Below are 57,671 nucleotides of genomic sequence, written 5' to 3'. Positions count from 1 at the left end.
TTCGCCGAGCGCACCGGCGCGCGGTTGGAACAGCTCACCGGAGCCGTCCGCGCGGCCGAGCGGCTGCCCACCGCCCGCCGCCGCGCGGCCCACCGGGCCGTGGCCGAGGAGCTCGCCCGGCTCGAGGACGAACTGCTCGGCAAGTTCGGAATCTGAGCACTCGGAAAGGCCGCAGGGGACCCCGCGGCGGACCCGACTGCGAGCTGGGCCCGGCCGAGCGTGCGCACATTTCGCGTAATGTGCGCACGCTCGGCCAGCACCCGCCCGCTACCTGGAACGACGTGTCTGGAACGACGTGTTCCGGGGGCTCGCTCAGCGGGCGCTCCCCGCGGAGGAGGAACTCGAGGAGTCGTCGTCCCCGGAGTCCTCGTCCCCGGAGTTGTCCGCGGACTCCTCGTCGTCGCCGTTCTCGACCGGTGTGGTGACCAGCTCGAAGTCGCCGTCGTGCTCCTCCGTGGCGGTGATGACCGCCCGCTCGAGCACCTCGGTGCCCTTCTCGCTGCGCAGCATGATCGGGTCGCTGCGCAGGTCCTTGACCAGCGCGGCGCACAGGAAGATCAGCACGATCACGAACGGCGAGGCCGCGATGATCGTCGTGTTGTTCAACCCGTCGAGGGCGTCTTCACCACCGATGAGCAGCATGGACACGGCCACACCACCCATCACGAGACCCCACAGCACGACCACGAACTTGTTCGGCTTCGTGCTGCCGCGCTGCGACATCGAGCCGACCACGACCGAGGCGGAGTCCGCGCTGGTGATGAAGAAGTTGATGATCAGCAGCATGGCCAGCACGCTGGCGATCAACCCGAACGGCAACTGCTCGAACAGCTGGAACAGCTGCGCTTCCTCGCTGCCCGCACCGGCCAGGTCCGTGCCGGAACGCTGCTGGTGCAGCGCCGTGCCACCCAGGATCGCGAACCAGATCAGGCTGATCACGCTGGGCACGAGGATGACGCCGCCGACGAACTGGCGGACCGTGCGGCCGCGGCTGATCCGGGCGATGAACATGCCGACGAACGGCGACCAGGACACCCACCAGGCCCAGTAGAAGATGGTCCAGCTGGACAGCCAGCCGGTCATCTCCTCACCGCCGGTCACCCCGGTCCGGGAGACCATCTCGCCGAAGTTCTGCAGGTAGGACCCCGCCGAGGTGGGCAGCAGGTCCAGCACGAACACGGTCGGGCCGACGATGAAGACGAACAGCGCCAGCAGGAAGGCCAGCACCATGTTGCTGTTGGACAGCAGCTGGATGCCCTTGGACACGCCCGACACGGCCGAGGCGATGAAGATCGCGATCAGCACCGCGATGATCATCACCAGGACCGTCTGCGTGAGGTTGCCGACCCACCCCACGTGCTCCAGGCCGGCACCGATCTGCGTGGCACCGATGCCCAGCGAGGCCGCGGTGCCGAAGATCGTGGCGAACACCGCCAGCGAGTCGATGACCTTGCCGATCGGCGTGTCGTTCGCGCGGCTGCCGAAGAACGGCACGAACGCGGAGCTCAGCAGCTGCGGCCGACCGCGCCGGTAGCTGGCGTAGGCGATCGCCAGGCCGACCACCGCGTAGATCGACCACGGGTGCAGCGTCCAGTGGAACAGCGACGTGGACATCCCCGTCATCAGGGCGGCGTCCGTGCCGGGCTGCCCCGCTCCCGGAGGCGTATCGGTGAAGTGCGTCAGCGGCTCCGAGACCCCGTAGAACATCAGGCCGATGCCCATGCCCGCGGCGAACATCATCGCGATCCACGAGCTCGTGCGGAACTCCGGACCTTCGTCGTCCGCGCCCAGCGGGATGCGTCCGTAGCGGCTGAACGCCAGCCACAGGGCGAAGACCACGAAGCCGGTCCCCGCGAGGATGAACAGCCAGCCGCCGTCGCGGACGAGCACGTCGATCGCGGAGGTCGCGAACGAGGTCAGCGACTCGGTGCCGATGAGGCCCCAGGCGACGTAAGCCACCGCGGCGACGCCGGCGATGGTGAACACCACCCAGTCCATGCGTCCCGGCCGGTCGGCGGCGCTCTGGGCCGTCTCCTGCTCTTCGGTGCTGTGCTTCTCGGTTATTTCGGTTTCTGTCGACACAGATGCTGGCGTCGGATCGACGACGCCCCTCCTTTCCGACGTCAGTGGCGAACACCCGTTCGCAGCGTCCCGGCCGTGCGGGCCACCGAAGCGGGTTCGGGTGTTGCACCGCCTAGACACTGACCCAAAAGGGTGAAGATGGCAAGACCACCTGCGCTCAGCGTGTTGGAACCGACACTTAGACTCGACACCGTGTCGGTTGAGCTCGTGCCTGCGCAAGGCCTCCTTCGCTGGCTGCGGGGCGGCGGACTGACCGCCACCTCGGCCGCACTCTCCGTGGCCGCGCACACGGCCGCGGGAGGCGCGCTACCCGATCCCTGGACCACCACCCTTATCACCGCCCTCCTCGCAAGTGCCGGTGTAGCGCTCGCCGATCGCCAACGTGGACCGCTCGGGATTCTAAGCGCTCTCGCCGCAAATCAAGTGGCGTTTCACCAATTTTTTCAACTTTCCGGTGCGCACGCGGCCCACCCCGCGCATCCGGTCACCTCGTTCTCACCGACGCACATGGCGCTGGGGCACATCGCCTCCGCAATCTTGATCGGATCGTTACTGACCAGCGCCGAACGTGCACTGTTCGGGCTTGCGCGGCTGCTGCGCCGCTTCCTCCCACGAGTTCCGCATCGTACTCCGCCGGCTGCGCGGGAAACGCACTTCGTGTGCATTCCCGCACGTGTCCGGCGCCCCATCGCGCAGTTGACCGCCCAACGAATTCACGGACTCCGCGGTCCGCCCGCACGCGCCTAGCCAACTCATTTCGCGACGCCGAGCGGAACGACCGGCGCTCAATTGTTGCGTTTTCGTCATTCGCGCGAATCACTGATTCGCGCCGAACCCCAGTACCGCGGAGATTGATCGCAAAGTTGTCAACAAGAAGACTACTCACACGGACGTGTGTCACCTCCGGGGCGTGCGGGCTCGCCGGCCTGCTCACCGCGCCATTCACCGGGCCATTCACCGGGCCACTCGCCGCGGCGCACGTCACGACCGAACCGGACACCGCCGCGCGAGGCGACAGCGCCGACACCACCGCCCGCTGGGTCGGCGGCGCCGGGCTCGCCGTCGGAGCGCTCGGCCTCGGCACCCTGCTGCGCACCCGAGGAGGCGAAGGATGACCGCGCACACCCGACCCGAACGGCGCCTGCGCCGACCGGCCCGCCTGCTGCTCGTGACGCTCGTCGCAGTGCTGGCCGGGCTCGGCGGCGCAGGAACCGCCGCCGCGCACAACACCCTCGTCGACAGCAACCCCGCGAACGGGGCGCAGCTGCGCAGCGGCCCCGACGAAGCGCGGCTCGTCTACGACCAGCCCGTGCGCGAGGGGTACAACACCGTCAACGTCACCGGCCCGAACGGCGACCACTGGGCCGGCGGCGAAGTGCGCGTGCAGGGCAACCAGGTGACCATCCCCCTGCGGGAACTCGGCCCGGCCGGGGACTACGCGGTCAGCTACCGGGTGCTGTCCAACGACGGGCACCCGGTGACCGGAAAGATCACCTTCCGGCTCACCCAGGAGCAGGGCGGCACCCCGGCGCCCCCGCCGGAGAACACCGCGGACCGCGGCGAAAACGGCGGCGGCACGCCCGTGTGGCCGTGGATCGCGGGCGTCGCCGTGCTCGTGGTGGTCGGGATGGGGCTCGCCCTGCGTCTCGGCCGCACCAAGGAGTAGGAAGGGGAAGCCTTATCAATGGTTTTGCGGGCGGGTGGTTGGGGAGGAACCTCCTGCACGTCCCAGCTGCCCCGACCGCCCGCCCCGGGCAGCGGAACACCGCGGCAGCCGCGGGCGAGCACGCGCGTCGAACTCGGGTGCGAATTCGGTCGCGCCGAAGACGCGGCCTTCGACCTGCGATTTTTCCGCTGAGCGAAAACGCGTGCCGGTCATCGCCGAGCGGTGCACGTGCGGCGGTGAATCGCAGTCGGCACCCCTGCAAGCCCCGCCGGTGAACGGATCAGCACGAGCGGTACGGCGACCACGAGGTCTCCAGGTCCCCCGCGCGCATCGAGCGCAACCGGTGCCGCAGCTGCTCGGCGATCCGCGGGTTGCCGCGCAGCACCGGCAGCGCGCTCGCCGTGATCTTCAACTCGCGCAGCGCGCGCAGCAGCGGGAACTCCGGCCGAGCCGTGACATCGGCACCGTAGGAGGCCGCGAAACGCCGGTACCGCTCCGGCGGATGCCCCATGCGCAGGCGCCCCACGGCCAGCGGGATCATGTCCCACTCCGGCGGGCCCGCGCACATCGAATCGAGGTCGCACAGCACCGGCCCGCGCGGACCGAGGATGACGTTGCCCAGGTGCGCATCCCCGTGCACCGCCGCGCGGGAGAGCCGCACCCGGTGCTCCGAGAGCCGGTTGCGCAGCGATTCGCACCGGTGCAGCAGGAACGTGCGGTCATCGGCCGAGAGCTCCTCGGCGTCGGCGACCTTGCGCCGCACGTCGGAGACCGGGTCCCACTCGGGCAGCTCCGGTGCGGCCGGGACGGCGTGCAGCTGCCGCAGCAGGGAACCGAGGTGCTCCGCGGTCGGCTCGGCCACCTCGGGAACCGCCCGCCACAGCGTCGCGACGTAACCGCCCGCCACCACGGGCTGCGGCACGTCCGGCAGCAGGCGCACCGCGGGCACGTCGTTCTCCGCGAGCCAGCGGGCCGCCAGCACGACCCTGCGCGCCCGGTGCGCGAGCGACGGCGCCAGCACGATGCGGACGACGACATCGTGCCTGCGCAACCGGAAGACCGCGTTGTTGACGAGCCTGAGCAGCCGGGCACCGCGGGGGTCCAGCCCCGCCTGCGCGCACACCTGCGCGAGAGCGATCGACAGCCGGGCGCGCGAGTAGCGGTTCCGCGTCACCGGCCGCGCTGGGGACGTCCCGGTACCACCGCCCCCGGCGGAGACGGTCCTTCCGTCGGACCCGGGACGGGTCTTGGAAATCATGTGCTCCAAACCGACATCCGGCGGTGCGTCGGACGCGACGTGCTGGTCCCGTTCAGCTCCGGAACCGCTGCACCTCTTCCGCGAAGTCGCGGGCGTCCGCGTTCATGCGGTGCTTGGTGGCCTCCACCTGCAGCGGCTTCAGCCGGTCGGCCACCCGTTGCGATTTCACCTGCTCACCAACCTGCAGCGCCCGGCGTCCGATCTTGATCCCTTCCTGCAGATCACCCGCGCGGATGTGGTTGGTGGCCTGCATGCCCAGCCCGAAGGTGTGCGAGCGCTGCATGTCCGAGCCGTACATGGAGTTGGCCTTCATGGTGTGCGCGACGGCGATCGGCGCGTGCTTCTTCGGGTCGAACACCGCCAGCGCGTCCTGCGCCGAACCGATCATGCAGTGCAGGTCGTGCTCGTCGAAGAAGCGGACCCAGTCGGGAGCTTCGGCGAGGTTGGCGCGGGCGAACTCGTCCTTGGTGCGCCCGAGCATCTCCTGCACCTGGTTCGGCCTGTTCAGCATGCCGTAGGCCCACGCCTCGTTGGCGCACAGCACCGCGACCGTGAGCGGGGAACCGGAGTCCTGCGCGGCGAGCTGTCCGAGCTGGAACAGCTTCAGCGCCTCGTTCGGTTCGTGGTAGTGCAGGTAAACCCGGCCCATCCGGTAGAGGATGCCGGCGGCCAGGCTGTCGTCGCTCGCCTGCTTGGCGAATTCCAGCGCCTTCCCGAAGTGCCCGCGTGCGGGGTCCAGCAGGCCCGTGTCGAACGAGGTCCACCCGGCGAGGCTGTGCATGTCGGCCAGCGCCCGGAACAGCTGCATCCGGACCTTGTCGGCCGCGCTCGTCTCCAACAACTGCTGCGCCCAGGACAGCTGGGCGACCACCGCATCGCGGCAGGTTCCGCCGCCATAGCGGTAGTCCAGGTCGCGCAACGCCTTCGTCGCCGCCTGGATCTGCTGCACGTCGGTCATGCCGATGCGGGACGGAGCGGGCGTCTGCGCGTAGACAGGCGTCCAGTTGGCGCTCTCCGTTCCGAACACGGCCGCACCCATGGTGACGGCCGCGGCATGGGACAGGAAGTTCCGCCGCTTCACCGACTCGTCCTCCTCAACCTGGGAGTCGCTGGTGGTAGCGACCCGCCCGACCATCGCCCCTTCGTAGGCGAGGCCCATGTAGCCCCGGGGAATCCCCAACCCGTCGGCGATCCGCGCGAGCACGTCGTAGGCGATGACCTGCCGGCCCTTGAGAATCTCCGACACCTCGGACTGCGACTGCCCCGTGGAGGCCGCGATCTGCCGCTGCGAGACCCCGTGTCGACGCAGTTGCCGGTAGATCGCGCTGACGTCCCGACTCGCCAGTGCCTCTCGCATGGGGCGGCTGTCCCAGACCTCCGGTGTAACGGGCGAGCCGCCGGTGCCGATACTGCTCATTACGGGCCCCCTCACGCTCAACGGGCGTCAGTCGCAGGGTAAGGGCACTCCAGCAAAGCGGTGAAGTGCACTTCGGTCGGGGTGATCGGCAGCGGTGAACTCCGCCGACCGCTCGTCGTCGCGGTCCGTCCGGTTATCGCCTCCGGGCTAGGCGAACCGCGACGCACTGTTCCAATCTAGTCACCACGGGAACACCCCGTGCGGCACCGATCCCGCCGAGGCGGGAAGGGCCGCGGCAGAACGAGCAGCGGACCACGCAGCGCAGAACACCGCGGTATCGCACGCAGTTGCACTGCACGCGGGGACCGCGGACGGAACTCACGAGCGAGGAGAACTGGAGGGATGCGCGGCACCCACACCCCGTGACCCCACACCCCGTTACCCCACGCCCTGTGACACGGCGCCGGACGGGTTCCCCGACCCGCGCGGACGCCGCCGAGGTGGCACGGAGCCGAGGTGGCACGGAGCCGACCTCGCAGGAGCACGACCAGACAACAGCGACCCCGGCCGGTTGGCCCGGTGGCGGGGAACGGACCGTCCACATCGCACTTGCACACCCCGAAGCTGTGGCGCGGTCGCGATTCCCCCGGAAAGCCGGGACGAGACGACGAGGACACGAGCAACCGGACGCGGAAAAGCCCGACAACCCCGAATCCCCGACGAACGAGCGCCCGACGAACGAGCGGCTGCCCCGGCCGTCGTTCCCCCCGAAGGCGACACCCCGAACAACACCCCGACCCCGAACGACCGCCCCCGAGCGGATATCGCAGCGAACGAGCGGAGCGTTCCGCCACCGGCGGTGGAGCGCTCCGCGCCCCCGATCCGAACCGAAACGCGAAAAACCGGACGCGTACCGCGTCCCCGGCCTCCGCGGGCCGGTGCTGCCGCACTCCCCTCCCCCGACCGGCACTGGTCCGCGGACTCCACCCCTCCGGTCTCGCGACCCCGGACGGCACCGGAGACGGCAGGTCCCTGGTGGGCGGGGCGCCTCGCAACCCCGAGCGAGGTGCCGCCGCACCAGGGACCTGCTGCAGGTTTCACCTGCGGTACCGGTTGACCGCAGGCTCATCCGCGGCGCAGGCGCACCCTGGCGGCGAAGTCCTCGTCCAACCGCATCCCGCCCGCCGGCTCGTCCGCACGCGGCGAAGGCACGGGCGTGCTCAACACGTCCGACTCCTCGAATCGGGTGCGCTGGGCCGGAGCCATCATCCACGGTTGCCGCGGCCCCAGCAGGGGGGAGTACACGGGCACGAAACCCCGGTCGAACAGCGAAATCGCGAAGTCGACCGCCACCCGGCCGCGGTCGTCCACCACGCCGGTCCCCTGCCACGGCAGCACACCGGACCCGCCGAGGTAGGTGAACCCCAGGCAGCCCTCACGGCCGGCCGTGACCGTCAGGCGGACCCGGTTCGGGAACATCCGCTCGTAACCGAACTCCTCGTCCACCTGCAGCGTGGCCAGGTAACCCAGCACGGTCTGCCACGCCCGGCGCAGCACCTCGGCGCGCGCCGCGCGCACGCGCGAGGACACCGACGGATCGGTCAGGTTGTACACATCGGCGTAGACGGCGGTGGACCAGCTGATCCGGTCCGCACCCGGCGGCACGACCACGGGCACGGAATACACCAGGGACATGAACATCTCGCGGAACAGGTCGGCGATGCGCGGTTCGAAGCCCCCGATCCCGCCGGCGACCGCCTGCACCCGGTCCAATGTGCGCAGCGGATTGTCCGTGATGTCGAACCCCCGCAGCGCCTCGGCCAGCCACGTGCGGTACCGGGAGATCCGCGCCGCCCGCTCCGCGGGAAGACCGGGCCCCAATCGGTCCGCCGCCACCGCGTCGATCTCCTCCACCGCGGTGCATTCGGTGATGCCGACCAGGTCGATGTACTCCTGGAGTTTGCGCCGGTAGGACTCGGTGATCGCGTAGGGGCGGGTGCGGAAGTGCCGCCCGTCGGTGAGGATGTTGAACCGCACCCCGGCCGGGTGCACGGCGGAAACGGCCTGCGACAGCTCGCGCAGCCGGGCCAGCGCGCCGAGCTCGGCCATGTCCGGCAGCGGCCCGAGCGCTTTGAGCCGGTTCAGGCACTGCTTGACCGGGAACCCGAACAGGACCACCTCGATCGGTTCCTCCGCGCGCACCAACGGTTCGACGTCGGCGCGCAGGTGCTGCACGCGGTAGTTCGACCGGGAGCCCTTGAGGAACTGCTTGCGGGTGAGGACGTGGTGCAGCGCGCGCAACCGCCGTTCGGCGCGTTCCGCCGGGTCGGCGGACTCCGCGGGGGCGAACTTTGCCAGCGCGGTGCGCGCGGTGCGCGCTGCGCAGCGGTCCACTTCGGTCACGATGCGCCGCACCAGCAGCCGGGATTCGTGCTCGTCCAGCCGCACCGCCCACTGCTGCGCCAACCGGTTGCGCCGCAGCGCGCCGACCTGCAACTCCTCCAGCGAGTGCGTGTTGGACAGCCGCGCCGGTGCCACCGCGGCCGGTGGTCGCGGGGTCGTTTCGAACGTGGCGACGACCCGGCCGGTGTCCGGCAGCGACTGCCCCGCGAGCCGTTCGCCCGCCAGTCCGGGCACTTCCACGGCCACCGGTTGCGCCGCGGGGAACTCCTTGACCACGGCCATCCGGTTCGCCTGCCGGCAGTCGAACACCGCGAGCACCTCGGAGTCGCCCTGTTCGCGCAGCTTCTGCATCCGCAGCTCGTCTCCCGGCCCGGTGCAGTCGTCCGGCAGGAACAGCAGCGTGCTGTCCGGGACCCCGGCGGCGGCGAGCACGTCCTCGACCGCGCGGCGGCAGCGTTCGCGGCGCTCGGTGGAGAACACCACGTGCCCGCCCGCATCCCGCACGTCCCACACGAAGCGGGCGAGCCCGGCGTTGACCGCGTCCGCACCGGTGCGGTCCCGGCTGCGGGCGTGGAACGCGCGGCGGAACTCCGCGTACACGGCCCACCAGTCCACTTCCGGGTAGCGGCGGGCGAGTCCGCTGCGTTCGAGGAAGGGCGGCCAGGTGGACCCGGCGTGGGTGGGCAGCAGCGGCAGGGCGTCCGGGCCGGCCAGTTCCACGATGCCCTCGGCCGCGCCGGGACGCGGTCCGGACACCGCGCGGACCGCTTCGCGGATGCGGCGCAGCGGCACCAGCCCGCACAGGTCCAGGTCGACGACCACGGCCGGGCGCGGCAGCCGCGAGTTCCACCGTCGCGCTCGGGTGCGCTCCTGGACCCGGTTGAGCACGGTCTTGAGCACCGCGTCCTGCTCGGCGGGAACGGCGTGGGCGATGTCGTGCAGCGGTTCCGCACGGCGCAGCAGCTCCGCCGTGCGCGGCTCGAGGTAGCGCAGCTCCTCGCCGCGGATGCGTTCGGCGCTGCGCCGCACCTGCTCCGCCTGACCGTGGCAGGCGGCGAAGCCGGCGCACAGCGCGTCCAGGGCGGAGTTCAGCGCGCGCACCGCGCAGGTGACCTCCGGCTGGTGCGGCGGCAGGCTCATCGGTTCGTAGTCGGCGAGCACGATCCGCCCGGTGGCCTGCAGTTCGGGGGAGAGCTCGAAGCCGATGTCGGGTGCGTGCGCGCCGAGCAGCCCGATGCGGTGGGTGTCCAGGCCGAGCCGGAAGGACCGCAGCAGCGGGCGGATGAAGTGCTCGAGGAAGTACGGCAGCACGGGTTCGCGGCGCTCGAACCGGTTCGCGAGCACGTGCCGCAGCAGCGCGGGCTCGCCGTCCGAGTCGGCGCGCAACAACGCGGACAGCGTGCAGCGCACCGTTCCCGCCGGGTACTGCGGATGTCGCGGTGCAGGTTCGGGCACGCGCGCCAGCGCGGCCCGGCCGGTGCCCGTGTCCACCACGGCGGCCGGCGCCGGTTCGGCGGCGCAGTGCATGCGCAGCATCGGGTCCTCGGCGATGGCGCGGGTGATGCGGGACCAGCCACGCAGCTGCCGGCGCACCTCGGCCCGGCCGAACGCGCCCGTCGAGCTGCGACCGAGCAGGCGGATCGCGCGATTGTTGCGCAGCAGCGTCCCCCCGCAGGCGGTCTCGCCGGCACCGGGGAAGTGCACGCCGCCGTCGGGGGCGTTCAGCGCGAGCGCGCAGCTGCGGGACAGCGCCTGGTCGTCGGCGGTGAGCACGTCGGCGCGACCGGGCGGGAGGTTCTGCGGAACCGCGTCCGGTGGCTCCGCGGCGTGCAGTGCGCACATCAGGCGGTACAGCCAGGTGGCATCGCGCAGGCGCCGGGTGCGGCGCAGCCGGATGAGCGTGCGGTACAGGTCGGCCCAGCGGGGCTCGGCGCCCAGCGGGATCCCGGTTCCGGCGCCGCGCCCGACGAGGACGAGGCTTCCACCGCGGCGGGACACGCGCAGCCGGTACCCGCCGTCGCTGAGCACGGCGTTGGCCTCGGTCGCCGTGAGCGATTCCCACGGTGCGGCGGCGGTGGTTCGCGCGGCCGGCGCAGCGCCGGCAGGCACGTCGATCCGGCTGCGGGCTGCGGACGGTGCGTCGGTGCGGACGTGGCCGGACACGGAGGTCAGGTACCGGCGGTGCCCGGTACCGCCCGCTGCTGGGGCGCCGCCGGCTGGTGCGGTGTTCGCCGGAGCCGCGAGGCACTCCGCGGCGCAGTGCCCGCACCGCCGCCGAGGTGCACTGCAGGGTGGCAACGACAGCACTCCGAAGGCCCCCTCGTCACTGCTCGCACGCCCACCGCCGGTTGACCCGTGCTGCGGAACACGTCGGCCGCGTTCGGCGACTTCGCGCGGGACCGAGCGGCTCGCCGGGCTGATCCGTTCAGCCGAGCGGGGTCTCGAGGAAGCCACCGCGGGGGTGCGCCCTCCGGTGCTGCGGCGTTCGGCGGATGCACCCCCGCCGATCGCGCGATTCGTCGCGTCCCGTCGCACCGCTCGTCGAGCGCTCGTCGACACGTGACAACCGCGCGTTCACCCACGATGACCTTTCTCACTGAGCACACCGATCTGTCTCACGCTAGTTAGTGACCATGTGCTCTGGCAACATGACGGACCGCATATGCGCGAGGCGTAACGCTGTCGGTCCGATGAACGACGGGATAGCTCTTCCCGGTGGAATGACCGACACACCGTGCGACTTCGGTGATTTGCCAACCGCAAGCACCACCACCTGGCGAACCAGCCGTGCTCATCCCTTCGGACCACATCGTTTCCGGCATGTCACATATCCCTGGCAGCTTGATCACCGAGAGACTCGACCCCGTCGCAGCGACGGACCGCCCGAGCGTCCCGTTCGTCCGCCCGGTCCGCTCGTTCCGGCGCTGACCGTTCCTGCACCGCACCGCGGAACGCACCTGCACCGCGATCCGCACAACGACCGAGGAGAGATCCGTGCCCGCCGAAGTGGCTCCACTGCGCCGCAAGCCGGTGCAACAGCGCAGCGCGCAACGCGTGGAGAAGATGCTGTCCGCCTGCGCGGAACTCATCGAGGAAGTGGGCTACGACGGGGTGACCACCACGCTGATCGCCGAACGAGCCGGCGTCGCCGTGGGGTCGCTGTACCAGTTCTTCCCTGACAAGCGCGCCGTTGCGCAAGAACTCACCCGGCGCAACGTGGACCGGTTCGTGGAAACCCTGTCGCAGCACTTCGCCGAACTCGAGATCATGCACTGGTGGGACGGGGTGGATGCCGTGTTCGACGTCTACCTCACGATGCACCGCGAAGTCCCCGCCTTCAGCCAGCTGCACTTCGGCGATGTCATCGACCCGCGCCTGCTCGACTCGAGCAAGGACAACAACGTCGTGATCGCCGAAAAGCTGACCGCCCTGCTGACCGAGACGTTCGGCTTCGACCCCTCGCACGTGCGCACCCCGATCGTCGTCGCGGTCGAAGCCGCCGACGCAGTGCTGCGCCTGGCCTTCCGCCGCACGCCCGAAGGCGACGACATGCTCGTCACAGAGGCCAAGGAACTCGTGCGCGGCTACCTCGCCGACCGCATCCCCCACCCGTCCGGAGCCGCGCAACCGTCCCGGCCCCGCACCGACGAGGACGCGCAGGCCCCGCCGAACGCCCCCACCGCGTCGGAGGCCCCCGCATCCCCGGAGAGCGCCGCATCACCGGAGAGCGCCGCATCACCGGAGAGCGCCGCATCACCGGAGAGCGCGGCATCACCGGAGAGCGCGGCATCACCGGAGGACACCGCAGGACCGGAGGGCATCACGGGGCCGAGCGGAATCGACGACGCGGGCGACACCTCCGCCCGGCCGGTGGAGATGCCCGCCGGGCGCGGCTGAGCACTGCTACCGCGACCCGCTAGGAAGTGTTTCAATGTGGTTTGCGTAGCGAGGCCGGTGGCGGAACCTCAGCGCTTCCCTGGACTGCGGGTGCCCCTCCTCATGTAGCCACCTACACAGCGTCGGGACCGTCCTCGCCAGGAAAACGCTGAGAACCCGCGGGCACTGTCGTTGCTCGGATGACGACAGAACAAGCGGCTGCACCGCTTATAAAACAGGCTCTACCGCGACCGCACGCTCGGCGCATGCACCGCGGTCTCCCCGCGGGGCGGGGAAGGCCGCAGGAGGTGTTCGGCCGCGGTCAGCGCGCCACAGCGGCGCGCAAGGCCTCGACGATCGGTGTGTCACCGTTGATGACCTCCAGCGCCTTGCGCACCGAACGCCGCTCGTCCAGCACGGCGGCCACGCTCGCGGCGACATCGGCACGCGTCACGTCCCCGCGCGCCACGGAGACCGCCAACTCCACCAGCCCGGTCGGCTCGTCGTCGGTGAGCCTGCCGGGACGCAGGATCGTCCAGTCCAGCTGCCTGCTGCGCAGATCGGCCTCGGCCTCCCGCTTCGCGTCCAGGTAGGCGCCGAACACCTCCCCCACGTCCGGCGGGTTCGGCCGCGTCGTCCCCATCGCGCTAATCTGCACGAAGCGGGCGACACCGGCGTTCTCGCAGGCCTCGGCCAGCAGCACCGAACCGGCACGATCCAAGGTGTCCTTGCGCGCAGCACCACTGCCGGGGCCCGCGCCGGCGGCGAACACCGCCGCATCCACACCGGACAGTTCACCTGCCAGCGTGCTGGCGTCGGTGTCCTCCAGATCCACCACGCGGGGCTGCGCCCCGTCCGCGGTCACATCGGCCACGTGGTCCGGGTTCCGGACCAATCCCGTCACTTCGTCCCCGCGCTGCACCAACCGCTCGGTCAGGTGCCGCGCGATCTGTCCGTGCGCTCCGGCGATCGCGACTCGCATGGCCTCCACCGTATCCAACGGAGCTCAGCGGCGAACGGTGTCGCGACGAGCGGAGCGTCGCAGCGCCGGGGCCGCCGAACCGCCGGCCACGGCTGCCGTGATCATGCCTGCTGGGCCGGCTCGGTCAGCTTGACGAGCTGGTCGTAAACGACCTCGTTGATCCACCGGGACACCGCGGTGTGCTCCATCGGCGGTTCGTCGTGCCAGCACCGGCCGGCGAGCTCGGTGCGCACCGCGTCACCGTCCACACTCACCACCGCGACGCCCGCTTGCCGCGCGCGGAACAGGCACTTCTCCACGAATCCCCGCTCGGCGGCGACGCTCTGCGACACGACCATCGCCGTGTCCGCGTAGCGCGCGAACGGCGCGGCAGCGGTCAGCGCGCTGCGCCAGTGCCGCGCGGGCGCCAGCACACCGGTCAACCGCACCGCGGCCGGCGGAACACGCCCCGCCATCTCCGGCCACACCCACGTGGCCACCTCGCTGCGGTCCAGCACGGGGACGCTCCCCAAGCACAACCGCTCGGCGTGCGCCTCGGGAACGAGTTCGGCGACCGGGACCACGTACCTCCCCAACAGGCGCGTGGGGTGCAGCACGGTCCCCGACCATCCCAGGTCGCGCGCCACCGTCTCGGCCACGCTGCCGACGGTGCTCGCCGTTTCGAAGGGCGCGCGGGCCTGCGGCGCGCAAGGTCGCGGCGTGTCGGTTTCGGCCGCGGCGCGTCCGGTCATTCCGGTCACGGCTCTGTGCCTCCCTTTTGCTTGCCGGGGTCCCCGCGCGGTCGGCCGTCGCGGATGTGCGCAGGGCTCGACCTGACTTAAACACCTCGGCACCCGCACCGGGCGGGCTTGGGCGGCGCGTTGCGACCGACGGCACGCGGTCGTCGGTGGCCGGTCGGTGAGCGGTCACGAGTTTTCGGCCCCGCCATGCGGCCATTCAGGTGACCCGATCGACGGGGCGACCGCGGCGTCCGAGCAGCGGGAAATCCCCGCCGCACCACCGCCGAAGAGGCAGCACCACTGCTGCAGAAACCGGCACCGCCCCGAAGCGGCCGCACCTGCTCACCGCGGGACCGCGTCCACTTCGAGCTGGTCCTGCTCCAACCGCTGGCGAATCGACTCGGCCGCCGGGAGCAGCGGTTTGACCAATTTCGGCACGTCGGCACGGGCGCTGTGCGCGACCACGCCGAGCGCCGCCACGACACCGCCGCCCTGGTAGACGGGCACGGCCACCGAGCAGTTCCCCAGCGTCATCTCCTCCTGGCACTGGGCGAAGCCGCGTTGCCGCACCGAACGCAGTTCGCGGGTCAACCGCCCGGGCTCGGTGATCGTGAACGAGGTGTGCCGCGACAGCCCCTGCGCGCAGCACTGCTGCAGCACCGCGCTCGAGCAGTGCGCCAGCAGCACCTTGCCGACGCCCGTGGCGTGCAGCGGTAGCCGGCCGCCGGTGCGGGAGACGATCGGCACCGCGCGGGGCGCGCTCAGCTTCTCCACGTAGATCGCCGAGAGCCCGTCGCGCACGGCCAGGTGCACGTTGTGCCGGGTGCTCTCGCACAGTTCCTGCAAGTAGGGCATGGACAGTTCGCGCAGCCGGCTGTTGACCGGGGCGAGCAGCCCGATCTCCCACAGTCGCAGGCCGATCGTGTACTGCCCCTGCTCGTCCCGCTGCAGCGCGCCCCACAGCTCCAGTTCGCGCACCAAGCGGTGCGCGGTGGCCAACGGGATCGAGGCGCGGCGCGCGATGTCGGTGAGCGTGAGCCGGGAGTGCTCCATGTCGAAGGCCGTCAACACGCTGAGCGCACGTGCGGTCACCGAACGCCCGGGGTCGCGACTGTTTCCCGCCATCGCCGTCCTCCCTGCGGTTCCTGCGGTGGAATGTGCATCACCCCAGCACAGGTGAGCGCCCCGGCCAAGAGGTCGCAACGGAACTGTTCACCCGGCTTCGCAAACCGCACCGGCTGCCGGGCGCACGGGCGGAGACCACCACCCGTACGTCCGGCAGCCCGTACGTCCTGCAGCCGGTACGTCCGGCAGCGCGCAACCCGGTACGTCTCCGGGCGGAGACCGAGGCGGGCGGGGCGCGGAGCGAGCGGGGGACGGTCCGGACGAAGCACCCGGATCATCCTCCGGCGCCTGCGGGAGCGGTGTCGCTCACAGTCGCTCGCGGAGTGATGTTCACCTCCGCGGCACACCGCTCCCGCGCGGGGCAACTGCGGGAAACGGGCACAGCACGGACTTGCGGACACCGGCGTGGAGCGCGGACACGAAAAACCCCTCGGCCGTGCCGAGGGGGTTTCGGTGGGCGAGGAGGGAGTTGAACCCTCACGTCCTTCCGGACACACGGACCTGAACCGTGCGCGTCTGCCATTCCGCCACTCGCCCGTGGCTGGAAAAAGCCTACCGGATGGCTTTTTCGGCGTACCGTGGGGGTGCTCAGTTTCCGGTCGGACCGGGAGCATTCCCGGGGAGCATTCGCAGGGAGCAGCTCCCCGCGGCAGCTGTGGCAGAGTCTAGCAGTCGCCGCGGGCGGACCTCCCGGGGGGTGCACCTCCGGCGCGGAGGTGCGGACCGGGATGGGAACTGGGCAGTGTCAGCGCACGTTGACACGGATACGATGGTCGCCGGGAGTCGTACGCGTGGAGGGAGATGCCGTGGGCCTCGTGCAGCGCTTCGAGCGCCGACTCGAAGGCATCGTCGGTAATGGCTTCGCGCGTGTGTTCGGGGGGAAGGTCGTTCCCCAGGAGATCGCGCAGGCTCTGCAACGGGAAGCCGACCTGCAGGTGCGTGAGCTCGCTGGTGGTCGACTGCTCGCGTGTAACCACTATGTTGTGCAGTTGAGCCCATCGGATCACGATCGGCTCACGGAGGAGGAATACCGCGTAACCGACCTCCTCGCCGAGTGCGTGCAGGAGCATCTCACCGAACAGGGGTGGGACACATATGGTGACGTCGTAGTCTCCCTGGAGCGCTCTGAGACGCTGCACACGGGACAGTTCCGAATCAGCTCGACCGTCGACCCCGACGTGACTCGACGGCCGGCACAACCTCGTACCGCAGGAGACCGACCCATGAGCCAGCCACCAGGCCAGTATCCCCAGGGAGATCCGTACGCCCAAGGGCAGTACGGCTACGGCCAAGGGCAGGACCCCAACTACGGGTACGGGCAGCCCGGCTACGACCAGGGCTACGGGCAGCCGGGCTACGGCCAGCCAGGTTACGAACAGGGTTTCGACCCGGCGTACGGCCAGCCCGCAGGTTATGACCAGGGGTACGGCCAGCCCGGCTACGGCCAGCCGGGATACGGCCAACCCGGTTTCGACCAGGGTTACGGGCAGCCGGGATACGGACAGCCCGGCTTCGACCAGGGCTACGGACAACCCGGCTACGGCCAGCCCGGCTACGGGCAGCCGCCGTTCGACCCCGGCTACGGGCAGCCCGGCTACGGCCAGCAGCCCGGCTTCGACCAGGGTTACGGGCAGCCGGGATACGGACAGCCCGGCTTCGACCAGGGCTACGGACAACCCGGCTACGGGCAACCGGGCTACGGGCAGCAGCCCGGCTTCGATCCCGGCTACGGGCAGCCGAGCGCCTACGACCCCGGTTACGGGCAGCCGCCGTTCGACCCCGGCTACGGCCAGCCCGGCTACGGCCAGCCGCAACCGGGTGCCTACCCGGGATCCGGCGGATTCCCCGAGCAGCCGTACCCGCAGCAGCCCGGCGGTGCCTACCCGCCGAGCGGTCCCGGCGGGTACCCGCAGCAGCCCCCGGCGCCCCCACAGCAGCTCGCGGCGACGCTGCACCTCGACGACGGCTCGAACCGCTCGTACACGCTGCAGCACGGCTCGAACATCATCGGCCGCGGTCAGGAAGGGCAGTTCCGCCTTCCCGACACCGGCGTGTCCCGCAAGCACATCGAGGTCACCTGGGACGGTCAGAGCGCGATGCTCGCCGACCTGGGCTCCACGAACGGCACCACGGTGAACGGAACTCCGGTGCAGACCTGGCAGTTGGCCGACGGAGACGTGATCAGGGTCGGGCACTCCTCCCTGGTCTTCCGCTCGCAGCCGATGTGAGTTTCGGGCGGGTGACCGCACCCGCCCCGGAGGAGAGTAGGAGCGTCACAACAGGTGCCGGAGCTGGTGATTCAGCTGACCAGAGCAGGGTTCCTCGCCCTGCTCTGGTTGTTCGTGCTGGCTGCGCTGCGCGTGGTGCGTTCTGACCTGTTCTCGGCCTCCGGGATGCGGGTCTCGATGCCCGGTTCGGACAAGTCCGGTTCGGGCAAGTCCGGTTCGGGCAAGCTCGGGGGCAGGAAGAAGCAGCCGAAGCAGCCCCGAGGCCGGAACAAGGCGCCACGGAACCTCGTGGTCACGCACGGCGCGTTGGCAGGTACTCGCATTTCCCTAGACGGCCGACCGATCCTGATCGGCCGAGCCGACGACTCCACGCTGGTGCTCGACGACGACTACGCGTCGACGCGACACGCGAGGCTCTCGCTGCGTGGCAACACGTGGTACGTGGAAGATCTAGGCTCTACCAATGGCACATACCTCGATCGGGCGAAGGTCACCGGGCCAACTGAGGTCCGGCTCGGAGTTCCGATCAGAATCGGCAAGACGGTGATCGAGCTGCGCTCATGACCCTCGTCCTTCACTACGCAGCCCGCAGCGACCGGGGTTTGGTTCGTTCCAACAACCAGGACTCGGTCTATGCCGGCCCACGACTACTCGCCCTCGCGGACGGTATGGGTGGCCATGCCGCCGGTGAAGTGGCCAGCAAGGTCGTCGTCGCGGCGCTCGCGCCACTGGACGACGACGAACCCAGTGACGACCTGCTCGGCCAGCTCCGCGACGCGGTGCTCGCCGGCAACAGCGCCATCTCCGAGCTGGTGTCCGAAGACCCCGAACTCGAGGGCATGGGAACCACGCTCACCGCGGCGCTGTTCGCGGGCAGCAGACTGGGTTTGGTGCACATCGGCGACTCGCGCGCATACCTCGTGCGGGACGGCGAGCTCGCGCAAATCACGCACGACGACACCTTCGTCCAGTCGCTGATCGACGAAGGCCGGATCACCGAGGAAGAAGCCGCCAACCACCCGCAGCGCTCCCTGCTGCTGCACGCGTTGACCGGCCACGAGGTGGAACCGAGCCTGGCTGTGCGCGAAGCCCGCGCCGGAGACCGCTACCTGCTGTGCTCCGACGGGCTCACCGGCCCGGTCAGCACCGAGACGATTCGGGAAGCCCTGCGCATCCCCGACCCGCAGCAGTGCGCTGACCGGCTCATCGAGCTGTCGCTCAAGGGCGGCGCGCCGGACAACGTCACCGTGGTCGTCGCCGACGTCGCCGACGTCGGGTTCGGCGGCAACGCCCCCATCGTCGGGGGGGCGGCGGGAAATGGCGATGAGCACCCGCAGCCGGACTCGTCGGCAGCCCGGGCCTCCGCGGTCACCCAGCCGCAGCAGGCCCACACGCCGCAGTCCGCACCCACCGCACCACCGGAGGCGGGCCCTCGCCGCAGGCGTTGGCTCACCCCGCTGCTGGTGCTGTGCGGTGTGCTCGTCGTCCTGGCCGGTATCGCCCTGGTTGGCCGCTGGTGGGTCACCAACCAGTACTACATCGGCGTGAACCGGTCCGATGAAGTCGTCATCTACCAGGGAGTCCAGGGCAGCGTCTTCGGCATGTCGCTGAACCGGCAGATCGAAGGTTCCTGCCCGGCGGACGCGCCGCCGGGCTGCGAATCGATCGAGGTCGGCGACGTGCAGGAGGCGCAGCGCCCGGACCTGCGCAACGGGATCACCGAAGTGAGCGATCTGCAGGCCGCCCGCGAGGCGGTCGTGCGGCTGCGCACCACGGCTCTGCTGCCGGAGTGCCCCACGCCGAAGCCCCCGGAGCAGCGCAATCCGCAGCAGCCCGGCGACCAACCACCCGGCGACCAGCCACCCGGGGACCAGCCACCCGGTGACCGGAACAACGGCGACCGGCCGCAGAACGGCACGGCACCTCCCGCGGAACCGGCTCCGCAGGACCAGCGGGATCCGCGGAACCCGGACCCGAGTGCGGCCGACGCGCCCACTCCGCTGCAGACCGAGGAGTACGAGCCGGGCGTCACGTGCCGGACGGTGAGTTGATGTCCGAATCCGCTCCCGCAACCGGCGCGCAGGCCCCCGAGGAGTCCGCGGCGTCCCGACCCGGCCCCCGGCGGGGCGTCGAACTGCTCCTGCTGGTCTTCGCCAGCTTCATCGTGAGCATCGCGCTCATGCTGGTCGAGCTCAGCCAGGAGCAGGCGGTCACGGCGGAGCTCGCCTACTACGGGCTGGCGTTCCTCGCGCTGTACCTCGCGGCGCACTTCGCCATGCGCCGGTGGGCCCCCTACGCCGACCCGCTCATCCTGCCGCTGGTGTCCCTGGTCAACGGGCTCGGGCTGGTGATCCTGCACCGCCTCGACTACGCGGGTGTCGCGGGCGCGCCCTACACGGGCAAGCAGATCCTGTTCACCACGGCCGGCGTGGTGGGCATGGTGCTCGTGCTGGTGCTGCTCAAGGACCACCGGGTGCTCGCCCGCTACAGCTACACCAGCGGGTTCGTCGGGCTGGTGCTGCTCGCGCTGCCCGGCCTGCTGCCGTCGAGCATCTCCGAGCGCAACGGCGCCAAGCGGTGGCTGCTCATCGGCCCGCTGTCGCTGCAGCCCAACGAGTTCGCCAAGATCCTGCTGCTGATCTTCTTCGCGGCGTTCCTGGTGACCCACCGGGAACTGTTCACCACCGCGGGCCGCCGCTTCCTGGGGGTGGACCTGCCGCGGGCGCGCGACCTCATGCCGGTGCTCGTGGCGTGGTGCCTGTCCGTCGGCATCGTCGCGCTGGAGCGCGACCTGGGCACCTCGCTGCTCATGTTCGGCATCGTGCTGGCGATGATCTACATCGCCACCGGCCGCATGGTGTGGCTCTCGCTGGGCCTGACGCTGTTCGGTGTCGGCTGCGTCATCGGCTACTTCCTGTTCTCGCACGTGCGCGTGCGCGTGCAGACGTGGCTGGACCCGCTCGCCCAGGCCGCGGAGGGGTACGACCCCGGGTACCAGCTGAGAACGGGCCTGTTCGGGCTGGCCAACGGCGGTATCTTCGGCACCGGTCTCGGTGAGGGCATGCCCGGGCTCACCCCGTGGGCGATCAGCGACTTCATCACGGTGGCCGTCGGCGAGGAGATCGGCCTGGTCGGCCTCATGGCGCTGTTCATGGTGTACCTGCTGCTGATGCTGCGGGGCCTGCGCACCGCGCTGACCGTGCGGGACTCGTTCGGCAAGCTGTTCGCCGGCGGTCTGTCGTTCACGATCGCGCTGCAGGTGTTCGTCGTCGTCGGCGGTGTGACCGCCCTGATCCCGATGACCGGTCTGACCGCACCGTTCCTCGCCTACGGCGGCTCGTCGATGCTGGCGAACTACATCCTCATCGGTCTGCTGCTGCGCATCTCCGACGCGGCCCGCAGACCGCAGGAGCCGGTGCGGCCGAAGCAGCCGCAGACGCCGATCGCGGAAGCACATACCGAACTGGTGGAGCGTCCCCGATGAACAAGCCCCTGCGCCGGGTGGCGCTGGCGATGATGGCGATGGTCGTGCTGCTCATGGCCAACGTGACCTTCAAGCAGGTCATCCAGGCCGACGAGTACAACAACGACGAGCGCAACAACCGCAGCCTCTACGACGAGTACTCGCAGCAGCGGGGGCAGATCATCGCCGACGGCCAGTCGCTGGCCAACTCCTCGCGAACCGGGCAGGAACCGCTGGAGTACACGCGGAACTACCCCGGGGGAGCGGCGTTCGCCCCGGTCACCGGCTTCTACTCGTTCATCTACGGCTCCAAGGGGATCGAACGGGGCCAGGACGACATCCTCAACGGCACCGACGACAGCATGGCGTTCAACCGGCTGTCCGACACGGTCACCGGCAAGGAACCGCGCGGCGGGAACGTGGAACTCACCATCGACCCGGACATGCAGCGCACCGCCTACGAGCAGCTCACCAGCAAGGGCTACCAGGGCTCGGTGGTCGCGCTGAACCCGCAGAACGGCCAGATCCTGGCGATGGCCAACGCCCCGTCCTACGATCCCGCCAAGGTCTCCACGCACGACCGCAACGCGGCCGTGGACGCCTGGCAGAACTACGAGAACGACCCGGACGGGCCGATGGTCAACCGCGCCGTGGCCGAGACCTACCCGCCCGGCTCCGCGTTCAAGCTGATCACCACGGCCGCGGCGCTGGAGAACGGCTACACGCCGAACTCCAGGGTGCAGGACGCCGCGGAGATCACCCCGCCCGGCACGAGCGTGCCGCTGCCGAACTACGGCAACATGCAGTGCCAGGGCAACACGCTGACCGCGGCGCTGGCGCACTCGTGCAACACCGCCTACGCCGAGATCGCGGGCGACGTGGGTGCCGACGCGATGCGGAACAAGGCCGCCGCGTTCGGGTTCGGCCAGGACCTGAACGTGCCCATGAACGTGGCCGAGTCGAGCATGGGGGAAATGCCCGACCAGGCCGCGCTCTACCAGAGCGGCATCGGCCAGCGCGACGTGCGCGTCACCCCGCTGCAGAACGCGATGATGGCCGCGGCCGTGGCCAACGACGGCGAGGTGATGAAGCCGCAGCTGGTCCAGAGCACCAGGGCACCGGACATGTCCGAGATCGACGGCTTCCAGCCGGAGAAGCTCAGCCAGGCCACCTCACCGGAGGTCGCCCACCAGATCCGGGACATGATGGTGCAGTCGGAGGAGAACACCTCGGGCTCCGGCAAGATCTCGGGCGTGCAGATCGCCTCCAAGACGGGCACCGCTCAGCACGGCGCCGAGTCCGACCCGCACGGCTGGTACGTGGCCTTCGCACCTTCGGAGAACCCGCAGATCGCGGTGGCCGTGATCGTGGAGAACGGCGGTGACGAGGGCGCCGAGGCGACCGGCGGGTCGATCGCCGCCCCGATCGGACGCGAAGTGATCCGAGCCGGCATGCAAGGGGGTGGCTGATCGGTGCTCACCTCCGGGCAGCTGCTCGCCGACCGGTACCGGTTGCGCCACCGCATCGCCGTCGGCGGCATGGGTGAAGTGTGGCAGTCGGTGGACGTCCGGCTGGACCGCGCCGTCGCGGTCAAAGTGCTCAAGCCGGAACTGTGCGGTGACGCGGAATTCCTGCACCGGTTCCGCACCGAGGCGCGCACCACCGCGGCGCTGAACCACCCCGGTATCGCCGCGGTCCACGACTACGGGGAGACCGCGGCGGCCGACGACGGCTCGGAGGACACCGCGTACCTGGTCATGGAGATGGTCGAGGGTGAACCGCTGGCCGCCATCCTCGCCCGCGAGGGCCGGGTGCGCACCGAGCACACGCTCGACATGCTCGAGCAGGCCGGACGGGCGCTGCAGGCCGCGCACGAACGCGGTCTGGTGCACCGGGACGTCAAGCCGGGCAACATCCTCATCACCGCCGACGGCACGGTGAAGCTCACCGACTTCGGCATCGCCAAGGCCGCCGACGCCGCGCCGGTCACGCGTTCCGGCATGGTGATGGGCACGGCGCACTACATCGCCCCCGAGCAGGCGCTCGGCAGCGATGCCACGCCGGCCAGCGACGTCTACTCGTTGGCCGTGGTGGGCTACGAATGCCTCATGGGCCACCGGCCGTTCCTGTCGGACAACGCCGTGACCGTCGCGATGATGCACATCCGCGACGCGCCGCCGCCGCTGCCGCCGGACGTGCCCTGCGGGGTGCGGCAGCTGCTCGATTCCACCCTGGTGAAGGATCCGCGCCGCCGCTACGCCGACGGCGGGGAGTTCGCGGGCGCGGTGGCGAACGTGCGCGCGGGCGGACCCGTGCCAGCACCGAGCGGGCTGGCCGCTGCGCCCCCGCCCGGGCCGCCTGGCCAACCCGGGTCGCCCGGCCAACCCGGGGCACCCGGCCAGCCCGGGTCACCCGGCCAACCCGGGTCACCCGGCCAGCCCGCACCGGTGCCGGGACAGAGCGCGGTGGCACCGCAGCAGCTGACCTCCGGCCCGGCAGCGCCGGGACAGGCAGCCCTGGGACAGGCAGCCCTGGGACAGGCAGCCCTGGGACAGGCAGCCCTGGGACAGGTAGGTCCGGGCCAGGCGGCGGGATCGCCGGCACCGGGCTCGGCGGCACCGGGTCCGGCCCCGCAGACGGGTTTCACCGCTTCCGCTGCGCACATGCCGCAGCAGCCGGCGCACCAGCAGCCGGCCCGGCAATCGGGCCCGCAGCCGCCGGTGCCGCATCCTGCTGCGCAGCAACCCACGCAGCGATCGGTTCACCCACCGGGTTATCCGACCGGAGCGGTACCCGGGCAGTCGCCCGGGGCGGCGCCTGCTCCGGGCGTCACCGGGCCGCCGGTTCCGCCTCGGTCACGGCACGTCAACCGGGCCGTATTCTGGGTGGCGGTCGTGTTCGCCGTGCTGGTGCTGGTCGTCCTCGGCAGCACCGCGCTGGTGTGGCTGCGCGGCGGGCCGGCGCAGGACGCCCTGCCGAAGCCAGTTTCGTCCGAATCCGGGATCGCGCACACCGTCCTGGCTTCAACGGCAACGTTAGGTCACACTGCGCAACGGCAGGTTGACACGAAAGGGTTTATTCCTACCACCGATAGTGGGAAACGGGACTGCCCGGTCACGACCGGGTGGACACGTGACGAGGTCGGGGGAACCGCACACACAGCCGAAACGACCCGTGGCGGCCCTTAGCGGGGGCGCACGACGAGTCGGCACGATGGGACGATCATTGACACGGATCGGAACGACACTTCGATGAGTTCACCGCGACTTCTTTCCAACCGCTACGAGCTCGAGGACACCCTCGGGTACGGCGGCATGTCCGAAGTGCACCGGGGCCGCGACATTCGACTGGGCCGGGACGTGGCGGTCAAGGTCCTGCGGGCCGATCTCGCCAACGACCCGACGTTCCAGCTGCGGTTCCGCCGGGAGGCGCAGAACGCGGCAGCACTGAACCACCCCGCGATCGTGGCGGTCTACGACACCGGGGAGACCGACTCGGACAGCGGCCCGCTGCCCTACATCGTCATGGAGTACGTGGAGGGGCGGACCCTTCGGGACATCGTCAAGACCGAAGGTCCGCTCAACCCGCGCCGGGCGATGGAGGTCATGGCCGACGCGACCGCGGCTCTGGACTTCAGCCACAAGCACGACATCGTCCACCGCGACGTCAAGCCCGCGAACATCATGATCACCGAGTCGGGCGCGGTCAAGGTGATGGACTTCGGCATCGCCCGCGCGCTCGCCGGGGAGCAGGCCGCGGTCACGCAGACCGCCGCGGTCATCGGCACCGCCCAGTACCTCTCCCCCGAGCAGGCCCGCGGCGAGTCGGTCGACGCGCGCAGCGACGTGTACTCGGCGGGCTGCGTGCTCTTCGAGCTGCTCACCGGGGAACCGCCGTTCACCGGTGACTCGCCGGTCGCGGTGGCCTACCAGCACGTGCGGGAGCAGCCCCGCAAACCCTCCGACCTCAACCAGAGCGTGCCCCCGCCGCTGGACGCGGTGGTGCTCCGGGCCCTGAGCAAGAACCCGGAGAACCGCTACGCCTCGGCGGCTGACATGCGCTCCGACCTGGTGCGCGTGCTCTCGGGCCAACGGCCGAACGCTCCGCTCGTCATGTCCGACGAGGAGCACACCGCGATGTTCGCCGACGAGCCGCCGGAGTCCGAGCACACCGCGGCGCAGGCGCCCGTGCCGCCGGAGGAGGTGGCCGACGGCCAGCACCGGCGCAAGCGGCGCAAGGGCTGGCTCGTCGGCCTGGCCACCGTCGCGTGCTTGGCCGTGCTGGCCGCGGTCGGCTGGTTCGCGACGACGGCGCTCACCTCCAACCAGCCGGAACGCGTCGGCGTCCCGCAGTTCCAGGGCAAACCCAAGGCCGAGGCCATCGGTCTGGCGAACCAGCGCAACTGGAACGTGAACCCGACGGACTGCCACTCCCCGCGCGAGCAGATCGACCAGGTCATCAGGCAGGACCCGGCGCCCGGCGCGCAGGTGGTCAAGGCGAACACCACGGTCACCATCTGCTCCGGCATCGGACCGGAGCAGGTGCAGGTGCCGGACCTGAGCGGGCTGAGCATGGACCAGGCCGCGCAGAAGTTGCAGCAGCAGGGCCTGGAGATGGGCTACAACCCGGAGTACCGGGAAACGGACGACCCGAACCTGGTGGACAAGGTCATCGACTGGAACAACCGCGGCAGCGCGGTCAACAAGGGCGCCACGATCCAGGTCACCATCGGCACCGAACCGCAGACCGAGGAAGTGCCCGACGTGCAGGGCCAGCGCTTCGACACGGCGAAGGCCTACCTGGAAGGCGCCGGCTTCCAGGTCAACCGCCAGGACCGCGAAGCCGACCAGCCGCGGGGCACGGTGGTCGAGCAGAATCCCTCCGGCGGCTCGCAGGCCCGCCCGGGCGAGCAGGTGACGCTCTACGTCTCCACCGGCCAGCAGCTCACGATGCCGCAGGTGCGGGGCTCCTCGCCCACCGAGGTGGAGCAGATGCTCAAGAGCCAGGGCTGGCAGGGGCAGATCAACGAGCAGAACCGCAGGACCGGCGACGAGAACATGGACGGCAGGGTCGTCGGATCCTCGCCCTCCTCCGGGCAGAGGCTGAGCAGGGACCAGGACGTGACGATCTACGTCGGCGAGTACGACGAGGACGCCTCGAGCAGCAGTTCCGAGGAGACGAGCGGCCTCTTCCCGTTCAACTGAGCCGGCCGGTCGGGGTCTCGTCGCAGCCCCCGCCCGCCAGCCTCCGGCTGCACCCCACCTGACCAGGGGTTCGGACGTTTCTCGAGAAAAGTCGCCGACTTTTCTCGAGAAACGTCCGAACCTCCGGCCGGCGGGAGAGCTCAGCCCACCTCGGGGCCGGGCCACCTCGGGGGTTCCTGGCAGTGGCGTTCGGGCTGCGGCGGTGTGCGCGGGGGTGTGCGCGGGGATGACTTCACCCGCGGCGGGCGGTGGCGGCGACCCGGCGGGTCTCGCGCTCCAGACCGTCGAGGACCTCACCCGAGACGGGGTGACCCGCCGCGGCCATCCAGTTGGCCAGCATCCGGTGCCCGCCGTCGGTGAGCACCGACTCGGGGTGGAACTGCACCCCTTCCACCGGCAGGTCGCGGTGGCGCATGCCCATCACCAGCCGCGTGCCGTCATCGGCCCAGGCGCACGCGGTCACCTCGAACGGCTCCGGCACGCTGTCGGCGGTGACGATCAACGAGTGGTACCGCGTGGCGGGGAAATCCGCCGGCAACCCGTTGAACACGCCCCCGCCGGTGTGCTCGATGCCGCTGACCTTGCCGTGCAGCAGCTCCGGTGCCCGATCGACGACGCCGCCCCACACGGCTCCCATGGCCTGCATGCCGAGGCACACGCCGAAGACGGGCCGCCGCTCGTCGGCGCACCACCGGACGATCTCCATCGAGCGCCCGGCGCGCTGCGGCGTGCCCGGGCCGGGGCTGAGCAGCACCCCGTCGGCTGCGGCGAGGTCCGCGTCGCTCACGGCGTCGTTGCGCCGCACCACGCAGTCCGCGCCGAGCTGGGCGAGGTACTGGACGATGTTGTAGACGAAGCTGTCGTAGTTGTCGACGACGAGTACGCGCACACGGCCACTGTAGTGGCAACGGCACCGATCACCCCAGGCCGTCGCACGACTGGACCGGCGGCGCCGGAGAGCCGCGGCGATCGTTCGGTGGCTCGTCGCGCCGTGCGCGGGACCGGGGCTGCCGGATTGATCAATGATTGCGTTAACGTGGTGACGGAGCAGCGGACCGCCGCGCAGGCGGACGCGTCGCTGCTCGTTCCGCCTCCGCGGGTCGCGGCGCCCGTTCGCGCCTGCGATCCGCTCCGCAACACGGCCACGGTCCGGCCCACCCACCGGCCCCCGATCTGGCGAGGACACCATGCCGAAGTCCAAGGTGCGCAAGAAGGATCGCTCTGCCCGGACCACTGCCGGTGCGCGCGCACCGGCGAAGCTCAAGGGGCCGACCCATCCGCTGTATCTGGGCGTCATGTTCGGGCTCATGCTGCTCGGCCTGCTGTGGCTGATCATCAACTACCTGGCTGGTGACAAGATCCCGTTCATGGCCGAGATGGGCGGGTGGAACTTCGCTGTCGGCTTCGGCTTCATGATCGTCGGACTGATCATGACCATGGGTTGGCGCTAGTCGTTGATAATAGTGGCCGGGGGCCGCGGAATCGGACACATCGGAGCGCGACCGTACCCAGCAGAACGACACGGACGTAAGTCATCCCCATGTGGACAACTCTTGTGGACAACTCGGATCGTCGCAGGTGAGCGTGGGTGAACCGCACGAGAGCCGCAGCTGGTCGACCCCGCTCGGACTGGTGGTGACCGGCTGGGTTCTCGTGGCCGCCGCAGCCGTCTGGTGGCTGCTGTCCACCGAGGCGGTGGACCGGCTGTTCATCGGCGTGATCGCTCTCGCGCTGCTGGCGCTGACCGGCTACGCCACGGCCTGCCGACCGCGGCTGCGCGCCGATCCGCACGGCGTCACCGTCCACGGACTGCGCGGGCGCCGCCGCTTCGGCTGGTCCGAGGTCACCCCGCGCACGCACGAGCAGCGCCGCCACGGACGCACCACGCGCACCGTGGAACTGGAAACCACCGGCGGGGAGCTGTTCGTGCTCGGCCGCTTCGACCTCGGCGCCGATCCGGAGGACGTCGCGGCGGAGCTCGAACGCCTCCACCGGGAACGCGGCACCTGAGCCACCCGACCCACAACGGACGGAACGCCAGCCAATCCGCGGATTCTCTAGGTCGAGGCTCCCGAGCCGGGCACCATCACGGTCGTCTGCGCCAGCTGCGCATCGCGCGTGACGATCAGCGCCACGAGCAGCACGAGCAACCCGCCGAGGGCGCTCGCCTGCAGCAGCGTGCGCCGCTGCTGCGGCGCGTACACCAACGCCGCCGTCGCCGCCGAACCGAGGACCAGACCGCCCAGGTGGCCGAACACCGAGATCTGCGGAATCGTGAACGTGATCAGCAGGTTCAGCACGATCACCGTGATCACCGGGCGCAGGCTGATCTTCAGGCGCAGCGCCACCAGCGCGATACCGCCCATCAGCCCGTACACGGCGCCGGAGGCGCCCGCCATCATCGACAACTGCTGGCCGAAGACGAACACGGCGACGCTGCCGCCCAGCAGTCCCAGCACGTACACCGCGAGGAACCGCAGCCGCCCCAGCACCACTTCCAGGTCCCGGCCGATCACCCACAGGGCGATCATGTTCATCGCCAGGTGGACCAGCCCGAAGTGCAGGAACCCGGACGTGACCAACCGCCACCACTGCCCCTGCGCCGTCAGCAGCGGAACCATCGCCAGGTCCGCGCCGAGCTGGGAGTTGAGGTTGGCCTGCGCGCTGCCGGCCACCACCGCGGTGAGCACGAACATGCCCACGTTCAGCACGATGAGCGCGAGCACCACGAACGGTCTGCCGAGGCGGTACTGCGCCCCCGCCACGGTCTTCGGCTCGCGCTGCCGACGCCGCCCCTCGTCGACGCAGTCCACGCAGTGGTACCCGACCGACGCCTCGCGCAGGCAGTCCGGGCAGACCGGCCGCTCACACCGCGTGCAGCGCAGGCCCGTCGGCCGGTCGGGGTGACGCACGCAGCCGGGTAACTGCTGCCCCGCCTCGGACTGCGGCGACGTCCCGGGTGGCACGCTCACGATGCACCTCGCCGGAGTGTGGGGTCACCCAGCCGCGTTCTCGCCGCGCTCGATGGTGACCTTCTCGATCACGATGTCGTTGATCGGGCGGTCGCCCTGCCCCGTCGCGGTGTGCGCGATCGAGTCCACGACCTCCTTGGAGGCGTCGTCGGCGACCTCACCGAAGATGCTGTGCTTGTAGTTCAACCAGCTCGTCGCCGCGACCGAGATGAAGAACTGCGACCCGTTGGTGTTCGGCCCCGCATTGGCCATCGCCAACAGGTACGGGCGGTTGAACTGCAGCTCCGGGTGGAACTCGTCGGCGAACTCGTAGCCCGGACCACCACGGCCCGTGCCCGTCGGGTCACCGGTCTGGATCATGAACCCGTCGATCACGCGGTGGAAGATGACCCCGTCGTAGAACGGGCCGGAGCGTTCACCGCGCGCGTTCGGCGCGTAGTACTCCTGGGTGCCCTCCGCGAGTCCGACGAAGTTGGCCACTGTCTTGGGCGCCTTGTTCGGGAACAGGTTGAGCCGGATGTCCCCCTGCGTCGTGTGCAGGGTCGCGGTCAACGTCATCCCGACGAGCGATCCGTTGTCTTCAGCCACCCGACCATCCTGCCATCGCAGAGCGGGCACACCGTGGTCGGGTGCACGATAGGGCGTGGCTGCCCGCCGACCACGTGTCCGCCTGCGGCAGTCGGTGGGCCATCAGAACCGCCGGGGATCGTCCCCGGCGGAAGTCCGGTCGGCCGGTCCGCACCGGCCAAGGAGGCAGAACATGGACGAAGTCACCACGATGGCCCGTGCCGGGGAGAACATGGGCAAGGTCGTCGGCACCGGCATGCGCAGCGCGCGGCACGGCGCCAAACGCGCGGGCCGCGTCGGCAAGGCCGTGTCCAAGCACGCAGCGGCACGGGCCGATCGCGAACTCGCCCAGCGGGGCCTGTCCACCGCCGAGATCCAGGACCAGCTCGCGCGCAGGACCACCGGGATGTCCCGCAAGGAGCTCGCCAAGCGCAGCCGCAAGATGCGCAAGGAATGGGACAAGCGCACCAAGCAGCAGCGCAAACAGCTCGCCCGCAACACCGAAGCCGCCCGGCGCGAACTCGCCGCCCGCATCGACCCGGGCAGGCCCAAGCACCGCACGTGGCGGTGGGTGGTCCTGGGCGTGCTGGCAGCGGCCTGCGCCGCCGGCGTGGCGATGCTGCTGACGCGCAGGCCGGAGGAGGTCCCCCTCGGAAGCGAGAGGGACGAATACCCCGAACCGAACAGCACCGGGCCGCGCGCGGACACCGACGTGGCGTCCGCGACGCCGAGTCCCGTGCCGAACGCGGACGGACCCGCACATCCCGGCCCGACCGGATGAACCGCACCGGGTGAATCGCGCCGGGTGCGCCGGCAATTCGGTGCACCCGGCAGCGCGGCCGCGCAGGGCGGTCAGCCGCTCAGACCAGGCCGAGTGCCAGCATCGCGTCGGCCACCCGCAGGAACCCGGCGATGTTCGCCCCCGCCACGTAGTCCCCGGGCGTGCCGTACTCCTCCGCCGTGCGGTAGCAGCGGTCGTGCACGTTGCTCATGATCTCGCGCAGGCGCTGCTCGCTGAACTCGCGCGACCACGAATCCCGCGAGGCGTTCTGCTGCATCTCCAGCGCCGAGGTCGCCACACCCCCGGCGTTGGCCGCCTTGCCCGGCCCGAACGCCACACCGGCCGACTGGAACGCGCGCACGCCCTCCGGCGTGGTGGGCATGTTCGCGCCCTCGGCGACCGCGACGCAGCCGTTGCGCACGAGCTGCTCGGCCTCCTTGCCGGTGATCTCGTTCTGCGTGGCGCACGGCAGCGCCACGTCCGCGGGGATCTCCCACACCTGGCGGTCCTGCCGGAACCGGCCGGAGGCGCGCCGCTCGGTGTACTCCGACAGCCGGGTGCGCTCGACCTCCTTGAGCTCCTTGACGAGTTCGACGTCGATGCCCTTCTCGTCGTGGAGCGCACCCTCCGAGTCGGAGCAGGCCACCACCGTGCCGCCGAGCTCGTGCACCTTCTGCATCGCGTAGATCGCCACGTTGCCGGAGCCGGAGATCACCGCGGTCTTGCCCGCCAGCGACTCCCCGCGCACCGCGAGCATGTCCTGCACGAAGAACACGGTGCCGTAGCCGGTGGCCTCGGTGCGGATCTGCGCCCCGCCGAAGGCCTCGTTCTTGCCGGTCAGCACGCCGGACTCGTACCGGTTCGTCAGCCGCTTGTACTGGCCGAACAGGTAGCCGATCTCCCGGCCGCCGACACCGATGTCGCCGGCCGGAACGTCGGTGTGCTCACCGAGGTGGCGGTACATCTCGGTCATGAAGCTCTGGCAGAACGCCATGATCTCCCGGTCGGACTTGCCCTTCGGGTCGAAGTCCGCGCCACCCTTGGCGCCGCCGATCGGCATGCCGGTCAGGGCGTTCTTGAAGATCTGCTCGAAACCGAGGAACTTCACGGTGCCCAAGTACACGCTCGGGTGGAACCGCAACCCGCCCTTGAACGGCCCCAGCGCGCTGTTGAACTCCACGCGGAAACCGCGGTTGATGTGCACCTCGCCCTGATCGTCCTGCCACGGAACGCGGAAGATGATCTGCCGTTCCGGTTCGCAGAGCCGCTCGATGATCTTGGCCTGGGTGTAGTGCGGGTGCTTGCCCAGCACCACGCCCACGCTTTCGAAGACCTCGCGTACGGCCTGGTGGAACTCGACCTCACCGGCGTTGCGTCCCACGACCTGCTCGTAGACGGGTTCCAGGGTTTCGTGCAAGAACATGTACCCACTCCGTTCTCATCTCCGACCGCACGCGGGGCCTCCCGGCCGGCCACCCGCGCGTAATCCACGCCAGGCAACCAGCCCACACACGACCGGGGGAAGCGACTGCGTCGAAAGTCATCGCGGGCCGGCGGCAACGCTGCCCCGGCCGTGCCGAACGTCCTCGCCGGGCGCCTCGGCCGGTTGCGGTCACGGCCACCACCATCACCCGACAGCCCACCGACGATGCCGGACGGAGGGGCGCGAAGTCCACGGGGTCCGCTGTGTGAGCACGGGCGCAGGTTCTGAGCTGCGGTGCCGGGCTCCAGGGCCGGCATCCAGCACCGGCATCCAACGCCGGGGTCCAACGCCGGGGTCCAACGCCGGGGTCCAACGCCGCAGCTCGCCCTGGAGGAGTTCGCCGAACTCGCAGACCGGAAGACCTGCGCCGTGTGCGGAGCCCACCACATCCGCGCGCTCGACGGATAGATCCGTCCCCGAGCAGATCAGACCCCGGGCAGATCAGACCCCGAGCACGTGATCCAGATGTGATCCAGATGCGCCCCACAGTGGATCATGAAAAAAGACCAGGCCTTGTGACCTGGTCTTTCGGTGGTGGAGACGAGGGGAATCGAACCCCTAACCCCCGCCTTGCAAAGGCGGTGCAAGCAAGTCGCTGCCCTGCAGCGGAACCATGTTTTCGCTGCTCACCCCGCGTGGTGGCTGCCGTCGTTTGACAGCGATCAACGTTGCTTCTCGGCCTGATGTGTACCAGATGTGAACCAACCACATCTGGCCAGACGTATTGGTGTCAGGCAGGTCTTCGCGTGAAGTTGAGTTGATCTGGATCTTGGTACTGGCACGCATCCACAAGCAGGCGAGCCAGCACGCCGGGGTCAGCATGGCCGCCCGTAGGTTGTGGCGCTGGTGACCCAGCTACTCAGCGCAACCACACTTTGCTTGTGAAGGCGCGCCCAGGCGGTCACCCGAGCCACGCACGGATCCGGCCGCCCGCCGGGCCACCTACGAGGCTCGAGAACGGCGACCCAGCTGCCAGCCGCAAGCGAGCGTGGCCACTCGACCCGCGCGGCGGCCCCTGCCGCGGTTGAGCCGCCTGCCTTCCGCTCGCGTCCGGTGACGCCGCCCGCCCACCGCTCGCGCTCGGCCCGACCGCCCGGCGAGCGGCCGAGCTCGCCGGGCGGTCTTGGGCCAGAGCGCACAGGCAGCGGGCGGGCGGCTCTCACCGGACGCACCAGGCAAGCATGCAGGCGGCCCCGGCAGGGGCCGCCCTTGATGCAGTAGAGAAAGTCTGAACACACGCACACTGAGGCTGTGCGCTGGGACTACGCGAGCAGCAACGCTGTGTCTGCGGACCGCGGTCAGGTGGTGATGAGCCTCGAGGTGTACCCGGCGTCGATCAGGCGGTGGTACGCCCGGTCGACGTCTTCGGGAACCTGCTGGGGGATGGCGAATCCGCGGTCGGCGTAGATGGTGATGCGTTGGGTGTCGCCGACCAACATGGTGATGACTCGGTTCGCATCACCGATCGACTCCACGTAGGCGTCGAGGGACAGGCGCTGCGAACTGCAGACGATGTCGACCTCGGGCCACACCTTCTTGGCCGTGGCGTAGGCCCGGCGCTGCTGGTACGGGCGCGAGATCAGCAGCAGCGAGCTCACCTGCTTGCCCCGCTGCTCGAGCAGGTGGCGGGTGAACTCGATGTTCTCGGACGTGTTGCTCGCGTCGGGTTCGACGGCGATCGCCGAGTCCGGAACCCCGTGCTCGAGGACGTGTTCGCGGTAGTGGACCGCTTCGCCACGTGGGAACCGCTCGACGGTGGTGGGAGCGTTGGCCCCGGTGAACACGATCAGCGGGAACAAGCCTGCGCGGTAGAGGTCGACCGCGTGGTCCGCCACGCCGAGGTCGTGACTGCCCAGTCCCACGCCCACGTCACACGTCCTCAGCTGGTGGTGCAGATCGTGATACTCCCAGAGGCGTTCGACATCGCTGCGCAAGCGCTCCGGGATGGACGGCGTGGGAGTGTTCATCGCAGGCCTCGGTCCCTGTTAGTCGGGGATTTTGAACGTGTAGGACCAGGCGAATCGGGAGGCGGCGTGGACCCCGCGTGCGAACTCCACCACGCGGCCTTCGGCCGTGGCCGTGGTCCTGTTCAGGATCATCACCGGCTCACCGTGCGGTAGGTCTAGGAGCTGGGTCTCTTCGGGGGTTGGCATCCGCGCGTGCACGGTTTCGGTGATCGTGTCCGGTTCCAGGCCTTGTAGCGTCAGGATCGCGAAACCGCCGCCTTGCCCTGCTGGTCCTGGCGTGGGGTCAGTTAGCGGGGTGTTCTCAACATCCGCGGGCCGGTAATAGCTCGTGAGGGTGTGCGTAGGTTTGCCGCGGTCTTTGACGACGCGGGCGCGTTCGTAGACAGTGCTTCCCGGGTTCAGGCCCAGTGCTTCGGCGACCTCGCTGTCGGCCTCGGTGCGTTGAGTTTGGTTCGTTTGATCATCGGGCTTCCAGGTGCGGCCGGATGCTTCGCGGTCTGCGGCGAACGCGACAACGTTGCCGAACTTCCACTTGCTCTTGGCGTAGCGGTCAGCACCGAGCCTGCGCATCGGAGGTCGACTGCGCACCACCGTGCCGCGGCGACGGACAGGGGTAACCAGTCCCTCGGCTTCGAGTGAGGCAACGGCCTTGCGGATCGTGCCGAGGTTCACGCCGTAGTTCTCCGCGAGGTCGCGCTGCTTCGGGAGGGTCGACTCAGGCGGATAGCGCCCGCTCTCGATCGCTTCGCGTAGGTCGGTAGCGACCTCCTTGTACCCCGTTCCCATCTCTGTGACCTCCCGCATGACCTGCAAATAATCCTACCTCTAAGCGCCGCAGCGGGTCCAGTCGAGTCGATAGATGTACATCTATTGACAGCTGCTGCCCCTGGGTGTCTAATAGATGTAGAACTAATTAGGCAGCGGCGGCAGCCGAGCCACACCCAACGGAGGTGCAACACCATGCTGCGGAACATCCCGGTCCTGCTGGAGGGCTACAAGCTCCAGGTCTCGGAGGAGCCGACGGTGAAGACCCGCCAGGACGAGGCCGGCAACGAGGTCGTGGCCACGGACTATCAGGGCGCCACGCAGTACGTGGTCAGCGTCTTCGCCAAGCCGCTCGACGAGAACGGCAAGGCTCGCGGCAAGGGCGAGGAGATCAAGGTGACCTTGGAGGCTGAGCCGGAAGACATCGAGGACGGCACCCGGGTGGAGCTGATCAACCCGCGGGTGTCGCACTGGCAGAACGACTTCGGCAACGGCACCACCTCGGGCCTGTCGTGGAAGGCCACCGGCATCAAGCCGGTCGAGCGCTGAGCGGCGCTTCCCGCTCCGGTTTTCTGAGTAGTTCTTCGCCGCCCGTGTGGGCGGAGGTCTTTGATAATTCCACAGTGGGCCGAGCTGTGTCTGAAACCAGCGCATATGGGCTGCGCTGGAGACTTTCTTGGCCCCCGATTCGGCGTTTCGTCTCGGGGGTCTTGATGGCCTCCATTGTCGGCATTCAGGAAAGGATGATGAGTCGTGTCGTTGGCGTATTGCCCGGCGTGTCACTGCGATCGGTGGCGCTATGTCCACTCTGCGGACCAGTTCTGCAACCACAAGCGCATCGCAAAGCGGGGTGTGTGATGAGCGAGAGCAGGAATTACCCGGTGGCTGATCCTGGGGAGGGTGATGCCCGGTTTACGACCGGGCTTGTGCTCGACGTGGCTGACACGTTGCAGCGATGGGGATATCCGGAGCTGTCGTCGGCGGATTACGGCCGTCTGCTGGCAACGTTGTTCGCGTTCGTCTACCGCGGAGGTGATTTCTGATGGTGTGTCTGGACTTTCACGGCCGGGGGTGTTTGGGCTCGGCGCAGGTGTCGGTGTTGATGAACGAGCAGGGAAGGGTGTGATGCGCGGTGGCCGTGTCGAATGTCAAGGACGTGGTGAACAAGCAGCTGACGATGCGCACCGAGCAGGTGTCGCGGATTCACGTGCTCGGGCTCATGCTCGATGAGCTGAAGCGGAGCTTGGATCGGATCGAGGCGTTGGAAGGGTCGATCGTCGATGACCGTAAGTTCCGCGAGTTGCAGGAGTTGAAAGGCAAGGCCGAAGCATCGGTGACGCGGTTGCGGGATGCGTTGGCCAAGCAGGGTGGGCAGCAGGTCGCGAAGGGATACAAGTAATGCGCAACAACGGTCAGGACGTGCACAAGACGGCGCAGAAGATCGACAGCGCGATGTGGAGCGTCAACAAGATCACCACCCGCTTCGGCGTGCCGAAAGGGGTCGCCCACGAGTTGACGAACACGAAGAAGGCGGTCGGCGATGTGATCGCGAAGATGGAAATGATCGAACGGCGCCAGTAACCGCAAACAGGAAACGTGTCTCCTGCGCCCGGCCCCTGCATCGGGGTCGGGCGCTTTTCTCTGCTTGTAGGGGGATGGTCGTGAGCAACAGTGAGAACACGCAGACACCGGCCCGACGGGTCGGGAAATGGATCATGCGGCACCCGCGGATCTCCAGTGTGACGGGCGGTCTCGGCGGTTGCTGTGGCTACTTCGGCCTCGTGCCGACACTGCTCACGGCAGGAACCGCGGTGCTGGCAGCCCTCGGCGTCGGGTTGAGCTGGCGGGCTCTGGACCGGCCGACGTTCGACCGGTGCGCCGGCCGGTTCGTGCGGGCCTGGTGGCGCCGATGGTTCGTCTACTACCGCAAGTGGCAGGTGGTGACCAGCAACACCGGGCTGACCACCGTCGACAAGCACGGCACCACGCGGGCTCCGCGGATCCGGCGGGTGCGCTCGAGTTGGTGCTGGGATTCGGTGACGGTGCGCATGACCCCGGCCCAGGAGCAGAAGGACTACGAGCAGGTGTTGAACAGGTTGGCGAATACCTACCGGGCCCGCACCGCGTCCTTGCGCACCCTCAAGCCCGGGTTGGTGAGCCTGGATTTTCAGCGCTTCGAACCGTTCGATGACCTGTTCATCCCGCTCGCGGCGCTGCCGGAGACGTCGGACGCGGTCGACCTGTCGCGGCTGGTGGTGGGCAAGGACCAGTACGGCCGGGACTACGCCATCAACCTGTGGACGCAGCTGCACATCCTCTTCGCCGGAGCCACCGGCTCGGGCAAGGGCTCGTGGATGTGGGGCCTGTTCCGGGCCCTGGCCCCCATGATCAAGGACGGTTCCGTCCGACTCTGGGTCATCGACCCCAAGGGCGGCATGGAGTTCGGCGCCGGCAGGGCGATGTTTCACCGCTTCGCCGAATCCGCCGAGGAGGGTCTGGAACTCACCCGCGAATACACCCAAGTCTTGGATGCCCGCAAGACCGAACTCGGCCGGCAGGGCAACCGCGACCACAGCCCCACGCCGGAGCAGCCGTGGGAGATCTTGGTCTGCGACGAGTTCGCCGGCATGACCGAGTTCGCCGACAACACCGTGAGCAACGAGTTCGAAAAGCTCATCGGCAAGGCCATCAGCCAGTACCGCGCCGTCGGCGGCCGGGTCCTGGGCGCGGTGCAAGAACCGAGCAAGGACAACGTCCCGGTCCGCGGGTTGATCCCCACCAAGATCGTGCTGCGGGTCGAAGAGCCTGGGCATGTGGACATGACCCTCGGCGAGGGTGCTCGCGAGCGCGGGGCGTTTGCGGATCAGATCTCGGAGTTCTTGCCCGGGGTGGGCTACGTCAAGCACGAAGGCCGCGAACCGCTGCGCGTGCGCGCGGCCTACACCTCGGATGCGGACATCGCGGAACTGGTCGCCTACTGCACCACCCCCGAGGCCACGGTGACCACACTGCCCACCACCTGGGCCACCGCCGACGACGACCAGGACGAGATCCCCGAAGACACCGAAGATGGAGACGTCCTCCTGGACCTCGCGGACCTCGAACACATCGAGGTCTACGACGGCGACGACGAAGACGAGGACGTCGCCTAACCACCCGTGAAGGGCGTTGCTGCCCTGCTGTTTTCCCGTCTCGGCCCGCCGGATCGGCGGGCCTTGTTCATGCTTGAGAGGAGTGGACTAACCGTGTTGATCGAACTGGCCTTACTGGCCACCTCGCTGGCCGGCACCGGCGCTGCCTACTACGCCCGCACCCTGTTCCGGAGACTGCACACCGACGCGCTGACCGGGCTGGGCAACCGGGCCGAGCTGTATCGCCGCTTCGGCCGGCTCTGTCTACTGGCTCGTCACCGGGAGCCGGTCGCGCTGCTGCTCGGCGACGTCGACCAGTTCAAAACGCTCAACGACACCCACGGGCACCGCTTCGGCGACCAAGTACTGCAGAGCCTCGCCGGAGACCTCGACGGGCTCTGCGGGCCGGGTGAGCTGGCGGTGCGGCTGCACGGCGACGAGTTCGCCGTGCTGATCACCGGCGACGGCGCCGAGCACGCCGAATCCCGCGCGGTCGCCATCAGCCGCGCGTTGTCCGGCACACGGGTCATCGACGGCCAACCGGTCGAGGTGGCCACCTCGTGGGGCGCGGCCACCATCCCCATCAGCCCGCACGCGGCGCTGACACACGTGCTCTCCCGCGCCGATGCCCGCATGTATCACGCCAAACCCACCCGACCGACCACCGACCGCTCAACTACTGCCGCCCACTCGCACTCCGTGGAGGTTGCCCGATGATCCCGCTGCTGCTCGTCCACGTCACCGGCCGCGGCATTGCCCTCACATTACTGGTCACCTTGCTCACCCTGGCCGGTATCGCCGGGCTGTGGTGGGTCTTCGGCCCCGGCCCCGCCGTGCTGACGGCCCTGGCCGTGATCGGGCTGATCCGCGGGGTGATGCACCTGTTCACCCCGCCGCAGTGAGCCGAAAGGACGCCCTGCCATGGCATTTCGTGAATCACCGAGCACGACCGGCCACACGCGGCGGGTGCGGGCGCTGGAGTACGACATCGCCGAGTCCCGCCGACTCCGACCGCTACTCGCCGATCCGGACCACGTGGCGGTGGTGATGCAGCGCCACGCCCGCCGCACGCTGGCCGGACTGTGGATCTTCCTCTGCCTCGGGCTGGTATTCACCACCACCGGGGTGCAACGCTTCCTCGCCGCCGGCACCAGCCCGGCCGATCCGCTGTGGTGGGCCGCCTGGTGCGTCGAGCCCATGTTCGCCGGACTACTGGTCACCCTGCTCAACTTCGAAGCCGCCATCCTCTCCCACGGCGTCACCCCCGGCCACGCGTGGTGGGCCCGGCTGAAACACACGCTGCTGGCCTCCACCCTGGCCATGAACGTGATCCCCCAACTCGCCCCGCTGGTGGGTGCCGGCACGTTCAACCTGGGCTCGCTGGCGGTGCACGCGATCGTGCCGCTCATCGTCTACGGCGTCGCCGAAGTCATCCCCCTCATCCAGGCCCGCACGCGGCAGATCATCCACCAGGTCAACGAGCAGGCAGCCGAAACCGAACCCGCGGAACCCCTGTCCGCAGAACCGGCAACCGCACCGGCCTCGGCTTCCGCCGAACCGACCGATCAGGACCCTGCCGAGTCCCCCTCGACGTCGCGTGACCTGGATCCGGCCTCGTCGGAGGAGCCCACCGCCGAGCAACAGGCGGCCCCCTCGGCCGCGACGGGCCCGGACGTGGGCGAACTCGCAGCGGTGCGCTCGCTGAAGCTGCCCGAGTCGGTCGTGGCCAAGCTCCGTGACGCCTACGACGGCGCTGCTGCCCAGGGCCGCGAACTCACCACGGCCGACGTGCAGCAGGCGGTAAAACTGCCCGACGCGATGGCCGACCGCATCGTCACCGAACTCACCGGCCACAACGGCCACCCGGTGGCCGCCCCGTAATCGACTCCGCAACAGCTCGGCGGGAGCGCTCGCCGAGCACCTGGCGGTGCCTCCCGCCCCACGTTTGGGAGGTGATCGCTGCTCGTGGCCCTACCGCCGCTTTCCACCACTGACCCGCTCACCCGACGGCTGCACGACCCGTACTACGACACCTGGCGAGCGAAAGTCCAGTCCACCGGCGGGTGCCTCAACCCGGTGCACCTCTCCGGCCGGTGGGCGATCACCGACGCCACCACCGGTGCCGAGCTCACGTCCACCCAGGGCCAGATCATGGCCCCCTGCGGCAACCGCCGCGAATCCGTCTGCCCCGCCTGCTCGGATCGCTACGCCGCCGACGCCTTCCACCTGCTGCGCGCCGGCCTGGCCGGCGGCTCCAAGGGCGTGCCCGAAGACATCGCCGGCAAGCCCCGGCTGTTCGTCACCCTCACCGCCCCCTCGTTCGGGCCCGTGCACAACCGGCCGGCCACGAAGACGGGCAAGCCCCGTCCGTGCCGCTGCGGCACCCGACATCACGAAGCGGACTCGCGTCTCGGACAACCCACTGACCCCGAGTCCTACGACTACACCGGCCACGTGCTCTGGCAAGCCCACGCGTCCAAGCTCTGGCACCGCTTCACCATCGCCCTGCGCCGCCACCTCGCCCAAGCCGCCGGGCTGCGTGTGCGCGAGTTCGGCGAACACGCCCGGCTGTCCTACGCGAAAGTGGCCGAGTTCCAACGGCGGGGGCTCATCCACTTCCACGCCGTCATCCGCCTCGACGGTCCGGCCGGTCCCGAGGACGAGACCCCGGTGTGGGCAACGACCACGTTGGTGACTGAGGCCGTTCGTGGCGCCCACCGCGATGCCCGCCTACCTGCCCCGGAGATCGATGGGCAAGCCCGCGAGTTCACCTGGGGCGAGCAACTCGACGTCCGCCCCGTCCAACCCGCCGACGCAGGCCAGTTCGAAGAGCCGGACGGGGCGATCTCCGATGACCGGATCGCCTCCTACGTGGCCAAGTACGCCACCAAGGGCACCGGCAAGTCCGAAGCCGCCGACCGCCGGCTGCGCTCCCGGTCGCACATCGAGTTGATCCCCACCTCGCAGCACCACCGGCGGATCATGCGCACCGCCTGGGACCTGGCCGAGAACGACGAGTTGGCCGAACTCAAGCTGCGCCACTGGGCGCACATGCTCGCCTTCCGCGGCCACTTCCTCACCAAATCGAAGCGCTACTCCACCACCTTCAAACGCCTGCGCGGTGACCGCCAACGCTTCCGGTTCGAGGAAAACCTCGCCGAACTCGACGTGGACGAAGAGTCCGTGCTCGTGGTCAACCACTGGGAAATGACCCACATCGGCCACCGCTCCGACGAGGAACGCGAACTCGCCGAAGCCATCGGCAACCGCACCCGCGAACTGCGAAAGCTCAAGTACGTCACGGAAAGGAAGGACTGACCATGCGCACTCTCTGGGGACCTACCGAGGTGGCCGACTACCTCGGCGTGCCGATCGGAACGGTCTATCAGTGGCGAACCCGGGGGTTCGGTCCTCCCGGGCGCCGTGTCGGCAAGTACGTCCGCTACAAGCCCGATGACGTCGAAGCCTGGTTCGACGCACAACCCGAGGAGATCATCTGATGCCCGATATTGACGACCGCTGGCACAAGATCGGGCCCGACGGCAAAAAGGTCCGTAATGGTCGTTACGGCAAAGGCTCTCGTTGGATAGTGCGCTGGCGTGACCCTGAAGGCATCCAACGTGGCAAGTCCTTCACCCGTAAGGCGGAAGCTGAGGCTTTCGCGACGCAGCTTGATCACAACATGATGTCTGGTTCCTACATCGACCCCAGCGCGGGCAAGGTACTCATGGCGGATTGGGCCGGGCAGTGGTTGGCTGCTCAAGCTCATGTGAAGCCTACGAGCTACTACCGCACCGAGGGGATTGTCCGGACATACGTCCTTCCTCGGTGGGGGCAGATCCGGATCAGCGACATCGCCCATGCCGATGTCCAGCGTTGGATCTCATCGCTGGCCAAGAAGATTGCACCCGCGTCTGTGGCGAAGGTGCATCGGACACTCTCCCTGATCCTGGACTGGGCGGTGAAGAACGATCGCCTGGCGAAGAACCCTGCACAAGGGATCAACCTTCCCCGCGCCACATCCCCCGAGAGGCGCTACCTCAGCCCAGCCCAGGTCAAGGAGTTGGCGCAAACCTGCGAGCCGTACTCCGTCGTCATCTCGTTCTTGGCCTACACCGGCCTGCGCTGGGGTGAGATGGCGGCCCTCCGCACGGAACACGTTGATCTTGATCGCCGCCGTGTGCAGGTCGTGCAGTCGGTGACCGAGGTGAACGGGCGCCTGGTGTGGGGCACGCCGAAGACCCATGAGCGTCGAACGGTTCCGCTCCCCCGGTTCCTGGCCGATGAGCTGGCCAAACACCTTGTGGACAAGGTCGAGGGCGATCTTGTGTTCACCGCGCCCAAGGGTGGCGTGCTGCGGTTGCGCAACTTCCGGAGGGCGGTATTCGACCGCGCGGTGACGGAAGTTGGACCAGAGGGTTTCCACCCTCATGAGCTACGTCACACCGCTGCCTCATTGGCGATCGCGGCCGGGGCAGAGGTGAAGTTGGTCCAGCAGATGCTTGGTCACAAGACCGCGACGCTGACGCTGGACCTGTACGGACACCTGTTCCCGGACCGGTTGGACGACATCGCTGATCGTCTCGACTCCGCCGCGTGTGAACCAGATGTGTACCACAGTGGATCATGAAAAAAGACCAGGCCGTGTGACCTGGTCTTTCGGTGGTGGAGACGAGGGGAATCGAACCCCTAACCCCCGCCTTGCAAAGGCGGTGCTCTGCCGATTGAGCTACGTCCCCAGCAGGACGGAAACCGGGTGGCCCGCGGGAGGAACTCGACCGAGGAACACCGGCGGGCCACCGCCCGGCAATTCAGGCGCCCAGCAGTTCAGGTTCCCGGCAGTTCAGGCCCCGCCCGAAGACGGAGCCTGCCGGGATCCATCCCCGGAGCTGTCAGCACCGCATGGCGGTGTCACGCCTCAGCGGTCGCCTCGCGCCACAGGTCGGCCTCGGCCTTGGCGGCACGGTTGCGCCGAATGACGAAAAACACGACGCCGGCGACGGCGGCCAGTGCGATCAGCTTCTTCATTGCAGACGCCTCCCTATGACGGCAGCAGTGCCGTGACGCTGGCGTTCCCATGATGTCGGACAATGTCCAGGGCGCTGGACATTGCCCGGGATCGTGGGCCTAGCTGGACTTGAACCAGCGACCTCTTCGTTATCAGCGAAGCGCTCTAACCGTCTGAGCTATAGGCCCTCGGTACGCCTCACACGTTACAGGACGCTGCGGCCCACCGTTCAACGGGGGTGCTCCGCGATCACCGCCACCGGCGCCGCGGGAGCACCCGATCGGCATCACTCCCGCTCGGACAGGGTGACCTCCAGACCACCGGCGAAGTCCGCGGCGACGTTGTAGATGAACGCCCCGACCGTCGCCAACGCCGTGATGAGCACGATGTTGATCGCCCCGATGATCAGCGCGACGCCGAACACGCTGCCCGCGCTGATGAGCGGATCGCTCAGCGTGTTGTCCGTCTGCGTCAGGTCCGAGATGCCGCTGTTCAGGTTGTCCCAGACGCCCATCCCGTCCAGCACGCCGTACAGCACCGCGACGGCGATCATCCACACGATGAAGACCGCGACGCTGAGCACCAGCGCCAGCTTGAGCACCGACCAGGGGTCGACCCGCTTGACCTGCAGGCTCGCGCGCCGCGGACCCCGGCTCGGCCGCCGGGCGGAACTCGCCGAGCTCGCCGAACTCGACGCCGCCTCGGCATCGGCGGCCGTTCCCGCGCCGCGGGCCGCCCCGGTGTCCCGGGCCGCTGCGGTGTCGAACGAGAGCGCACTGCGCTGCTGGTCCTGCGGCAGCTGCGTGCGCACGGTCTCCTGGTCGTGCACCGCCCCGGACGCGGTGCCGCCGTCGGCCTGCACGGCCGGCTGCTCCGTGGTGGTCGCGGTGTCGGCGAACGTGGAGGTCTCCCCCGTCCCGGAGGTATCCGCCCCGGAGGTGTCCGCCCCGGAGGTGCCCGTGGCCGAGGACGTCTCCGCCGCCGCGTTCCCGGCGGAGGTACTCGCGGCCGTGTTCGCTGCCGGGGACGTGTCCGCGGCGGCGGCCCGCTGCCACGGCGGCGGGACCTCCGTTCCGTCCGGCGCGGCACCCGCCTGCTCAGCGGCGTCCGCTTCGCCCTCACCGGCGGCGGATCCGGCGGTCTCGGAACCCTGCGCTGCGTCGGTCATGAGCACGCTCCGGTCCGCGTCCTCCTCCGGGCGCGAATCTGATTCCTCCGGCTTGTCGGAAGCTGTCACGAGCGATCCCTTGTCGAGCGTCGACGTGGTCGGCGGCCCGCCGAAAAAACCCCCGGAGGAGCTAACGCGCGGACCGCCCCACGATGTGTGCTGGCCGCTTTCAGTTCTGCTGGCCGGTGCTGCTGTCCGGCTGACCGGCGGTGTCCGGATCGGCGGCCTCGTCCGCGTTCCGCGCGATCGCCACCAGGCTGGTGCCCTCCTCGAGGTTCATCAGCCGCACACCCTTCGTCTGCCTGCCGGCCTTGCGCACCTCCCCGGCGGTGGTGCGGATGACCCCGCCGGTCGAAGTGATCGCGTAGAGCTCGTCATCGTTGTCGACGATGAGCGCGCCCACAAGCCTGCCACGTTTCTCGTCGTGCTGAATGGTGAGCACGCCCTTGCCACCCCGGCCCTGCAACGCGTAGTCGTCGATCGGGGTGCGCTTGGCATAACCCCCGTCCGTGGCGACCAGGACGTAGCGGTCCGGCCGGACAACGCCCACGGACAGCAGTTCGTCACCCTCGTTGAAGCGCATGCCGAGCACACCGGAGGTGGCCCGGCCCATCGGCCGCAGCGCCTCGTCGCTGGCGCGGAACCGGATGGACTGCCCTTCTTCGGAAACCAGCAGCAGGTCGTCCTCCGCCGAGCAGAGAACCGCCCCCACCACCTCATCGGAATCCTTGAGGTTGATCCCGATCAAACCACCGGATCGGTTGGAATCAAAGTCGGTCAGCCGCGACTTTTTCACCAAACCGTTCTTCGTGGCCAGAACCAGGTACGGCGCGACCGTGTAATCCTTGATCTGCATGACCTGGGCGATGTGCTCGTCCGGCTGGAACGCCAGCAGGTTCGCCACGTGCTGACCACGCGCCGTGCGGTTGGCCTCCGGCAGCTCGTAGGCCTTCGTCCGGTAGACCCGCCCCTTGTTCGTGAAGAACAGAATCCAGTCGTGCGTGGAGCACACGAAGAAGTGCGACACGATGTCGTCCTGCTTCAGCTGCGCGCCCTGCACGCCCTTGCCGCCGCGCTTCTGCGCCCGGTAGAGGTCCGTGCGCGTCCGCTTGGCGTAGCCGGTCCGGGTGATGGTGACCACGACGTCCTCGTCGGCGATCAGGTCCTCGATCGCGACCTCGCCGGAGTACGGCACGATCTTCGTGCGCCGCTCCTCGGCGTACTGGTCCACGATCGACATCAGCTCCTCGCGGACGATCCCGCGCTGCCGCTCCGGCTTGTCCAGGATGTCGCGCAGATCGGCGATCTTCTCCTCGATCTCGCCCAGCTCGTCGATGATCTTCTGCCGCTCCAGGGCCGCCAGCTTGCGCAGCTGCATCGCCAGGATCTCGTTGGCCTGGACCTCGTCGACCTCGAGCAGCTCGATCAACCCGGTGCGCGCCTCGTCGACCGTGGGCGACCGGCGGATCAGCGCGATCACCTCGTCGAGGTGGTCCAGGGCCTTGGCCAGCCCGCGCAGCACGTGCGCGCGCTCCTCGGCCTTGCGCAACCGGTACCGGGTGCGCCGCACGATCACGTCGATCTGGTGCTTGACGTAGAGCTTGATCGCCTGGTCCAGCCGCAACGTGCGCGGCACCCCGTCGACCAGCGCGAGCATGTTCATGCCGAACGTCGTCTGCAGCTGAGTGTGCTTGTACAGGTTGTTCAGCACGACCTTCGGGATCGCGTCCCGCTTGAGCGTGATGACGATCCGCATGCCGCGGCGGCTGTTCGACTCGTCGGCGATGTCGGCGACACCGGAGATCTTGCCGTCCCGGTGCATCGTCGCGATGCTCTCGATCAGGTTGTCCGGGTTGACCTGGTACGGCAGCTCGGTGATGATCAGCGAGTTCCGGCCCTTGCGGTCCTCCTCGACGTTGACCACCGCGCGCATCTTGATGGAGCCGCGGCCGGTCCGGTAGGCGTCCGCGATCGAGTTCGTGCCGAGGATCAGCCCGCGCGTCGGGAAGTCGGGGCCCTTGATCCGCTCGATCATCGCCTCGAGCAGCTCCTCGTCGGTGGCCTCCGGGTTCTCCAACGACCACACGACGCCGTCGGCCACCTCGCGCAGGTTGTGCGGCGGGATGTTCGTCGCCATCCCGACCGCGATCCCGCCACCGCCGTTGACCAGCAGGTTCGGGAACCGCGACGGCAGCACGTCCGGTTCCTGGGTGCGGCCGTCGTAGTTGTCCGAGAAGTCGACGGTCTCCTGCTCGATGTCGGCGAGCATGTGCATCGCCAACGGCGCCAGCCGCGATTCCGTGTTGTGACTGACGAAGCCGTCCGTGATGAACGAGTGGTCCTCGCTGTCCACGCGCAGGCTGTAGACGTCTTGCACACCGGCATCGATGACCGACTCGACCTCGGCGTAGTGGAAGCGGCCGTCCACGAGCGGTTCGACGACGTCGAGCACCTCGGAGTTCGTGATGCGCGCGCGGATCTCGTCGCCGTTGCGCTCCCAGCGCTCGATGCGGTCGACGTTGTGCCTGCGCAGCCAGTCCCGCTCCGTCCAGCGGTCCGCACCCTGCGCACGGATGTAGTCGGCCGCGAACGGCACGTGGTCGTGCGAAAGAGCCCGGCTCTCGTCCGGGCCCTCCGGCTGCGTGCGCTGCAGCACGACCCGGTCCCCCGGTTCGATTTCCTCGAGGAGTTTCCAGACGAGGGTCGGCACGCCGAGCACGGACACCAGGCACAGCACGGGGTGGTTGTGCGTACCGGTGAGCTCGTAGCCCCCGCTGGCGCGCAGCTTCAGCGTCGAGTGCTGACCGGAGTGGAACAGCTTCTCGGCGAGCACCGGATCGCCGTTGCGGTCCTGGACCTTCAGCTCGATGTCGTTGTCGCTGTTCGGCGCGGCATCCGGGACGATGTCGCCGATCCGCACGGTGGCGCCGTCGGCCAGCTTCACCCGGGTGTCACCGACGACGCAGTACCTCATGGCGGCGGCCGGATCGTTGCCGGGGGAGCCGAAGTTGCCCTGGCCGTCGACCAGCTTGTGCCGCATCGCCCAGGGCTGGGCCAGGCGCACCAGGGTGTCGTAGATGGCCGAGTCGCCGTGCGGGTGGTAGTTCCCCATCACCTCGCCGACGACGCGGGAGCACTTCACGTACGAGCGGTCCGGCCGGAAACCGGAGTCGTGCATCGCGTAGAGCACGCGGCGGTGCACCGGCTTGAGCCCGTCCCGGACGTCCGGCAGCGCCCGCGCGACGATGACGCTCATCGCGTAGTCGATGTAGGAGTTCTGCATCTCCTGCTGGATGTCGACCGGTTCGACGCGGCCGCCTTCCGGAGGCAGGGTTTCGGTCACGTTCTCGGGTTCCTTTCACGCTTCGGGCGAGTGTCGGGCGCTGCCGACGCGAACGGCCTCCGCCGCGCGTCGCGCGCGAACGCGGTGCCGGGTGCGGCAGCGGGTGCGCCTCACACGTCCAGGAAGCGGACGTCCTTGGCGTTGCGGTTGATGAACGACCGGCGCGCGTCCACGTCCTCGCCCATGAGCACGCTGAACAGCTCGTCCGCGGTCGCCGCGTCGTCCAGCGTGACCTGCCACAGCAGCCGGCTGTCCGGGTTCATCGTGGTGTCCCACAGCTCCTGGGCGTCCATCTCGCCCAGCCCCTTGTACCGCTGGATGCCGTCGTCCTTGGGGACCTTGCGCCCCTCCGCGGCACCGCGCTCCAGCAGCGCGTCCCGCTCGCGGTCGGTGTAGGCGTAGTCCGGTTCCGCCCGCGGCCACTTGATCTTGTACAGCGGCGGCTGGGCCAGGTAGACGTGCCCCGCTTCGATGAGCGGACGCATGAAGCGGAAGAACAGCGTGAGCAGCAGGGTGCGGATGTGCTGGCCGTCCACGTCGGCGTCGGCCATGATCACGATCTTGTTGTACCGCAGCTTGGACAGGTCGAACTCGTCGTGGATGCCGGTGCCCAGGGCGGTGATGATCGCCTGCACCTCGTTGTTCTTGAGCACCCTGTCCAGGCGGGCCTTCTCCACGTTGATGATCTTGCCGCGCAGCGGCAGGATCGCCTGGTAGCGCGACTCGCGGCCGTCCTTGGCCGAGCCGCCCGCCGAGTCGCCCTCGACGACGTAGAGCTCGCACTCGTCGGGGTTGTTGGACTGGCAGTCCTTGAGCTTGCCGGGCAGCCCGCCGATGTCCATCGCGCTCTTGCGCCGCACGAGCTCCTTGGCCTTGCGGGCCGCGGTGCGCGCCTGCGCCGAGGACACGGCCTTGTTCACGATCGCCTTGGCGTCGGCGGGGTTGCGCTCGAACCAGTCGGACAGCCACTCGAAGACGGTGGTCTGCACGAAGGACTTGATCTCGGTGTTGCCGAGCTTGGTCTTGGTCTGGCCCTCGAACTGCGGCTCGCCGACCTTCACGGAGATGATCGCGGCGAGGCCCTCGCGCACGTCGTCACCGGTGAGGTTGCCGTCCTTGTCCTTGAGCATCCGCTTGTCCTTGGCGTAGGCGTTGACCACGCGGGTCAGCGCCGCCCGGAAGCCCTCTTCGTGCGTGCCGCCTTCGTGCGTGTTGATCGTGTTCGCGAAGGTGTAGACCGACTGGTTGTAGCCGGAGTTCCACTGCATCGCGACCTCGACGTCGTGACCCGGCCCGGCGGCGTTGAAGGAGATGACCTTCTTGTGGATCGGGTCCTTGGTGGCGTTGATGTGCCCGACGAAGTCCTCCAGCCCGCCCGGGTAGTGGAACGTCCGGTGCCGGCTCTCCTGCTCCTCGCCGGTCTCCTCGTCGACCAGGTGGCGCTCGTCGTGCAGGACCATGGTCAGGCCCTTGTTGAGGAAGGCCATCTCCTGCATGCGGCGCGCCACGGTCTCGGCGTTGAACTGCGTGGTCTCGAAGAGCTTCGGATCCACCCAGAAGGTCATGCTCGTGCCGGTGCGGTCGGTCCGCTCGCCGCGTTCCACATCGTGCACCGGCTTGGAGTCCTCGTAGCGCTGCCGCCACACGTAGCCGTCGCGGCAGACCTCCGCCTCCAGCACGGCGGACAGCGCGTTCACCACCGACACGCCGACGCCGTGCAGACCGCCGGAGACGGCGTAGCTGTCACCGCCGAACTTGCCGCCGGCGTGCAGCATCGTGAGCACCACTTCCAGCGTGGGCTTCTTCTCCACCGGGTGCTCGTCCACCGGAACGCCGCGGCCGTCGTCCTCGACGCGCACACCGCCGTCGGGGAGCAGCGCCACCTCGACCTTGCTGGCGTAACCCGCCATCGCCTCGTCGACGGAGTTGTCCACGACTTCCTGGACGAGGTGGTGCAGACCGCGCTCGCCGGTCGAGCCGATGTACATGCCCGGGCGCTTGCGAACTGCCTCAAGGCCCTCGAGAACGGTGATGGATGAAGCGGTGTACTCGCTCTTCTTCGATGTCACGGGCCTCGATGTCTCCTTGGGCCGATTGTCGTCATCTCTGCCGGAGGCTCGCTGCGTGCCAGCCGCCTGCCGTCGGGGTCCGACGGATCGGCACTCCGGCTGGTGGAACTCACCGCACGCGTCCCGCCCGCCGTCCCTCGGATGGTGGCTGCGGCGCTGAGGTGGTCTCACTGGGGGTGCGGAACCGCGTGCCGCGGATCCGGCCCGTCCCGCTACTCGATTCTACTGCCCTGAACCGACAGAAGTGGGGCAAGGACACCCCTGGTTTGCTCACAGAACGAAAAACACGCCCCGGACCCCTTTGCAGCAACCCCCGGAGCGTCTCCAGCGGTTCCAACCGGCACTCGACGGGCACTGCGAACGGCCGGGCGGCAGCCGGCAGCGTCCGGCAGCTCGGCGCGTACCCGCACCGCGCACCCCGCCGCCACGCGCGGTCCCGCACCCGCGCACGGGCACCGGGCCCGCACCTGCCCGGGCCAGCCGCGCGCGCCCGGGCTCAGCCGTAGGTGTCGCGGGGACCCCTGCCCCGCACGTGCCGCGGCCCGTGCCGCCAGCTCGGCGCCGCCGGCCCCTGCACGCGGATCTTGCGGACCACGTCCTGACCGACCCCGTCGGCGATCCGCCCCAGCAGCTGCCGCTGCAGCAGCCGCAGCTGGGTGGCCCAGGCGGTGGACTCGGCGCGGACCGTGAGCACACCGTCCTGCAGGCTCACCGGCTGGGTGTGCGCGGCCACGTCCGCACCGACGAGCCCCGCCCAGCCGGCGAACACCCGGCCGCCGGCGATGCGGTCGCCCCAGCCGCGCTCGCTGACCAGCCGCGAGGCGAGCCGTCCGAGCGCCTGCGGATCGCGGTCGTCGGAGCGGGCCCCGGACCAGCCGCGGCGCTTGCGCTGCCCGGTGCGCACCCGCGGGCGGGAGTCCCGCCGCGCGGCCCGGTTCCGCGAGGAGCGCTCCCGGGCAGCCTGCAACGCGGCGCGCGCCAGGTCGGGGCCCTGCAGATCGCCGAACTCGGACAGGTCGGTCGCGGACTCGGCGGTGCCCGCACCCCGGCCGGGCGAGCCCTGCTGCCCTCCGGAGTCGTCATGCCCGACCTGCCCCGCGGACTCCTCCGATGCGGTCGTGTCCGGCTCACCGGTGCGGGCGATGCCCGACCGCGCGGAGTTGTCCACAGCATCCACAGAGCTGTCCCCAGTAGCTGGATCTCGTCGTGCCGAGTGCTGCGCGCGTCCGGATTGACCACTCTCCGCGTTCGTCCCGGTCTGCCGCGCCGCGGGCGCGCGGCCGCGCGCCCGCGCGGAAGTCGAACGCCTAGTCGACACGCCGCACCTCGCCTTCGTCCACGCGGAAGCGGACACCGGTGAGCTCGGCGGGCACGTCCTCCTCCACAGCAGCGGTCACCAGCACCTGCTCCGCACCGCTCACCAGCTCGGCCAGCCGCGCGCGGCGCCGCCGGTCCAGCTCGGCGAACACGTCGTCGAGGATGAGCACCGGCTCCGCCCCGTCCGCCGTCAACAACCGGTAAGCCGCCAGGCGCAGGGCCAGCGCGAAGGACCACGACTCGCCGTGGCTGGCGTAACCCTTCGCCGGGAGGTCTCCGAGGAGCAGGTCGAGATCATCGCGGTGCGGACCGATCAGCGACACGCCCCGCTCGATCTCCTGCCGCCGCAGCTGCTGCAACTGCCCGGTCAACGCCTCCTCCAGCACCGACGGGTCCGCTGCCGGCCCGTGCGGCCGGCCGTAGCCCGCGGGCAGCGACTCGTCGATCCCGCACCGGTAGCGCACGTCCGCCACCCGCCCGGCGGGCGCGTCCTCCGAGCCCGGCGAGGCGGCCACGCTCGCGTAGGCGCTCGTCACGTACGGCGCCAACGAGGCCACCAGATCGAGCCGCCCCGCCAGCAGCTGCGCCCCCAGCCGCGCGAGGTGGCCGTCCCAGACCTCCAGCGTGCTCGGATCGGCCGAGCCCCCGCCGCGGCCGGCCGTTTTCAGCAGGGCGCTGCGCTGCCGCAGCACCTTCTCGTAATCGGAGCGCACACCCGCGTAGCGCGGCGCGCGGGCCACCAGCAGGTCGTCGAGGAAGCGGCGCCGCTCGCCGGGATCGCCGCGCACCAGCGCGAGGTCCTCCGGGGCGAACAGCACGGTGCGGAGGATGCCGAGCACGTCGCGCGGTTTGGCCGCCGCCCCCCGGTTGATCCGCGCGCGGTTGGCGCGCCCCGGGGCGATCTCCAGTTCCACCACCAGCTCGCGCCCCTGGTGCACGACGGCCGCGCGCACGATCGCGCGCTCCGCCCCGTCGCGGATGAGCGGCGCGTCCTGGGACACGCGGTGCGAGTTGAGCGTGGCGAGGTAGCCGAGGGCTTCGACGAGGTTCGTCTTGCCCTGACCGTTGGCGCCGACCAGCACCGCGGCTCCCGGCTCCAACGCCAGGTCCGCGTGTTCCCAGCAGCGGAAGTCGGTCACTTGCAAGTGGCGGACGTACACGGCCGGCTCAGTCGCTCGTCTCCACCGAGTGCCCGCCGAACTGGTTGCGCAGCGCGGCCACGGCCTTCATCGCCGGCGAGTCCTCCTGCCGGGAGGAGAACCGGGCGAACAGCGAGGCGGTGATCACCGGTGTCGGCACGGCGTTGGCGATGGATTCCTGCACGGTCCAGCGCCCCTCACCGGAGTCGCTGACCCAGCCGCGCAGCTGCTCCAGGCCGGGATCCTCCTCGAGGGCGCGGACGAGCAGGTCGAGCAGCCAAGATCGCACGACGGTGCCGCGGCTCCACGCCTTGATCGTCGCGGGCACGTCGGTGACCACATCGGACGCGGCCAGCAGCTCGAAACCCTCGGCGTAGGCCTGCATGAGGCCGTACTCGATGCCGTTGTGCACCATCTTGGCGTAGTGCCCGGCACCGACGGGTCCGGCGTGGGCGAACCCCTCCTCGCGCGGCCCCGCCGGGCGCAGCGCGTCGAAGATCGGCATGGCGTGCTGCACGTCCTCCGCGGCGCCGCCGGCCATCAGGCCGTAACCGTTCTCCGCGCCCCACACTCCGCCGGAGACGCCGACATCGACGTAGCGCACGCCGTGCTCGGCCAGCAGCGCCGCGTTGTCCTGGTCCTCGCTGAACGGGGAGTTGCCCCCCTCGATGACGAGGTCACCGGAGCTGAGCACACCGGCGAGTTCTTCGATGGTCTGCCGGGTGGGATCGCCGTGCGGCACCATGATCCACACGGTGCGCGGGGCGGTGAGCGCCTTGACCATGTCCGCGATGGACGCGGCATCGCGGACCTCCGGGTTGCGGTCGTAGCCGACGACCTCGTGCCCGGCGGCGTGCAGCCGCTCGCGCATGCTGAACCCCATTCGGCCGAGACCGACAAGTCCGAGTTGCACCGGAACTCCCTCTTCGCGAACTGATGTGATTCGGCGGTCGGCACCTCGCCGTCGCCGTGCCGTCGCGCTCGGGGACGCCTCGCAGCGGCCGCGGCGCGGGGCGCCGGTGCGGGTCAGCCGGGCAGTCGCACGGGCATGAGCAGGTACAGGTAGCCGTCCGCCACCTCCCCATCATCCCCCACCGGTTTGAGCAGCGCCGGTCGGTTGGACGTGGTGAACAGCATCTGTGCGCGATCACTCTTGAGCGCGTTCAGACCGTCCTGCAGATAGCCCGGGTTGAACGCGATCGTGAGCGGTTCCCCGGTGAGTTCCACGGGCAGCTCCTCCTCGGCGCTGCCCTCGTCGTCGCCGCCGGCGGTCAGGCGCAGCGAACCCTCGGAGAACTCGAGCCGCACCTGGGTGCCGCGTTCGGCGACGAGCGAGACGCGCTTGATCGCCTCGAGCAGCGGAGCCACGTCCACGGTGGCCTGGACGGGGCTCTCCTCCGGCAGCAACTGCCGGTACTTGGGGAACTCCGCGTCGAGCAGGCGCGTCGTGGTGCGGCGGGCGTTGCCGGACAGCCCGAGCAGCCCGTCGCCGGAGGCCAGCGACAGCTCCACGGTGCTGCCCGCCCCGCCGAGCGTTTTCGCCGCGTCGGCGAGGGTTTTCGCGGGAACGAGCACGGAGGTGTCCGCTGTGGACGAACCGGGCTCCCAGGTGATCTCGCGCATGGCCAGCCGGAAGCGGTCGGTGGCGACCATGGTCAGCTTGTCCGCGTTGATCTCCATCCGCACGCCGGTGAGCATCGGCAGCGTGTCGTCCTTGCCCGCGGCGACCGCGACCTGGGCGACCGCCTCGCTGAACACGTCACCGGGCACCGACCCCGCGTGTTCCGGCATGCCGGGAAGCTCCGGGTAGTCCTCGACCGGCATGGTCGGCAGGCTGAACCGGGAGCTGCCGCAGGTGATCGTGACCCGCTGGCCGTCCACGGTGAGCTCCACGGGCCGCGCCGGCAGCGCCTTGGTGATGTCGGCCAGCAGCCGTCCGGAAACCAGGGTGCGTCCGGCGGTTTCGATCGTCGCTTCCGTGCTGACCTGCGCCGAGACTTCGTAGTCGAACCCGGACACGCTCAGCGCGTCGCCGGAGCTGGCATCGAGCAGCACACCGCCCAGCACCGGCACCGGCGGCCGCGAAGGCAGGCTGCGCGCCACCCAGGCGACGGCGTCGGCCAGGCCGTCCCGTTCCACGCGGATCTTCATGGGGGTCCTTTCGGTTTCGCCCAGGAACTGGAGTGGTGCCGTGGTGAACCCCGGCCGGTGCAGGCTTGCGCGGTCCGCGGCTCGCACGCCGAGAAGTGCCGGATGCCACGGCGCCGCAGCATCGAGCCGCCGCAGCACTGAGCCGGAGACGGGTGAGGACCGGTCCGCGGTTCGCGGACTTTCCACCGTAGAGCGTGCCGGCAGGTGTGCAGAACCGGGGGCCGGAGCCTTCGCGGCGTTCGTTCGTCCACTTGTCCACCGCCCCTACTCCTCTTCTGTCCTTCTTTCAGAGAAAGAAGAAGAGCGTAGCCGCAGTAGGTCTTGTGGGCAGTGGGGACAAGTCCGGTTTTCGCAGCGCAGCACGGGCAGGAGGATGTGGAGGAGTTGGGGGTTTCCTTGGGATGGACCTTGGGACGGAACGTGGACAACTCACCGGTGCCCACCGGGCGTCCCCAACGTGCTCGAGATGTCCACACCGGGATCCACAGTTCAAGCCCGAGTTGTACCCAGGCGCTGTTGACGCTCGAGCGGGGCGAGCCGCTTGTGGGCCGCGTTGTGGGCAGCCTGTGGTCAACTCCCGGACACCTGTGGGTAACTGCGCGCTACCTGTGGACAGCCTGTGGATGCTGTGGATGAATTCCCTGCGCAGTGCTGTGGAGCAGTGGCTTGTGGACAACTGTGGACATCTGGCCGCGCGGGCGGGGGTTTCTGCGCGGCCGGTGCGATGAAGCCCACCCGGGATTTTGGAAAGTTTCACCGGTTCGAGGGTGCGGTGTCGGTCGAGCGGGGGTCCGGCCGGCGCGCCACGGTGGCCGGTGGCGGAGCTTTCTGCACGAGCGGTCCGGTCGCGCGCCACCGCGCGCGCAGAAAGGTCGCGCTTCGGCGGGCAGGCGGGCGGGGTCCGGCCGGACGTGCGTTTCGCGGGCGGGTTCAGGCGGTGGGTGCTGCTTGCGCGCCGGAACACGTGGCTGTCACTCCGGCCCGCGCACGGCTCCTGCGGCGACCGCCGCAGGGGAGAACAGGCCGCAGGCGGGGAACAGGCCGCGGGGAATCCTGGTGCCGCGGCGGCACGCTCCGGCCGCAGCCGCCTCACTGCAGAAAGCAGTCACCGCGGCCGATAGCGGCCGCCGCTCGGCACGCAGCCATCGCGCTCAGCAGGCAGTCACCGCGGCCGACGAGCCGCCCCCCACTCAGCAGGCAGTCACCGCAGGCAGTCACCGCGCTCGGAAGGCAGCAAGCGGCGCGTCAGCGGGACTGCTGCTTGATCCGCGCGGTGAGCTCCTGCACCTGGTCGTAGACGCGGCGGCGCTCGGCCATCTCCTTGCGGATCTTCTTGTCCGCGTGCATCACCGTCGTGTGGTCGCGGCCGCCGAAGGACTGCCCGATCTTGGGCAGCGAAGAGTCCGTCAGCTCCCGGCACAGGTACATCGCGATCTGCCGCGCCTGCGCCAGCGCCTTCGTCTTGCCCGTACCGCACAGATCATCGACGGTGACGCCGAAGTACTCCGAGGTCACCGACATGATCGTCGGCGCGGTGATCTCCGGGTTCTGCTGCGCGTCCGGGATGAGGTCGCGCAGCACGATCTCGGTCAGCTGCAGATCCACCGGCTGCCGGTTGAGCGAGGCGAACGCGGTGACGCGGATGAGCGCGCCCTCCAGCTCCCTGATGTTGCGCTCGATGCGCGAGGCGATGAACTCGAGCACGTCGGCCGGCGCGTTCATCCGGTCCTGCGCGGCCTTCTTGCGCAGGATCGCGATCCGCGTCTCCAGCTCGGGCGGCTGGATGTCGGTGATCAGCCCCCACTCGAAGCGGGTGCGCAGGCGCTCCTCCAGCGTGCGCAACCCCTTCGGCGGCCGGTCCGAGGAGACGACGATCTGCTTGTTCGAGTTGTGCAGCGTGTTGAAGGTGTGGAAGAACTCCTCCTGGGTTCCCTCCTTGCCCTCCAGGAACTGCACGTCGTCCACGAGCAGGACGTCCACGTCGCGGTAGCGCCGCTGGAAGGCGACCTGCCGGTCGTCGCGCAGCGAGTTGATGAAGTCGTTGGTGAACTCCTCGGTGGACACGTAGCGCACGCGCATCCCGGGGAAGAGCCGCTGCGTGTAGTGCCCCACCGCGTGCAGCAGGTGCGTCTTGCCCAGCCCGGACTCGCCCCAGATGAACAGGGGGTTGTAGGCGCGGGCCGGAGCTTCCGAAGCGGCGACCGCGGCGGCGTGCGCGAACCGGTTCGACGAGCCGATGACGAACGTGTCGAACGTGTACTTGCCGTTCAGCCGCGTCTGCGAGGTCGGCGGGCCGTGCTTCGGCGCGGTGAACGGCTGTCCGCCCGAGCCGTCGGCTGAGGTGTCGCCGGGTCCCTCACCACCGGTTTCGTCGTCGTCCTCCGCGGAGTCGGCGTTGGTGGCCTGCTCCTCCTCCTGCGTGCGGTGCCGCCCGCGGTCGGCCTGCTGGGGACCCGCGCCGCGTGCCGCGTCCCCGGTGTCGCCGCTCGGTTCGGGATGGGCGACCGGCTGGATCGCCCCGAACTGCTGCGTCTGCTCGGCACTGGTTTCCACCGGAGGGGGCGGGGCGCCGCCGGGCCAGCGGAACTCCGTGGTGGGCAGGTCGGAGCCGCGCGCGTCGGCGGACGAGATCGACCCGCTGTGCGCGACGTGGCCGAACGTCTCCCGCCCCGCGCCGGCGCTGTGCTGCGGATCCGCTTGCTGCTGCTGTTGGGGCTGCTGCTTCTGCGGTGGGAGCGGGAGCTGTTGTTCCTGCGACCGCGCCGACGCGGGAGCGGCGCGCGCGGCCGGCTGCGGAGGCTGCCAGGGCTGGGCGCCGGCCTGTTCGGATGCGGTGTGCTCGTGCTGCGCGCGCTCGTTCCGGCCCGCTCCTCGCTGGCCCGAGCCGTGCTGGTCGGGCGCGCCGGTGTCGGAGGACGCCGCGGTGCCAGCAGTGAAGCGCAGCGGCAGACCGGCGGACGCGCCGTTGCCCGCGGCTCCCCGCGGGTCGGCACCCCGCTGATCAGCTTCCCGCGGACCGGCCTGCCGGGGGTCGTCCTCCTGCGGGGACTCCTCCTGTGGGGACTCCTCGTGCGGGGTGGATTCCTGCCGCGCGGGGGCGGTTGCCGGCGGTGCGGAGGCCTCGGGGTCCTCGGGCGCATCCTCGCCGTCCCCGCCGGCGGTCACCGGCCGGGTGGGTGCGGGTACGGCGGTGTCCACCTTCACCGCGAGGGACACGTCACGTCCGAGCCTGCGGGACAGCGCATCGGCGATGGGATCGCGCAGGGCGCGTTCGATGGCTTCCTTGGCGAAGTCGCTGGGCGCGGCCAACAACGCCGTGCCGTCGAGCAGACCGATCGGTCGCGTCACGCGCATCCACGCCCGCTGCTGCGGGGAGAGCGTGCCGGAGGACAGCTCCTGCACCACCTCTTCCCAGACTCTGCCGAGATCGGTTTGGTGCTCGGACAA

The 57,671-nt window shown here is 69.6% G+C and carries 44 protein-coding genes, 3 tRNA genes and 3 pseudogenes (1 of these 50 running past the window's edge); 25 read left to right on the top strand and 25 right to left on the bottom strand.

Annotated elements, in window-relative coordinates; genetic code table 11:
• Positions 1-156, top strand: the 3' end of a protein-coding gene (locus tag ACVGV2_RS00250) for a DUF6474 family protein (protein ID WP_459164038.1). The gene continues 465 nt to the left of window position 1, outside the view; 156 of the gene's 621 nt are visible here — the last part of the coding sequence; its start codon lies off the left edge, out of view; the stop codon is at positions 154-156.
• Positions 157-312: 156 nt separating this feature from the next.
• On the opposite strand, the gene ACVGV2_RS00245 is transcribed toward ACVGV2_RS00250, so the two are convergent.
• On the bottom strand, positions 313-1,998 hold the full coding sequence (locus ACVGV2_RS00245; protein WP_459166079.1) for a BCCT family transporter: 1,686 nt from the start codon (positions 1,996-1,998) through the stop codon (positions 313-315).
• Between the two features lie 276 nt (positions 1,999-2,274).
• Between ACVGV2_RS00245 and ACVGV2_RS00240 the strand changes: the two genes are divergently transcribed.
• Both ACVGV2_RS00240 and ACVGV2_RS00235 read left to right on the top strand, forming a co-directional pair.
• The gene (locus tag ACVGV2_RS00240; RefSeq protein WP_459164037.1) at positions 2,275-2,829 is read left to right on the top strand and encodes a hypothetical protein; all 555 of its coding nucleotides are present in this window, start codon (positions 2,275-2,277) and stop codon (positions 2,827-2,829) included.
• A 364-nt stretch (positions 2,830-3,193) separates the two neighbouring features.
• A complete protein-coding gene (locus tag ACVGV2_RS00235; RefSeq protein WP_459164036.1) occupies positions 3,194-3,748 on the top strand; it encodes a copper resistance CopC family protein in 555 nt (184 codons plus the stop codon).
• A gap of 280 nt (positions 3,749-4,028) precedes the next feature.
• On the opposite strand, the gene ACVGV2_RS00230 is transcribed toward ACVGV2_RS00235, so the two are convergent.
• From ACVGV2_RS00230 to ACVGV2_RS00220, 3 genes are all read right to left on the bottom strand, one after another.
• Positions 4,029-5,006: a phosphotransferase enzyme family protein gene (locus ACVGV2_RS00230; RefSeq protein ID WP_459164035.1), complete on the bottom strand. Its 978-nt coding sequence runs from the start codon at positions 5,004-5,006 to the stop codon at positions 4,029-4,031.
• A 52-nt stretch (positions 5,007-5,058) separates the two neighbouring features.
• Complete coding sequence (locus ACVGV2_RS00225) at positions 5,059-6,423, bottom strand: helix-turn-helix domain-containing protein (RefSeq protein ID WP_459164034.1); 1,365 nt, start codon at positions 6,421-6,423, stop codon at positions 5,059-5,061.
• A gap of 1,065 nt (positions 6,424-7,488) precedes the next feature.
• Positions 7,489-10,929, bottom strand: coding sequence for an L-tyrosine/L-tryptophan isonitrile synthase family protein (locus ACVGV2_RS00220; RefSeq protein WP_459164033.1), 3,441 nt, complete (start codon positions 10,927-10,929; stop codon positions 7,489-7,491).
• Positions 10,930-11,829: 900 nt separating this feature from the next.
• On the opposite strand from ACVGV2_RS00220, the pseudogene ACVGV2_RS00215 reads away from it, so the two are divergent.
• Positions 11,830-12,372 (top strand): annotated as a pseudogene (locus ACVGV2_RS00215) (TetR family transcriptional regulator); the annotation flags it as partial.
• A gap of 592 nt (positions 12,373-12,964) precedes the next feature.
• Here ACVGV2_RS00215 and ACVGV2_RS00210 read toward each other — a convergent pair.
• From ACVGV2_RS00210 to ACVGV2_RS00195, 4 genes are all read right to left on the bottom strand, one after another.
• The gene (locus ACVGV2_RS00210) at positions 12,965-13,624 is read right to left on the bottom strand and encodes an SDR family oxidoreductase (RefSeq protein ID WP_459164032.1); all 660 of its coding nucleotides are present in this window, start codon (positions 13,622-13,624) and stop codon (positions 12,965-12,967) included.
• A gap of 101 nt (positions 13,625-13,725) precedes the next feature.
• On the bottom strand, positions 13,726-14,355 hold the full coding sequence (locus tag ACVGV2_RS00205; protein ID WP_459166078.1) for a hypothetical protein: 630 nt from the start codon (positions 14,353-14,355) through the stop codon (positions 13,726-13,728).
• A 330-nt stretch (positions 14,356-14,685) separates the two neighbouring features.
• Entirely contained in the window at positions 14,686-15,468 is a 783-nt protein-coding gene (locus tag ACVGV2_RS00200) for an IclR family transcriptional regulator (protein WP_459164031.1), read from the bottom strand.
• 454 nt (positions 15,469-15,922) lie between these two features.
• Positions 15,923-16,005, bottom strand: a tRNA-Leu gene (locus ACVGV2_RS00195).
• Between the two features lie 269 nt (positions 16,006-16,274).
• Here ACVGV2_RS00195 and ACVGV2_RS00190 point away from each other — a divergent pair.
• From ACVGV2_RS00190 to pknB, 7 genes and pseudogenes are all read left to right on the top strand, one after another.
• Complete coding sequence (locus ACVGV2_RS00190) at positions 16,275-17,696, top strand: DUF3662 and FHA domain-containing protein (RefSeq protein ID WP_459164030.1); 1,422 nt, start codon at positions 16,275-16,277, stop codon at positions 17,694-17,696.
• Between the two features lie 54 nt (positions 17,697-17,750).
• On the top strand, positions 17,751-18,260 hold the full coding sequence (locus ACVGV2_RS00185) for an FHA domain-containing protein FhaB/FipA (RefSeq protein WP_459164029.1): 510 nt from the start codon (positions 17,751-17,753) through the stop codon (positions 18,258-18,260).
• Entirely contained in the window at positions 18,257-19,747 is a 1,491-nt protein-coding gene (locus ACVGV2_RS00180; protein ID WP_459164028.1) for a PP2C family protein-serine/threonine phosphatase, read from the top strand. Before ACVGV2_RS00185 ends, ACVGV2_RS00180 begins: the two co-directional genes overlap by 4 nt.
• Positions 19,747-21,180, top strand: a complete 1,434-nt coding sequence (locus ACVGV2_RS00175) for an FtsW/RodA/SpoVE family cell cycle protein (RefSeq protein WP_459164027.1) — start codon at positions 19,747-19,749, stop codon at positions 21,178-21,180. The genes ACVGV2_RS00180 and ACVGV2_RS00175 overlap by 1 nt, the downstream gene beginning before the upstream one ends.
• On the top strand, positions 21,177-22,628 hold the full coding sequence (locus tag ACVGV2_RS00170; RefSeq protein WP_459164026.1) for a peptidoglycan D,D-transpeptidase FtsI family protein: 1,452 nt from the start codon (positions 21,177-21,179) through the stop codon (positions 22,626-22,628). Before ACVGV2_RS00175 ends, ACVGV2_RS00170 begins: the two co-directional genes overlap by 4 nt.
• Positions 22,629-22,631: 3 nt before the next feature.
• A pseudogene (locus tag ACVGV2_RS00165) lies at positions 22,632-23,570 on the top strand (serine/threonine-protein kinase); the annotation flags it as partial.
• Positions 23,571-24,410: 840 nt separating this feature from the next.
• Positions 24,411-26,363 (top strand): Stk1 family PASTA domain-containing Ser/Thr kinase, encoded by a 1,953-nt coding sequence (gene pknB, locus ACVGV2_RS00160; protein ID WP_459164025.1) that lies wholly within the window; start codon positions 24,411-24,413, stop codon positions 26,361-26,363.
• Between the two features lie 232 nt (positions 26,364-26,595).
• Here the strand turns inward: pknB and ACVGV2_RS00155 are convergent, their stop codons facing one another.
• Positions 26,596-27,252: an aminodeoxychorismate/anthranilate synthase component II gene (locus ACVGV2_RS00155; RefSeq protein WP_459164024.1), complete on the bottom strand. Its 657-nt coding sequence runs from the start codon at positions 27,250-27,252 to the stop codon at positions 26,596-26,598.
• A gap of 298 nt (positions 27,253-27,550) precedes the next feature.
• Between ACVGV2_RS00155 and crgA the strand changes: the two genes are divergently transcribed.
• Positions 27,551-27,814 carry a cell division protein CrgA gene (gene crgA / locus ACVGV2_RS00150; RefSeq protein ID WP_459164023.1) on the top strand — a complete coding sequence of 88 codons (264 nt, stop codon included), beginning with the start codon at positions 27,551-27,553 and terminating at the stop codon, positions 27,812-27,814.
• 133 nt (positions 27,815-27,947) lie between these two features.
• Complete coding sequence (locus tag ACVGV2_RS00145) at positions 27,948-28,373, top strand: PH domain-containing protein (protein WP_459164022.1); 426 nt, start codon at positions 27,948-27,950, stop codon at positions 28,371-28,373.
• A gap of 47 nt (positions 28,374-28,420) precedes the next feature.
• Here the strand turns inward: ACVGV2_RS00145 and ACVGV2_RS00140 are convergent, their stop codons facing one another.
• Together ACVGV2_RS00140 and ACVGV2_RS00135 are read right to left on the bottom strand one after the other, a co-directional pair.
• Complete coding sequence (locus ACVGV2_RS00140; RefSeq protein WP_459164021.1) at positions 28,421-29,335, bottom strand: rhomboid family intramembrane serine protease; 915 nt, start codon at positions 29,333-29,335, stop codon at positions 28,421-28,423.
• 24 nt (positions 29,336-29,359) lie between these two features.
• Positions 29,360-29,893: a peptidylprolyl isomerase gene (locus tag ACVGV2_RS00135; protein WP_459166077.1), complete on the bottom strand. Its 534-nt coding sequence runs from the start codon at positions 29,891-29,893 to the stop codon at positions 29,360-29,362.
• A 202-nt stretch (positions 29,894-30,095) separates the two neighbouring features.
• Here ACVGV2_RS00135 and ACVGV2_RS00130 point away from each other — a divergent pair, with 202 nt between their 5' ends.
• On the top strand, positions 30,096-30,683 hold the full coding sequence (locus ACVGV2_RS00130; RefSeq protein WP_459164020.1) for a hypothetical protein: 588 nt from the start codon (positions 30,096-30,098) through the stop codon (positions 30,681-30,683).
• A 79-nt stretch (positions 30,684-30,762) separates the two neighbouring features.
• On the opposite strand, the gene gdhA is transcribed toward ACVGV2_RS00130, so the two are convergent.
• From gdhA to ACVGV2_RS00115, 3 genes are all read right to left on the bottom strand, one after another.
• Complete coding sequence (gene gdhA, locus ACVGV2_RS00125) at positions 30,763-32,106, bottom strand: NADP-specific glutamate dehydrogenase (RefSeq protein ID WP_459164019.1); 1,344 nt, start codon at positions 32,104-32,106, stop codon at positions 30,763-30,765.
• A 1,358-nt stretch (positions 32,107-33,464) separates the two neighbouring features.
• Positions 33,465-34,133 carry a YdcF family protein gene (locus ACVGV2_RS00120; RefSeq protein WP_459164018.1) on the bottom strand — a complete coding sequence of 223 codons (669 nt, stop codon included), beginning with the start codon at positions 34,131-34,133 and terminating at the stop codon, positions 33,465-33,467.
• 18 nt (positions 34,134-34,151) lie between these two features.
• Positions 34,152-34,919 (bottom strand): GntR family transcriptional regulator, encoded by a 768-nt coding sequence (locus tag ACVGV2_RS00115; protein ID WP_459166076.1) that lies wholly within the window; start codon positions 34,917-34,919, stop codon positions 34,152-34,154.
• Positions 34,920-35,093: 174 nt separating this feature from the next.
• On the opposite strand from ACVGV2_RS00115, the gene ACVGV2_RS00110 reads away from it, so the two are divergent.
• From ACVGV2_RS00110 to ACVGV2_RS00060, 11 genes are all read left to right on the top strand, one after another.
• Positions 35,094-35,447 (top strand): hypothetical protein, encoded by a 354-nt coding sequence (locus ACVGV2_RS00110; RefSeq protein ID WP_459164017.1) that lies wholly within the window; start codon positions 35,094-35,096, stop codon positions 35,445-35,447.
• A 308-nt stretch (positions 35,448-35,755) separates the two neighbouring features.
• Complete coding sequence (locus ACVGV2_RS00105; protein WP_459164016.1) at positions 35,756-35,941, top strand: hypothetical protein; 186 nt, start codon at positions 35,756-35,758, stop codon at positions 35,939-35,941.
• Positions 35,942-36,030: 89 nt separating this feature from the next.
• Positions 36,031-36,297 (top strand): hypothetical protein, encoded by a 267-nt coding sequence (locus ACVGV2_RS00100; RefSeq protein ID WP_459164015.1) that lies wholly within the window; start codon positions 36,031-36,033, stop codon positions 36,295-36,297.
• Complete coding sequence (locus ACVGV2_RS00095) at positions 36,297-36,479, top strand: hypothetical protein (RefSeq protein ID WP_459164014.1); 183 nt, start codon at positions 36,297-36,299, stop codon at positions 36,477-36,479. Before ACVGV2_RS00100 ends, ACVGV2_RS00095 begins: the two co-directional genes overlap by 1 nt.
• 80 nt (positions 36,480-36,559) lie before the next feature.
• Positions 36,560-38,050, top strand: coding sequence for an FtsK/SpoIIIE domain-containing protein (locus tag ACVGV2_RS00090; RefSeq protein WP_459164013.1), 1,491 nt, complete (start codon positions 36,560-36,562; stop codon positions 38,048-38,050).
• Between the two features lie 93 nt (positions 38,051-38,143).
• The gene (locus ACVGV2_RS00085; RefSeq protein WP_459164012.1) at positions 38,144-38,746 is read left to right on the top strand and encodes a GGDEF domain-containing protein; all 603 of its coding nucleotides are present in this window, start codon (positions 38,144-38,146) and stop codon (positions 38,744-38,746) included.
• Positions 38,743-38,931, top strand: coding sequence for a hypothetical protein (locus ACVGV2_RS00080; RefSeq protein ID WP_459164011.1), 189 nt, complete (start codon positions 38,743-38,745; stop codon positions 38,929-38,931). The genes ACVGV2_RS00085 and ACVGV2_RS00080 overlap by 4 nt, the downstream gene beginning before the upstream one ends.
• Positions 38,932-38,950: 19 nt before the next feature.
• Positions 38,951-39,910: a hypothetical protein gene (locus tag ACVGV2_RS00075; protein WP_459164010.1), complete on the top strand. Its 960-nt coding sequence runs from the start codon at positions 38,951-38,953 to the stop codon at positions 39,908-39,910.
• Between the two features lie 84 nt (positions 39,911-39,994).
• Complete coding sequence (locus ACVGV2_RS00070; protein WP_459164009.1) at positions 39,995-41,347, top strand: replication initiator; 1,353 nt, start codon at positions 39,995-39,997, stop codon at positions 41,345-41,347.
• A gap of 2 nt (positions 41,348-41,349) precedes the next feature.
• On the top strand, positions 41,350-41,529 hold the full coding sequence (locus ACVGV2_RS00065) for a helix-turn-helix domain-containing protein (RefSeq protein WP_459164008.1): 180 nt from the start codon (positions 41,350-41,352) through the stop codon (positions 41,527-41,529).
• Positions 41,529-42,659, top strand: a complete 1,131-nt coding sequence (locus tag ACVGV2_RS00060) for a tyrosine-type recombinase/integrase (RefSeq protein WP_459164007.1) — start codon at positions 41,529-41,531, stop codon at positions 42,657-42,659. The genes ACVGV2_RS00065 and ACVGV2_RS00060 overlap by 1 nt, the downstream gene beginning before the upstream one ends.
• A 33-nt stretch (positions 42,660-42,692) precedes the next feature.
• Here ACVGV2_RS00060 and ACVGV2_RS00055 read toward each other — a convergent pair.
• From ACVGV2_RS00055 to dnaA, 11 genes and pseudogenes are all read right to left on the bottom strand, one after another.
• A tRNA-Ala gene (locus ACVGV2_RS00055) sits at positions 42,693-42,768 on the bottom strand.
• Positions 42,769-42,949: 181 nt separating this feature from the next.
• Positions 42,950-43,057 (bottom strand): annotated as a pseudogene (locus tag ACVGV2_RS00050) (DLW-39 family protein); the annotation flags it as partial.
• Positions 43,058-43,151: 94 nt separating this feature from the next.
• A tRNA-Ile gene (locus ACVGV2_RS00045) sits at positions 43,152-43,225 on the bottom strand.
• Between the two features lie 98 nt (positions 43,226-43,323).
• Positions 43,324-44,274, bottom strand: coding sequence for a DUF3566 domain-containing protein (locus ACVGV2_RS00040; RefSeq protein ID WP_459164006.1), 951 nt, complete (start codon positions 44,272-44,274; stop codon positions 43,324-43,326).
• 100 nt (positions 44,275-44,374) lie between these two features.
• Positions 44,375-47,548 (bottom strand): intein-containing DNA gyrase subunit A, encoded by a 3,174-nt coding sequence (gene gyrA, locus ACVGV2_RS00035; RefSeq protein WP_459164005.1) that lies wholly within the window; start codon positions 47,546-47,548, stop codon positions 44,375-44,377.
• 110 nt (positions 47,549-47,658) lie between these two features.
• Positions 47,659-49,617, bottom strand: a complete 1,959-nt coding sequence (gene gyrB, locus ACVGV2_RS00030; RefSeq protein WP_459164004.1) for a DNA topoisomerase (ATP-hydrolyzing) subunit B — start codon at positions 49,615-49,617, stop codon at positions 47,659-47,661.
• A 496-nt stretch (positions 49,618-50,113) separates the two neighbouring features.
• Positions 50,114-50,785, bottom strand: a complete 672-nt coding sequence (locus ACVGV2_RS00025; RefSeq protein WP_459166075.1) for a DUF721 domain-containing protein — start codon at positions 50,783-50,785, stop codon at positions 50,114-50,116.
• Positions 50,786-50,924: 139 nt separating this feature from the next.
• Positions 50,925-52,094, bottom strand: coding sequence for a DNA replication/repair protein RecF (gene recF / locus ACVGV2_RS00020; RefSeq protein WP_459164003.1), 1,170 nt, complete (start codon positions 52,092-52,094; stop codon positions 50,925-50,927).
• A gap of 7 nt (positions 52,095-52,101) precedes the next feature.
• Positions 52,102-52,986, bottom strand: coding sequence for a phosphogluconate dehydrogenase (NAD(+)-dependent, decarboxylating) (gene gnd / locus ACVGV2_RS00015; RefSeq protein WP_459164002.1), 885 nt, complete (start codon positions 52,984-52,986; stop codon positions 52,102-52,104).
• 113 nt (positions 52,987-53,099) lie between these two features.
• Positions 53,100-54,224: a DNA polymerase III subunit beta gene (dnaN, locus tag ACVGV2_RS00010; RefSeq protein WP_459164001.1), complete on the bottom strand. Its 1,125-nt coding sequence runs from the start codon at positions 54,222-54,224 to the stop codon at positions 53,100-53,102.
• Positions 54,225-55,469: 1,245 nt separating this feature from the next.
• On the bottom strand, positions 55,470-57,671 hold the full coding sequence (gene dnaA, locus ACVGV2_RS00005) for a chromosomal replication initiator protein DnaA (RefSeq protein ID WP_459164000.1): 2,202 nt from the start codon (positions 57,669-57,671) through the stop codon (positions 55,470-55,472).

It is taken from the genome of Bounagaea algeriensis (genome assembly GCF_054491375.1).
This window is presented reverse-complemented; position numbering and strand designations above follow the sequence as displayed.

Excerpts from the sequence above, each read along its gene's own strand:
- ACVGV2_RS00245 (WP_459166079.1), bottom strand. The coding sequence starts at position 1,998 with ATGGACTGGGTGGTGTTCACCATCGCCGGCGTCGCCGCGGTGGCTTAC.
- ACVGV2_RS00235 (WP_459164036.1), top strand. The coding sequence starts at position 3,194 with ATGACCGCGCACACCCGACCCGAACGGCGCCTGCGCCGACCGGCCCGC.
- ACVGV2_RS00230 (WP_459164035.1), bottom strand. The coding sequence starts at position 5,006 with ATGATTTCCAAGACCCGTCCCGGGTCCGACGGAAGGACCGTCTCCGCC.
- ACVGV2_RS00225 (WP_459164034.1), bottom strand. The coding sequence starts at position 6,423 with ATGAGCAGTATCGGCACCGGCGGCTCGCCCGTTACACCGGAGGTCTGG.
- ACVGV2_RS00210 (WP_459164032.1), bottom strand. The coding sequence starts at position 13,624 with ATGCGAGTCGCGATCGCCGGAGCGCACGGACAGATCGCGCGGCACCTG.
- ACVGV2_RS00205 (WP_459166078.1), bottom strand. The coding sequence starts at position 14,355 with ATGACCGGACGCGCCGCGGCCGAAACCGACACGCCGCGACCTTGCGCG.
- ACVGV2_RS00200 (WP_459164031.1), bottom strand. The coding sequence starts at position 15,468 with ATGGCGGGAAACAGTCGCGACCCCGGGCGTTCGGTGACCGCACGTGCG.
- ACVGV2_RS00180 (WP_459164028.1), top strand. The coding sequence starts at position 18,257 with ATGACCCTCGTCCTTCACTACGCAGCCCGCAGCGACCGGGGTTTGGTT.
- ACVGV2_RS00175 (WP_459164027.1), top strand. The coding sequence starts at position 19,747 with ATGTCCGAATCCGCTCCCGCAACCGGCGCGCAGGCCCCCGAGGAGTCC.
- ACVGV2_RS00170 (WP_459164026.1), top strand. The coding sequence starts at position 21,177 with ATGAACAAGCCCCTGCGCCGGGTGGCGCTGGCGATGATGGCGATGGTC.
- pknB (WP_459164025.1), top strand. The coding sequence starts at position 24,411 with ATGAGTTCACCGCGACTTCTTTCCAACCGCTACGAGCTCGAGGACACC.
- crgA (WP_459164023.1), top strand. The coding sequence starts at position 27,551 with ATGCCGAAGTCCAAGGTGCGCAAGAAGGATCGCTCTGCCCGGACCACT.
- ACVGV2_RS00135 (WP_459166077.1), bottom strand. The coding sequence starts at position 29,893 with ATGACGTTGACCGCGACCCTGCACACGACGCAGGGGGACATCCGGCTC.
- ACVGV2_RS00130 (WP_459164020.1), top strand. The coding sequence starts at position 30,096 with ATGGACGAAGTCACCACGATGGCCCGTGCCGGGGAGAACATGGGCAAG.
- gdhA (WP_459164019.1), bottom strand. The coding sequence starts at position 32,106 with ATGTTCTTGCACGAAACCCTGGAACCCGTCTACGAGCAGGTCGTGGGA.
- ACVGV2_RS00120 (WP_459164018.1), bottom strand. The coding sequence starts at position 34,133 with ATGAACACTCCCACGCCGTCCATCCCGGAGCGCTTGCGCAGCGATGTC.
- ACVGV2_RS00115 (WP_459166076.1), bottom strand. The coding sequence starts at position 34,919 with ATGGGAACGGGGTACAAGGAGGTCGCTACCGACCTACGCGAAGCGATC.
- ACVGV2_RS00110 (WP_459164017.1), top strand. The coding sequence starts at position 35,094 with ATGCTGCGGAACATCCCGGTCCTGCTGGAGGGCTACAAGCTCCAGGTC.
- ACVGV2_RS00105 (WP_459164016.1), top strand. The coding sequence starts at position 35,756 with ATGAGCGAGAGCAGGAATTACCCGGTGGCTGATCCTGGGGAGGGTGAT.
- ACVGV2_RS00095 (WP_459164014.1), top strand. The coding sequence starts at position 36,297 with ATGCGCAACAACGGTCAGGACGTGCACAAGACGGCGCAGAAGATCGAC.
- ACVGV2_RS00080 (WP_459164011.1), top strand. The coding sequence starts at position 38,743 with ATGATCCCGCTGCTGCTCGTCCACGTCACCGGCCGCGGCATTGCCCTC.
- ACVGV2_RS00075 (WP_459164010.1), top strand. The coding sequence starts at position 38,951 with ATGGCATTTCGTGAATCACCGAGCACGACCGGCCACACGCGGCGGGTG.
- ACVGV2_RS00065 (WP_459164008.1), top strand. The coding sequence starts at position 41,350 with ATGCGCACTCTCTGGGGACCTACCGAGGTGGCCGACTACCTCGGCGTG.
- ACVGV2_RS00060 (WP_459164007.1), top strand. The coding sequence starts at position 41,529 with ATGCCCGATATTGACGACCGCTGGCACAAGATCGGGCCCGACGGCAAA.
- dnaN (WP_459164001.1), bottom strand. The coding sequence starts at position 54,224 with ATGAAGATCCGCGTGGAACGGGACGGCCTGGCCGACGCCGTCGCCTGG.